Raw genomic sequence first — 54,226 nt, 5'->3', positions numbered from 1 at the left:
CGACCGCGGCCGGGGCCGCGGCGGCGAGGCCGGCGAGCACCGTGCGGCGGCGCGGCCCGGGGGCGGGGGTGGGATGGGTGGACATCATCGTCCGTCCTTTCCGAGGCGGAGCCTCGATGGTGGTTCTCGGGTTCCGGCACAGGGCCGGCTCAGGCCCCCTGCGCCGAGGGCACGGGCAGGGAGAGCCGCGTCTGGAGCCAGGCGGCCGCCAGCCGCGTCCATGCCGCGGCCGGCGGCACGATCTGGGAGTCGAGGCGTGCGGTGGCCTGCGTCGCGAGGGACAGGTCGTGGTCGCCGCCTTCGAAGACGTGCAGCTCGAAGGGGATCCCCTGCCGGGCGAGGGCGCGCGCGAAGCTCAGCGACTGTTCGACGGGGACCAGGGCATCGGCCGCGGTGTGCCACAGGAAGGCGGGCGGGGTGGCCGCGGTGACGTGCAGCGCGGGGCTGACCTCCCGCAGCAGGGAGTCCGACGGGTCGGTGCGGCCGAACAGCGCCATGGAGGCGGCGTCGTGGGTCCGCGGGGCTCCGCCGTCGCCCGGGGCCGGGGCCTCGTGCAGGAGCGGATAGTCGGTCATGGGGTAGCCCAGCACGAGCGCCGCCGGCCGGACCGGAGTCCCGCCCGCGGCCTCGACGACGGCCCGGTCGTCCCAGCGGGTGCCGTACATCGCGGCATTGTGCCCGCCGGCCGAGAAGCCGGCCACGGCGATGCGGTCCGCGTCCACGAGCCACTCCTCCGCGCGGTCGCGGATGATGCCCATCGCCGCGGCCACATCGTGCAGCGGGGCCGGATGGATGCTCCGCTCCCGCCGCTCGATGCGACCGCCGTCGAGGAAGCCCCAGTCGCCGTGGACCGAGTACCGCAGCACGAAGGCGTGGTAGCCGAGCGCCGCGAAGGCGAGCGCGACGGGCTCGCCCTCACGGTCGGAGCAGCCGATGTACGCGCCGCCCGGCAGCACGAGGACCGCCGGGCGGCGCCGCCCCGCGAGAAGCTCCGGGGAGTCCTCGAGCACGTACGTCGTCACGGTGACGTCGTCACGGCCCGCACGGACCTGGATGCTCTCGTGATGCATCGGTCTCAGCCCTTCACGGATCCCAGCATGACGCCGGAGACGAAGTAGCGCTGCACGAAGGGGTACACGCACAGGATCGGGATCATGATCAGCAGCATCGTCACCGACTGGATGTTCGCGGTGATCGCATCCGCCGTCGATCCGGAGGCCGCCGCTCCCTCCGTCGTCGCGGTCGAGGCGCCGGCGATGAGGTTCCGCAGGAACAGCGTGACCGGGAAAAGATCCTTCCTGTCCAGGTACAGGAACGCGCTGAACCAGTCGTTCCAGTACTGCACGGAGTAGAACAGGATCATCGTCGCGAGCATCGCCTTCGACAGCGGCAGCACGATCCGGAAGAAGATCCCGAACCAGGACAGCCCGTCGATCTGCGCCGCTTCCTCGAGCTCTCCCGGAAGGTTCTCGAAGAACGCCTTCATCACCAGCAGGTTGAACACGGACAGGGCGGGCGGAAGGATCACCGACCACATCGTGTTCTTCATGCCCAGCGAGGAGATGAGCACGTAGTTGGGCACGATGCCGCCGTTGAAGAACATCGTGAACACCGCGATGCCGATGAGCACCCCGCGCCCCTTCAGGTGCCGCTTCGAGAGGACGTACGCATAGGTCGTCGTCAGCGCCATCGCGATCACGACCCCGATCACCGTGTACAGGACGGTGTTGCCGTAGCTGCGCCAGAACTCGCCGTTGCCGGCGACGGCCCGGTAGGTGTCGAGGTTGAAGCCGACGGGCCACAGGCTGACCTTGCCGGCGTTGATCGCCGCGGCGGAGCTGAAGGACTGCGCCACGAGGATCACGAAGGGATACAGCATGACGATGCACACGAGCACCAGGCACGTGATGTTGAGGACCGTGAAGACCCTGTAGGAGCGCGAGTCGCGGATCCGCGAGGCCCCGCTCGCGGCATGGGCGGGAGCGGCTGCCCGCTCCTCGGTCGTGAAGGCGTCGATCACCACAGGCTCGTCCCCACCAATCGCTTCGAGATCTGGTTCGCGGCCATGACCATGACAAATCCGATGATCGCCTGGAAGAGTCCGATGGCCGCCGCATAGCTGAGATTGTTCGAGACCAGGCCCACCCGGTACAGATACGTCGAGATGACATCACCGGTCGAATAGACCATCGGGTTGTACAGCAGCAGGACCTTCTCGAATCCCACGTTCAAGAACGAGCCGATGTTCAGGATCAGCAGGGTCACCATCGTCGGCCGGATCCCCGGGAGGGTCACGTGCCAGGTCTGCTGCAGCCGGTTCGCGCCGTCGATCCGCGCCGCCTCGTAGAGGGAGTCGTCGACCGCGGTGAGCGCGGCGAGGTAGAGGATCGTCCCCCAGCCGACGGTCTGCCAGGCCTCGGAGATCACGTAGATCCCCCGGAAGAACTCGGGCCGCTGCGTGAACGCGATCGCGTCCCCGCCGAGCACCTCCACGATCTGGTTGACGGTGCCCTGCAGCGAGAGCAGCTGGAAGACCATGCCGACCACGATCACCACCGACAGGAAGTGCGGCAGGTACGAGATCGACTGGACGATCCGCTTGAAGTGCCGCTGGCGCACCTCGTTGAGCATGAGCGCGAGCACGATCGGCAGCGGGAAGCAGACGACCAGGGTCATCGCTCCGATGATCGCCGTGTTCGCGAACACCTTCCAGAACGCAGGATCATGGATGAACATCTCGATGTAGAACGTCCCGACCCATTCCTCCCCGAAGATGCTGCCTCCGGGGCGGAATCGGCGGAACGCGATGACGTTCCCGAGCATCGGCAGGTAGCGGAAGATCGCGAGGAACAGAAGGGGGAGGACGGCGAGCGCATACAGAGGCCAGTCCCTCCGCAGGGTGCGCCGCCACCCCCCGGGCCGACGGGCAGGCGCGGGGGCAGGGAGCGCCCTCGCGGCCGGACTCGCCTCCGGCAGGGCGTCGATGCTGGTCATGCGGGGCCTCCCGAGAGCGCGAACATCACGGTCAGCCGTTGTTCTCGACGAAGCGAGCACGGGCCCCGTTGATCAGCTCGACGTAGCGCGGAAGCCCGGCGGCCTCGAGCTCGGCGACGAAGGCGTCCCACTGCTCCATGGGCCGCTCGCCCATGATGAACTGGAGCGTCGCGGTGTCGACGGCGTCCTTGAGCGGGGTCGCCAGCAGCGAGGACTGCTCGAGCTCGGTCTCGTCCAGCGGCGCCGGAGGGAAGGGGTCCCTCGGGGTGCGTGTCGTGAGCACGTCGTCGATGTACTGCACGAACGCGGGCGTGCTGTAGGACTCCTTGAGGGCGCGGGATTCCGTCGCCTCCGCCGGGAACGTCGAGAACCCGAGGTCGATCTTGATATCCGTCCCGGCGCCCGTGTTGATGTCGAAGTCGTCCAGGGAGAAGCCGTCCTTCAGAGCGATCGTCCCGTCGTCGTCCTTCGTGTACGTCTCGTCCTCGATGCCCCAGCGCAGCATCTCGCGGGCGGCGGGGTTGTAGTACAGCCAGTCGAGGAACTGGAGGGTCGCCAGGAAGTTCTCGGATTCGGCGACCTTCGAGCTGAGCATGAATCCGTGCCAGAAGTTGCGCGGCTCGACGTGATCCCCGGCGGGGCCCGCGGGCGGCGGGACGAGGACGACCTCATGGTTGCCCTTCCCCGCGGTCTCGTCGAGGGCCTGCGAGAACTCGATCGCCGTGCCGGAGGAGCCGGAGGCCGCGAAGCACAGGTCCTGCGCGAACTTCTCGCTCACGCTCGCGGCGCCGGTGCCGTCGTTCGACGCCGTCAGGGACTCGCGGTCCAGGAGGCCGTCAGCCACGAGCCCGCGGAAGAAGTCGACCAGCTCCCGGTACTGGTCGGTGGTGGGCGCGTAGACGAGCTCATCGCCGTCGCCGCCCACCATGCCGCTGCCGAAGCCCCAGCCGGCTCGGGTCCCGAAGGCATGCGCGGCGTAGTTGAGCATCGACTGGGACTCGAAGCCGTCGGCGAGCGGGGTCGAGTCCGGATACGCCTGCTTGAGGGCCGCCAGCGCGCTGCGCAACTCCTCCCACGTGTTCGGCATGCCGCCGGCGACGGACTCGAAGACGTCCTTGCGCAGCACGAGGCTGAACACGGGGACGGAGACCTCCTGCAGACCCGGCAGCATGTAGGCCTTGCCGTCGGCCTGCTTGATGTTGTCGATCATGTCGCCGAGGTCCCACTGCGCGACGTACTTCGCGAAGTTCGGCATGTGCTCGATGTAGTCGCTCATCGGGAGGACGGCGCCGGAGGACACGAAGGGGGTCTCGTCGCCGGTGTAGATGAGGGGGATCAGGTCGGGGGCGTCTCCGGCGCTGATGAGGAGGCTGCGCTTCTCGACCGCGTCGCTGTAGGGGATGTGGGTCAGCTCGAGGGTGACACCGGTGAGCTCCTCGATGCGGGAGAAGATCTTCCACGTGTCCTCGACGGGGACATCGGGCCAGTCGGTCCACAGCATGGTGAGGCTGAAGGGTTCGGTCGCGGTGAACTGGGCGTCGGCGGCGAAGTCCTCCATCGCACCGACACCCTGGGCCGCGAGGTCGACCTCGGCGTCGCCCCCTCCGCCGCCGTCGCCGCAGGCGGCCAGGGCCACGGAGGCGAAGGCCGCGGCGGAGAGGCCGACGACGCTGCGCCGGCTGGGCGTGAACGGGAAGCGGGTGGTGGTCATAGCCGGCTCCTGGTGAGGACGGGCGCGCCGCGAGAGCGGCAGACGCTGGATGATCTGTCGGGACTGCTGGGTCCGCACCCGACGCCGCGGCGATACGGTGCGGACGCAGAGGGTCGAGCTCCTGCAGGTGGTCGGTGGCGAGCGGTGTCAGCTGCGACGCCGTCCCGTCTGGTGGGGGATGCCCCACCCTCCTACCGAAAGTTTCATCTTGATTTCGATGTACCGATAAATTACGAGCTTCTGGCGATGGCGTCAAGAGGGGTGAGTCATGAATCGATTCCTGAGCCCCGCCATCACAACCATCGCGTGACCTGCATCTATGCATGCCATGCCGGCTCAGACCTCCGGACGGGACGAGCTGCCCGCGGGTCACACTTCGATAACACGACCGGATACGTCTCGAAACTAATTTCGAGATCCACGGTCCCCTGGGCACGACGGATCGGCCCGTCCTGCCCCGACGACTCGGAAGCACGACGGACCGACCGTCGCCCGTGGTCTCAGCTGCGACGCACGGCGTTCAGCTCTCCTGAGCCCGCAGCGCCTCCTCCACGGCGGCGAAGGCGGGCTTGCGGCGCCCGGCCTCGTCCCGCAGCAGCGCGGAGCCCTCGCCGGGGAAGAACCCGGGGACCCAGGAATGGGAGTCGAGCACGCCCCAGACGGTCAGCGAGGTGAAGCCCGGGGTCGCCCGCGCCGCCCCGACCAGCCGCCGGTACCAGCGGACCTGCTCCTGCTCGTCCGCCGGGCTCAGGCGCCCGTCCTCGTCGACCGACCCTCGGACGTCGACCTCCGTGAGCGCCGTGGCGAGCCCCAGATCGGCGAAGCGCCGCAGATTCTCCGCGAGGGTGTCCGGGAACGGCTGCGTGAGACTCAGGTGTCCCTGGACCCCGAAGCCGTGCACGGGCACCCCCTGGGCCAGGAGCTCCTGCAGCAGACGCAGGTTCGCATCGGACTTCTGCCCGATGCCCTCGACGGAGTAGTCGTTCAGGAACAGCAGCGCCTCCGGGTCGGCCTCGTGCGCCCAGCGGAAGGCATCGGCGAGGATCCCCGGGCCCAGGCGGCGCAGCCAGATGTTCTGCTCGAGCCGGAGCTCGCCGTCCTCGTCGCGGATCAGCTCGTTGGCCACGTCCCAGTGCCGGATCCGGCCGCGGTAGCGGCCCACGACGGCGGCGATGTGCTCGTGCAGGATCTCCCGCAGCTCCTCGTCCGTGAACTCGCCCTCCTCGAGCCAGGCCGGGTTCTGCGAATGCCACAGCAGCGTATGGCCGCGGACCTGATGGCCATGGGCCTCGGCGAAGTCGACCACGGCATCGGCCGGGCCGAAGTCATAGGTCCCGCGGGCGGGATGGACGACCTCCCATTTCATCTGGTTCTCCGGCGTGAGGGAGGCGAAATCACGGTCCAGGATCTCCCGGAAGAGCGGGTCCTCGAGCACCTCGTCGGCGATGCCGCGACGGTGGCCGCCGCCCGCGACCGCCGCCCCGATGGGGATCCCCGCCGCCTCCGCGGTCGCGCGCAGCCCGACCTGACCGGCATCGGCCGGGCGCACCACCCGCACGGGCGTCTCCATCACGCGCTCGATCCCCTCGATGTCCCGCACGGGCCCCTCGATGCGGAAGGAGCCCTCGAGGGCGCGGTCCTCGCTCGACGAGCCCAGACGCACCACGAGCTCGCCCGGCTCGACGATGCGGCGCAGGTCGGGTCCGGTGAAGGAGGTGCGGTCGGCATGGAGCGTGAACTCGACGCGCGCGCTCTCCCCCGCCTCGAGGGCGATCTTCGCGAAGCCGACGAGCCGCTTGAGCGGCCGGACCACCGAGGCGACCGGGTCGCTCAGATACAGCTGGGCGACCTCCTTGCCGGCGCGGCCGGAGGTGTTGGTGACCGTCGCGGAGATGACGACCTCGCCGTCCGGTGCGATGCTCTGCGCGGAGATCCGCAGATCGGAGTACTCATAGGAGGAGTACGACAGGCCGTGCCCGAAGGGGTACAGCGGCTTCGGGTCGAGGGTGGAGATGCCGTCGCTCTCCCAGGCCAGCACGGGGGCGAGATAGGTGCCGGGCTGGCCGCCCACGTGCGCAGGGATCCCCACGGGCAGACGGCCGGAGGGGTTGACGCGGCCGGAGAGCACGCCCGCGATCGCCGCCGCGCCCTCCTGCCCGGGCATGAAGGCCTGCACGATCGCGGCACAGCGGTCCGCGACGGCACCGAGGGCGTAGGGACGGCCCGTGACGAGCACGAGCACGACGGGAGTGCCGGTGTCGAGCACGGCGTCCAGCAGCGCGCCCTGGGCGCCGGGCAGCGAGAGGTCCACGACGTCGCAGCCCTCGCCCGACGTGCCTGCGCCGAACAGACCGGCCTTGTCCCCGACGGCGAGGATCGCGAGGTCCGCGGACGTCGCGGCGGCGACGGCCTCGGCGATCCCGGAGGGGTCCGGGTCCACGAAGTCCGTACCGCGCACGGTCTCGATGACGGCGTCCGGGAGCTCGGCGCCCAGGGCGGTGGCGAGGTCATCCATCGGCACGGAGGTGCCGGCGTCGGAGAGGCGGGACAGGACGTGGTTGGTGAAGCTGTAGCAGCCCAGGAAGGTCCGCGGGTCGGTCGCAGCGGGACCGATGAGCGCGACACGGGATGGACCGTCCGTCGGCTGGAGCGGGAGGGTGCTCTCCGCGTTGCGCAGCAGCACGATCGACTCCTCGGCGAGGGTGCGCGCGAGCTCATGATTGCCGGTGGAGTCCAGATCCGCAGCGGGGTCCCCGGCAGCGGTCGCGTCGAACTCCGCATCGAGCAGGCCCAGCTCGACCTTCTGCGTGAGCACGCGGCGCACGGCGGTGTCGAGGACCTCGAGCTCGAGCTCGCCCGCGGAGATCGCGGCGGGCAGCTCGACGAAGCAGCTGGTCTCGGGGAGCTCGACGTCCATGCCGGCGCGCAGGGTCGCGACCGCGGCCTCGCGGGTGCTGCCGACGACGCGGTGCATGGACTGCAGGAAGTTCACGGCCCAGTAATCGGAGACGACGGTGCCCTCGAAGCCCCAGGTGCCGCGCAGCAGGTCCGTCATGAGCGCGCGGGAGGCGGCGGGCGGGATCCCGTCGATGTCGGCGTAGGAGTTCATGACCGCTCCCGCCCTCCCCAGGCGCACGGCCATCTCGAAGGGGACGAGGTCCACATCGGCGAGCTCCCGGGGGCCGATGGAGACGGGGGCGTGGTTGCGTCCGGCCCGGGAGGCGGCGTGGCCGGCGAAGTGCTTGAGAGTCGCGATGATCCCGGATTCCTGCAGGCCGCGGACGTACTCGGTGGCGAGGGTGCCGGTGAGGAAGGGATCCTCGCCCATGGTCTCCTCGATGCGGCCCCAGCGGTAGTCGCGGACGATGTCCAGCACCGGGGACAGGGCGAGATGGGTGCCGATCGCGCGCATGTCCGCGCCGATGCGCCGAGCCATGGCGCGCACGAGCTCCGGCGCGAAGGAGGCGCCCCAGGCGATCGCGGCGGGGTAGGTGGTCGCGCGGTGGGCCATGAGGCCGGTGAGGCTCTCCTCGTGGGCGATCGCGGGGATGCCGTGCCGGGATCCGGCGATGACGATGCGCTGCAGCTCACGCAGGTGGGCGACGCCGTCGGCGACCTCGAAGGGGGCCGATCCGAAGGCGCGGGTGATGTGCCCGAGCCCGTTGCGGGCGGCCTCCTCGAAGGGGTCGCGGCCCTCCTCGAAGGTCGACTGCATGGGGGCGAAGCCGCCGGCGTCGCCCAGCTCCGGGCGCTTCCAGTAGCTGCCGAGCTGGGCGACCTTCTCCTCGAGGGTGAGGTCGGCCAGCAGCGCCTGGACCCTCTCCTGCACGGGCCGGGCGGGGTCGTTCCAGACGGGGGTGGTCGAGGTGGGCATGGCATTCCTCCGCTCGGGCGGGACAGCACGGCACGCGCGTCCGGCGGCGGGCCGCATCGCCCGTGCCGCCTGAAATCTGTCCCGAAACTTTTATCTACCTAGAGCCTAGATGGTCGAGCGGATCGGGTCAATCGCCACGCCATGGGCTTATTTTGCATCGAAACTTTCGTCAGCCATCGGCCGCCCGCCGGATGTCGACCGACCGATGCCCGAGGGGTATCCGCAACGGGTCCTCGCCATCCACCGCTCGGCCCGGCGGCGACGGCCGCGGTCGCGACGTCCCGGAACGCATCCGGCGGGTCCGGACGCCGCGTGCGGGCGAGCGCATCCGCTTGACGCACGGCATGTGAACGTTGACACTCGATACGCCGCCCCGTCCCCGCACCGGGGCCAGCCCAGGAAGGCCCGTCATGTCGCAGACCCCCCGCCGCCCGTCGATGACCGACGTCGCCGATCGTGCCGGGGTCTCGTACCAGACCGTCTCCCGTGTGCTCAACGCCCCCGAGCGCGTGCGGCCCGAGACGCGCACGCGCGTGGAGGCCGCCATCGCCGAGCTCGGCTTCACCCGCAACCGCGCCGCCCGCGCCCTGCGCACCACCCAGTCGCGGATCATCGGCGTGCTCACCGACGGCTCCGCGCTGTACGGACCGGCCGCGACCCTCGGCGCCGTCGAGTCCGCGGCCCACGCCGCGGGATACGCGACCCTGCTCTCCTCCGCCGACCCGCGCGGCGCGGCCGGTGAGCGCACGGGACAGGAGCTGCTGGAGAGCGGGGCCGACGGCATCATCGTCATCGCCCCGCACGAGGGCATGCTGCCCACCCTCGCGGCGATCGCCCGCACGACCCCCGTGGTCTCGGTGACCGCGGGCGCCCCGCCCCTGCCCGGGGTCACCATGGTCGCGGTCGACCAGGCGCGCGGGGCCCGGGACGTGGCCCAGCACCTCGCGGAGACCGGGCGGAGCCGTGTCGTCCACCTCCAGGGCCCGGCCTCGTGGTTCGACGCGCGCGGACGCCGCGCCGGATTCGTCGAGGCCGCGGCGGCGCTCGGGCTGGACGCCGAGGTCGCCGCGCCCGGTGACTGGTCGGCCGAGGCCGGAGCCGCCTACGGCGAGCGCCTCCTGCGCGGTCCCCTGCCCGATGCCGTCTTCGCCGCCAACGACCTCATGGCCCTCGGCCTGCTCCACGTCCTGAACAGCCACGGCGTGCGCGTCCCCGAGCAGGTCGCCGTCGTCGGCTTCGACGACGTCGCCGGAGCCGCGTTCTTCACCCCGGCGCTCAGCTCCGTCCGCCAGCCCTTCGACCGCCTGGGCGAGGCGGCCGTCGCCCGCCTGCTCGCCGGCTTCGACGCCGGGGCCTCCGCCCCGAGCGACCGCGGTCCCACGGCGCCGGCCGGGCTCGCCCCCGAGCTGATCGTCCGGGAGTCCTCCCGCCTCGCCCCGACCGCGTGAGCACCGGCCCGGACGGGCTGCGCGCCCGGTCCCCGGGTCTCAGCGGACGAAGCCGCCCTGGAGCCGCCCGCCCGCGACGTCGAGCTCGATCCGCGCCGCGGCGGCGAAGGCGTCCAGATCCCCGGCGAGGTACGGGGCGGCCAGCTGCTCGGCGCGCGCGGCGTCCCATGCCCGCAGGGCACGGGCGAGGTGCTTGCCGGTGCCGAGCCACCGGCGGTCCGACAGCAGCACGATCGCGGCGATGCGCTGGAGCAGGGCATCGGCGATGATCCGTCGCTCGAAGGGATCGCGGGCATCGGCGAGATCGTCGAGCAGGTCGGTCGCGGCATACCGATGCAGATCGATCGTGTGCGGGGACGCCTCCGGCCCCCGGGCCAGGATCGGCCCCCATCGGCCCTGGAGCGCGGCGAGCCCCGGACCACCGCGCAGGACGATGCCCTCGATCAGCATGCGGACGATCACCGGACGCGCCTCCTCGACCCCGCGCCGCGCCCACCGCTCGAAGCCCTCGGCCGTGTAGGCGAAGACCTCGATCGGCTCGCCCTCGCATGAGAAGGTCGCGGCGAGGCTGTCCGCCTCCTGCCCCAGGAACCCGCCGCCGCCCAGCAGCAGGAGGTCGATGTCGCTGGTCGCGGTGCGTTCCTCACGGGCGGTGCTGCCCGCGACGATCACGGACTCCGCCATCGGGAAGCGCTCGTCGACGAATCGCAGGACCGTGGCCTCGTATCCGGTGCGCATGCGGCCAGGCTACGCCCGCCGGGCCGGATCGTCCCGGCCGCATGCCGACCGAGATCGGCGGCGAACCGCGTCACCGGCTCCGTGCGGACGCGGCGGCGGTCCCGTCGCCCCGGGCCCGCCGGAGTGCGAGGAGCGGCAGCGCGATCCCGCTCAGCACCGCGGCCACGGCGATCGGCCCGAGCGGCCCCGACCCGGCCGAGAGGCTGAGGGCGCCGAGCACCGGGCCCGCCGCAGCACCGGTGTTCAGCGCCGCGGTCGCATACGAGCCCGCCATCGTGGGCGCCCCCGCCGCCTCGCGCAGGATCCCCGCGATGAGCGTGCTGCCGACCGCGAAGGACAGCATGCCCAGGAGCAGGACGCCGAGCAGGAGCGGCACCGGATGCCGGGCGAGGTGCAGGAGCAGCACCCAGCCCACCACGAGAAGCGGGCTCGCCACGGCGAGCACCGCCCCCGGGAACCGGTCGGAGAGCGGCCCCGCGAGCATCACGCCGAGGAAGGAGCCGATCCCGAACAGGACGAGCGCCGCGGGGACCCAGGCGTCCGCGAGCCCTGCCACGTCGGTCACGATCGGGGCGAGATAGGTGAACGCCGCGAACGTCCCTCCGTTGACCAGCGCGCCCAGCAGCATCGCGAGCACCAGGCGCGGGGAGCGGAGCCGGGCGAGCTCGGCGCCGAGCGACGGCCCCGTCGACCGCTCCCCGCCGAGCCCGGCGTCTCGACGCACCCCCAGCAGGACCCCGGCGATCGCCGGCAGGCACAGGAGCGCGATCGCCCAGAAGGTGGCCCGCCAGCCCAGCATCGTGGCCAGCAGCGAGCCGGCAGGGACACCGATGACGGTGGCCAGCGTGGTTCCGGCGAGCAGCACGGCGATGGCGCGGCCGGTGCGATCCGCGGGGACGAGAGACGCCGCCGTGCTCAGGGCGACGGCGAGGAATCCCGCGTTCGCGAGCGCGCTGAGGATGCGCAGGAGCAGGAGCGGGGCGAACACCGGCAGGAGCGCCCCGGCCGCATGGCAGACGGCGAAGGCGAGCAGGCAGAGGAGCAGGGCGCTCCGGGCAGGCCACCGGCGGGCGAGGGCCGCCGTCGTCGGCGCGCCGACGACCATGCCGATCGCGAAGGCGGAGGTGAGCAGGCCGGCGGTGCCGATGCTGACGGACAGGTCATCGGCGATCGCGGGGAGCAGACCCGCGAGCATGAACTCCGAGGTGCCCATGACGAAGACGGCGAGGGCGAGCAGGAGGAGGGTGAGGGGCATCGAGGGCTCCGAAGGACGAGAACACGGATGGGGCTTCTCGTCACCACGGCCAGCGGCCGCCTCAGGATGCGCGCACGTCCTCGAGGACGCGGGCGGGGATCAGCGGAGCAGGGGGCTGGCGGGGTGACCGGCAGCCCCGGACCTGTCTGATTCCGGGCTCGACATGCTCTCGAGCCTATCGGACGTTCCCGCGGGAACGTCTCACGATTCTCGGGGCCTCGCCGCGGGGACCGAGGAGCTCAGCCGATCAAGGGGAGGACGACCGGAGGTCCGTCCCCGATCCGGATTCGGGGAGCCCGTCGTCAGCGCGGCCGTGAACGCACCGGCTGGCTCAGCACCACGTAGATGCCCGCGCCCAGCAGCGCGACCGCGCCCCGCACGGATCCGGAGATCGAGATCAGCGCCGACAGCAGGGCCATCTCGAGCGACGCGGAGCCGGTGGTCGGCACAGCGAGAAGTCCGGGGAGGACGAGGAACCCGGCCGTCCCCAGCACGAGTGCGAGGACGAGGAGCCGATGGCTGCGCGGGCGCAGCATCGGCACGAGGAGGCCGGCGGTGTACGGCATGCAGCCCAGCAGGTTCAGCAGCCACAGCGGCGGAACGCCCAGCTGCGCGGCGGCCCCGCCGCGCAGTATCGCCTCGAGCGTCGTGAGCGCGAGAACGGCACCGCTGACCAGCAGCGCCGCACGGCGGATCCGCGGGCGGCCTCCGCCCAGCCGCGACAGCCACGGAGACGCTCCGTACCGCGCGCGGGGTTCGCTCACCGGTGCGCCGCGGCCGCGCTGGCCGCCCTACTCCCCACCGCGCAGCAGCGGCGGGTTGAGGATCGCGCCCTCGCCGGCGCTGAACAGGCGGGCGGGGCGGCCGCCGGTGCCGTCGGTCTGCTTGCCGAGGTCGACCACGAAGCCCGGGGACCGGGTGGCCTTGCGGTGGAAGTTGCCCGGGTCCAGGCTCGTCCCCCACACGCTCTCGTAGACGCCGCGCAGCTGGGAGATCGTGAACTCGGCGGGCAGGAACGAGGTCGCGAGCGTCGTGTACTCGAGCTTGGAGCGGGCGCGCTCGACCGCGGCGGTGAGGATCTCGGCATGGTCGAAGGCGAGCGCACCGGCATCGATCTCCGCCAGGTCCCAGAAGCGGGCATCGGCCGCGCCGTCGCCGGAGACCGGATCCGGCAGGTTCGCGCCGAGCGCCATGTGGACCACGGAGATGACGCGTCCTCGCGGGTCGCGGTCCGCATCCCCATAGGTGCGCAGCTGTTCGAGGTAGGTGTGCTCCCGTCCCAGCGATGCCTCCGAGTCGAGGACCCGGTGCGCCGCGGCGAGCAGGTCCTCCTCGGGGCGGACGAAGCCGCCGGGGAGGGCCCATGCACCCGCGAAGGGCGCATCCTCGCGCTGGACGAGGAGCACGCTGAGCTTTCCGCCGCGCAGGGTCAGCACGACGAGGTCGACGGCGACGTCGAGGGGAGCGGCCGCGGCATCCATGGGCACACCCTACCCGGAAGTTGTCATCGTGACGGGAAGTCGCCGCGGTGCTTCGCGAGATCCGGCCCCGGGCTGCGCGAGCGTGCCCGGATGAGCATGATCCAGGGCGTTCCCGGGCAGATGACGAGCCGCGGGGCCCTCAGTCCTCGACGCGGATCCCCAGATGTGCGGCGAAGGAGGTCGCGAGCTCGACGGCGCGGGCGCCGTCGATGGTCGCTCCGCGCAGGCCCTGCAGGTCATCGACCTCGACGAGCTGGAGCCCCCGCAGATCCACGTCCTGCAGCCGCGACTGCCGCACGCTCAGGCGCTCCGTGCGGCATCCCTCGAAGGCGAGACGGGTCGCCCGTGCGCCGCCCAGGTCGACCTCGGCGATCGTGCAGTCCTCGAACAGGACGTTCTCGAGCTCGGCACCGCGCAGGTTGATCCAGTCGACCTTGCAGCCCACGAACCGCACGGAGCTGAGCGAGGACTCGTACACGTCCAGCGCTCCGATCCGGGAGCCGTGGATCTCGACGTCCCGCAGCACGGCTCGCGACAGGTTCAGCACGGACGCGTCCATCCGTTCGATGCGGGTCTCGAGCAGGCGGGAGGAGCGCAGGTCGGTCTCGTGCGCGGTGACGCCGAGCAGCGCGCATTCGGACAGGACGACGCCGGACAGGTCCCGCTGCGAGAGGTCCTCGCCCTCGAGCAGGAGCCCTTCGTGCATGCCCTCCCCCTCGAGCGCGGTGGCGGGCGCGGGGGACAGATCGTGCAGCACGATCCGGTCGATGACCGGGGCCTTCGTGCGGGCGAGGCGTCTCATCGGCGTCGTGCCTCCTGTGATCGGGAGCGGGTGCGGCGGACCGTGACATCGGGCGGGGAGTCCGGCCCGGGATGCTCCTGCCGCCGCAGGAGCAGGGAGTCGCGCAGGTAGGGCAGGGAGAAGCGGACGTAGCCGCGGCCGGCCGGCTCGATCAGGTCCTCCTCGATGAGGCGGCGCCGGTACACGGACTGGTAGCCGTGGTCGCGACCCAGGCGACGGCCGATCTCCGCCGTGGAGCTGGGGCCGTCGTCCTCGAGCATCGCCTCGAGGTAGGCGAGCTTTCCCGGCGCGATGCCCCGCAGCGCCGGGCCGTGGACGTTCATGTGCATCTGCCGGATGGCGCTGCCGCGGGTGCGGGCCACGTCCTCGAGCGCGATCTCCTCCGCGTCGGCGCTGTTCTCGAAGGCCTGCGCGCCCACGTACTGGATGAGGTACGGGTAGCCGCAGGAGATCTCCCCGGCGAGGACCGCGGCCTCGGGGCCGATGCGCTTCGCGGTGCCCGCCACGGTCAGGCGGATCGTCTCCGCGGCGGTGCCGAGGTCCACCGTCCCCAGCTCGACGCGATGTGCGCGGCGCAGGAACGTCGCCTTGTCCTTGCCCAGCAGCGCCTCGATGCCCGAGCGGATCCCCGCGCCGACGAAGGCGACGGGCCGTCCCGTCCGCACCAGATCCTGGTACAGCTGGGTGACGCCCGCGAGCTCGTCGAGGTCCACGGACTGCACCTCGTCCACGCTCAGGAGCAGACCCCCGCCGCTGCCGCCGGCGAGCTCCGCGAGACGCGCGAGCGCCGTCGCCGTGGTCATCTCCCCTGCGTAGCGGTCCACGCGCTCGGTGCGCACCGAGCCGATGCTCGCGATCCCCCCGCCGCTGATGCGCAGGTCCGAGGCCTCCGGGTCGACCTCCCGCAGGCGTTCGAGGACCAGCTCGCGCAGCTCCCCCGCCAGGGAGGGCGCGGCCGTGTGCAGGCGCAGCACCTCCCAGCCCTGGTCCTGGGCGATCATCTCCATCTCCGTGAGCAGCACCGTCTTCCCGGTCCCCCGGGCGCCGGAGATGAGGGTCGAGCGCTGCTCGCTGCCGGGATGGTCCTCCAGGGCGTGCTCGAAGGAGTCGAGGGCGAAGGACCGCCCGGCGAGCGCCACGGGGACGGCGCCGAACGAGGGCCGGAACGGATTCTCCACGACGACTCCTGGATCGGGGCGGGCAGGCTCCCCCGATCGTGCCACAGGGCGCGGACACCCGGACCGCGCGCCCCTCGCCTCTCCCACGGCCTCCCCCTCCCGGAGGCCGATGCCCTTGACGCCTCCCCTCCGCCGCCCTACCGTTCCCGCACGGACGCGGCGAAGCCCCCGCCGCCTCGAGGCACCCGGAGGTGCACCATGACCGATCCGACCCCCTCCCCCGCCCTCCCGGCCGTCGTCGACCTCGAGACGTGGCGCGCTGAGCTCGCCGCGCTGCGGATCCGCGAGAAGGCCGCGACCCGGGAGCTCGACGCGATCGCCGCGCAGCGCCGACGCCTGCCGATGGTCGAGCTCCCGGAGATCACCCTCGAGTCGCCCGCCGGACCGGTCCGCCTCGTCGACGTGTTCCGGGGCGCCTCGCAGCTGATCGTCTACCACCACATGTGGCATCCGGGCGCGGAGTGGCAGTGCGGCGGCTGCACGAGCTACACCTCCCAGTTCACGCGCCTGGACTTCCTCGAGCGGTACGACGCCCGGTTCGTGGTCGTCACGCAGGGGCCGATCCAGGAGGCCCTCGCCTATCGGGAGAAGGTCGGCAACCGGATGGAGTGGTACTCGACGGCGGACAGCCCCTTCGGCACGCTCATGGACGCGCCGCCCGGCGGGGGCTTCATGCTCACCGTGCTGCTGCGCGAGGGCGAGCGCATCTTCCGCACCTGGTCCACGACCGGGCGCGGCATCGAGCAGCTCTCGCACACGTTCCCGCTGATCGACGTCCTCCCCTACGGCCGCCGGGAGGAGTGGCAGGACTCCCCCCAGGGCTGGCCGCAGACCGAGGCCTACGCCGGCTGGCTCGACTCCCCGGACATCGCCCGGCTCTACGGGCCCGCCGGATCCTGAGCATCACCGGCGTCCCTGCGCCAGGAGCCGCCGGATCAGGCGGGCACGAACTCCGACCGCTGCTCGCCCAGCCCTTCGATCCCGATCTCCACGACATCGCCCGCGGCGAGGTACGGGAAGCGGCCGGAGAGGGCGACGCCCTGCGGGGTGCCGGTGTTGATGAGGTCCCCGGGCGAGAGCACCATGTACTGCGAGAGGTGCTGGACCAGCTGGGCGACGGTGAAGACCATGTCCGCGGTGCTCGAGTCCTGGCGCGCCTCGCCGTTCACGCGCGACCACAGGCGCAGAGCCTGCGGGTCGACATCGGCCGCCGGGACCAGCGCCGGGCCCACGGGGTTGAAGGCCTCGGCGCACTTGCCCTTGGACCACTGGCCCCCGGACTGCTCGATCTGGAAGTCACGCTCGGACACGTCGTGGCTGGTCACGTACCCGGCGATGACGTCGAGGGCGTCCTGCTCGGTCTCGAGGTACTTCGCCTCCCGGCCGATCACCACACCCAGCTCGACCTCCCAGTCGACCTTCTGGGCGCCGCGCGGGATCGGCACCTCGTCGAAGGGGCCCACCACGGTGTTGGGGTGCTTGAAGAAGATGATCGGCGTGGTGGGCGGCTCGGCCCCGGACTCGGCCGCATGCGCGGCGTAGTTCTGGCCGATGCAGATCACCGCGGCGGGCCGGGCGATCGGCGAGCCCACCCGCTGGGACTCGGCCCCCTCCCACACGGGCAGCTCCCCCGCCGCGAGCTTCTCGCGGACGTGGGCGATGCCGTCCGCGGCGAGGAAGTCGCCGTCGATGTCGCCGGTGATCGAGTCGAGGCGGTAGGTGACGCCGTCCTCGACGACGGCCGGCTTCTCCGCTCCGCGGGGTCCGAGTCGGCGCAGCTCCATGGGTTCCTCCTGATGATCGGCCCGATGATTCAGGCCGGATGGTCGGTGACGGCGTCCAGTCTGACATGCACGGATGGGGCGTGACCACGGCGACCGGTGCGTGGGAGCGCTCGGGGCAGGAGCACCCGGGGTGTGACGCGGCAGGGGGTGGACGTCGATTCATCGGATGATTGCGGGTATCGTGCGGAGCGCAGGACCGAGCGGCCCCGCTCCCCGCGACCGCGCCGCCTCTGCCCGCATCGGCCCATCTGCCCCGCCCGCACAGGAGGACTCCCCATGACCGCAGCCCCCGCCCCCGAGTTCGACGGCATCCGCGCCCTGGTCACGGGCGGCGGCTCCGGGATCGGCGCGGCCACGGCGAACGCCCTCCAGGCCCGTGGCGCCCGCGTCGCCGTGCTGGACCTGGACCCCTCCGGCGCCCCGGAGGGCACGATCGCGATCGCCTGCGACGTGTCCGATGCCGCCGCCGTCGACGCGGCCGTCACCCGCGCCGCACAGGAGCTGGGCGGACTCGACGTGGTCATCAACAACGCCGGGATCGGCGCCCAGGGCGACGTCGCCGCGAACACCGACGAGGAATGGCTGCGCGTGCTGGACGTCAACGTCGTCTCCGTCGCCCGCGTCTCCCGCGCGGCGCTGCCCTACCTGCGCGAGTCCTCCTCCGCCGCGATCGTCAACACCGCCTCGATCGCCTCCGAGCTGGGTCTTCCCGACCGGGTGCTGTACTCCGCCTCCAAGGGCGCGGTCGCCTCGATGACGCTCGCGATGGCCGCGGACCTCGTCGGCGAGGGGATCCGCGTCAGCGCCGTGGTCCCCGGCACCGCGAACACCCCGTGGGTGGGGCGGCTCCTGGACGCGGCCGATGACCCCGCCGCCGAGCGCGCGGCCCTGAACGCCCGACAGCCGCACGGACGCCTGGTCGAGCCGGAGGAGGTCGCCGAGGCGCACTGCTATCTCTCCTCCCCCCGCAACCGCTCCACGACCGGCGTGCTTCTGCCGATCGACGGCGGCATGACGGGCCTGCGCACGCGGCAGTGAGCCCCCGGGGCGGGAGCAGAAGGTCCTCCCGCGGCACCCCGCCCGCCCATGTGCACGCGAGGTGCCGCTGAGGAGCCGTCCGCTCCCGCCGCTCCCGGAGCCGACTCTTCAGCGGCCGTCACGACGACGCGCGAGGACGTAGACGGCGCAGCTGGCGAAGGTCAGCAGACCCTCGGGTCCGGCCGCGGCACGCCCGCGCCGGCGCAGCTCTTCCTCGAACCGCGCTCGCACGGCGGGGGACTGCGCGAGGTACGTCGCCCCCGGCGTCGCGACGCCGCCCCGGATCCCGGCCAGCAGATCCTCGACCGCGATGCGCCACTCCCACCGCAGCTCCTGCGCGACGAGGATCTCGAGACCCGTCCCGCGGGCGAGCCCGGCGAGCCCCTCGGGAGAGCGGGGGAAGTCGAGCTCCCGCGGCAGGCGCGCCGGCGGCAGGGCGATGACCTGTGCGGACTCGAAGGCGTCGCCGACAAGCTCCGTCCATCCACCGCCTCCGGGAGGCCAGATCGTCATCCCCGTCCGTCCGCCCGGACGGAGGACGCGCGCGATCTCCCGCACGCAGTCCGCGGGCCGGGCGACGTGGTTGATGACGAAGTTCGCGGCCACCGCATCGACGCTCCCCGCCTCGAGCGGGAGGTCCGGCAGCGCCGCCTCGAGCACCCGTGCGGAGGGGGCCGATGCCTCGTCCTCGTGGACGAGGCGATGCCCCGCGCCGAGGACCTCGCGAGCACGGGCGACCATCTCCGGGGAGGCGTCGACCGCCGTCACCGAGCGGCCCTGATCCCGAGCGCGCAGAGCGAGCCCGCCGGTCCCGCAGCCGACGTCGAGCAGCATCCCTGCAGGCAGATCCCCCAGCAGACGGTCGACTGTGCCCGCGCACAGGGTGCCGAAGGATCGTTCGTACGCCTGCACGGTCTCGTCCCAGCTCGCCATGGCTTCACGCTACCGACCCCGCGGGCGGGAGCAGAGGGGCCTCCAGCGGCGTTCCGCCTGCCCATGCGCGCGCCGGGCACCGTGGGGCGACCGTCTGCTCCCACCACCCCCCGTCCGCTCCCGCCCCCCGTCCGCTCCCACCATCCCGCCCTGTCCGCTCCCCACCTGCATCTCCCTCCCCCGCATCCCGTCCGACCAGCGGCGCAGGATCGCCGGCGGGGGCTCGGGGCCGTAGGCTCGCGGGGGACAGACGCTTCGACGAGGAGGACCCTGTGGCCCCGCGCAACCCCATCCCCCCGCTCACCGCCGCCTCGGGTCTCGTGGTGGTGATCCGCGGACGCGACGCCTCCCAGTATCCGGAGGTCATCGACACGCTCGCCGAGGCCGGAGTGAGGAGCGTCGAGCTGACCCTGTCGACGCCGAAGACCCTCGACGTGCTGCCGGAGCTCGCCGAGCGCTACGGCGAGGGCATGGACGTGGGCATCGGAACGGTCACCTCGCGCGCTCAGCTGCTGCGCGCCCTCGACGGCGGCGCCCGATACATCGTCACGCCGGTGACGAACGTGGAGCTCGTGGAGACGGCCGTCGCCTCCGGCGTCCCGATCCTCCCCGGCGGCCTCACCCCCACGGAGCTGTTCTCCTCATGGTCGGCGGGGGCATCCGCGGTGAAGGTTTTCCCGGCCGGCGTGGTCGGCCCCGGATACATCAAGGATCTGCGCGGCCCCTTCCCGGACATCGAGGTCGTGCCCTCCGGCGGTGTGGACCTCGACTCTGCGCAGGCCTGGCTGCGGGCAGGCGCGGCGGCGGTCAGCGTGGGCGGCCCGCTGCTGGGCGACGCCCTGAAGGGCGGCTCCCTCGCGGAGCTCGCCGCCCGGGCCCGGGACTTCGTGGCCGCCGTGGGCGAGGCCCGATGAGCCCGCGGGTCGTCACCGCCGGGGAGACGATGGCGCTGCTGCGCTCGGAGGGCCTGGGCTCGCTCGCGCATGCGCATGAGCTGACGCTCGGGATCGGCGGGGCGGAGTCGAACCTCGCGATCGGCTTGGCCCGCGCGGGCCTCGACGTCACCTGGGTCTCCCGGGTGGGTGCCGACCCCCTCGGCGAGAGGGTGCTGCGCGAGATCCGCTCCGAGGGAGTCCAGGTGCGCGCCGCGATCGACGACGCCGCGCCCACGGGCCTCATGATCAAGGCGAGGCCGACCTCGATGACGACCACGGTCCAGTACTACCGAGCCGGCTCCGCGGCCTCTCGCCTGTCCCCCGCGGACCTGCCCGATGCGCTGCTCGAGGCGGCGGATCTGCTGCACGTGGGCGGGGTGACGACGCTGCTGTCGCCGGAGGCCGCCGCGACGGTCGAGGACGCCGTGCGCCGGGCCCGGGCCGCCGGGACGACCGTGAGCTTCGACGTGAACCATCGTCCCTCCCTCGCCCCGCCCGGCGGGGTCCGCGACCTCTACACGCGTCTCGCGGCGGAGGCGGACCTCGTCTTCGGCGGGCTCGAGGAGCTCGCGCTCATCGCCCCCGAGGACGCGGATCCGCAGGATGCGGAGGCGCTGCTGCACGCGGTCGCGGATCTCGATCGGCGGCCCGGCCGCGAGATCGTCGCGAAGCTCGGGGCCGAGGGCGCCATGAGCCTCGTCGACGGCGTCCTCACCCGTCACGACGGCTTCGCGGTCCCGGTGGTCGACACGGTCGGGGCCGGGGACGCCTTCGTCGCGGGCTACCTGGCGGCGCGCCTGACCGGCGGCGATGCGCAGGCACGGCTGCTGCGCGGCAATGCGCACGGGGCGATGCTGTGCATGTCCCCGGGCGACTGGGAATCGGCCCCGCGGCCCGCGGATCTGGACCGCTTCCTGCGCCCCGACGCGGATCCCGTGCATCGCTGAACGGCTGGGCACCCGCTGGACCTCCGCTGATCACGGGCCCTCCCCGGGCCCGATACGATCGAGGCATGAGGACGAAGGAGACCCACGTCACCAGCGTCGATGTCCGGCATGAGGGCATCGAGGCCGCCCCTGCCGTCGACGCCTCGGCGGGCATCGGCGAGCTGCCCCTGCTCTCCCGTGCCGGTTCCTCGTCCATGCTGCAGATGCCGCTGCTCGAGCAGCGGGGTCGAAGCCGCTTCTCCCGCCGGGCGCTGCTGGCGGGGCTCGCGGCGACGGCGGGTTCGGCGGCGCTGGGCTTGTCCACGACGAGCGCCCGCGCCCACGTCCTGGCCGATCCGCCGCCGCCGGAGGAGGACGGCACCGGCGCCGGAGGCACCGCGGCGGGCACGGTCTTCGCCTCCTTCCTGACAGATGTCCATATCGACCAGGCGGCCGCGCCGCAGGACGTGCACCTGCAGCTGGTGCTCGCGGACATGCAGGCGCTCGGCGTGCCGCTGATCCTGCACGGCGGCGACATCACCGAGTTCGGCTCCCCCGACATCTACGACCGCTACCTGCGGCTGGTCCCGAAGGACTTCCCCGCCCCGATCCAGCACGTCGCCGGCAACCACGAGGTCCGCTGGGACGCCAGCGGCGGCGCCGCGTACCGGGCGCGGCTGCACGAGGAGGGGTCGCGCTCCTTCGACCACCAGCGTGTGCACGTGATCATGCTCGAGGTCGCCCGCCCCCTCCAGGAGGAGGCGCACGTCGACGCGGCCGCCCTGGACTGGCTGCGCCGCGATCTGCGCGCGACCGGCCGCACGCCGAGCATCCTCGTCATGCACTGCCCGCCCGGAGCGGACTTCCACTACGTCAACGGGATGGACGAGCTGTTCTCGCTGATCGCCGACTTCCCCGTGAAGGCCGTCCTCGCCGGCCACAACCATGCCGAGACCGTCACCCGCGTGAACGGCACCCTGGTGCTGACCGGCCGCGCGGTGAAGGGCTCGCCCGTGCACTACCTGCTGCGCCATGATCCGACGCAGAAGCACGACCGCCTCAGCATCGACGCGATCGCCCTGCCCGCCCCGGGTGACGACGGGGAGCGCACCGTCACCCGGATCGCGACCATCGACCTGGACGACCGGCCAGCCCGCGAGCACGGCGCCCTCCCCCGCGACGCGGAGGCCCGCGTCATCGGCGACACCCTGCGGATCCGGGCGCGCGTGGGCGAGGACGCGATCCTCGCCCGGGCCCTCGCGCAGGTGCGGGACACCTCGCAGTACGGCCGGACCGAGGAGGGGACCTGGGTCGATGTCACGCGCGAGGGGGCGGACCTCGCTGCGGACGTGCCGCTCGCACGGCTGGGGCCGCTGCTGCCGGGACCGCATCGGCTGCGGCTGCGCACGACCGATGCGGACGGCGGGCTGTGGGAGGCGGAGACCGGTTTCACCACCCGCGGCGGGCCGGTCCGGGCGCTCGAGACCTTCGAGGTCGAAGGGGCGGTCTGCGGCGCGCTCGCCGTCACCCGCGAGGGCACGGTGCTCGTGCCCACCGATCGCGGCGAGGTGGTCTCGCTGATCCTGCGCGGCTCCCGCCTGCTGCGGCAGTGGAGCGTGCAGACCGGCCCGGTCCTGCGCGGGATCGCCATGTCCCCGGACGGCGGGACCGCCCTGGTGCCCGGAGCCGACGGCGCCCTGGTCGCGATCGACGTGCGGCAGGGGCGCGAGCGGTGGCGCACGAAGCTGGACGGGCACGTCACCTCGACCCCGCACCCGATCGAGGTCGACGGCGAGCTCGGGGTCCTCGTGAGCGCGGGCCCGCAGCTGCACCGGCTCGGACCGGACGGCGAGGTCCTGTGGTCGGTCCCGATCCCCATGCAGTCCTGCGGCCGGCCCGCGGTCCTGGGCGACACGGTCGTCATCGGCGCCGGGGACGGCACGGTCCGCGGATACTCGCTCGCGATCGGCGCGGAGCGGTGGACGGCCTCGTTGTCCGACCGCGGCTCCGCCTACCAGGACCTGTTGTACGGGCCGTGGACGTCGACGATCCGCATCATCGGCGAGGACGCGGTGCTCGCGGGCACGGTGGGCACCCTGACGGCGCTGTCCGCCTCGAAGGGGGAGAAGCTGTGGTCGGCATCGGCCGCGGCGATGTACACGCCGCCGCTCGTGCTCGACGAGGGCACGATCCTGGTGGTGCAGGAGCGCGGACAGGCGGCGCTGATCGACCCGGCGACCGGGGGCCTGACGCCCATCGGGGAGCCCGGCGAGGTGTCGCTGGACGCCGGGATCGTCCCGGTCCTGGGAACGCGTCGGGCCTGGCACGTCAGCTACACCGGGGTGGTGTCGCTGATCGACGCCGATGAGGCGTCGGTGACGCCCCTGCGGCAGGTCACGACCTCGCGGGTCATCGCGACCCCGGCCTACCTGCCCGATGCGGCGGTGCTGGTCGTCGCGGACCAGGACGGGCAGGTGCACCTGCTGGACGTGTCCCACGCCTGATCGGGCCTACGCCGACCGGAGGGCCCGGGAGGGGCGGGCGCAGGCGCTCAGCGGCCGAGCGATTCCCGCAGCGCCTCGACGTCGGCGAGGGACTGCGCCGCATAGGACTCCGCCCAGGCCGTGATCGCCCGCGCCCAGGTGTCGGAGCTGCCCAGGTAGCCCGCGATCTGCGGAGCGTCGAGGCTCTGTGCATGGGCGCGGGCCAGCAGCGCCGCGCAGCTGATCACGTAGGTGCGAAAGCTCGCGCGGCTCAGGTCGGAGGTCTCGAAGGAGCCCTTCATGTCCCGGAACTGGCGCACGTAGTAGTCGCGCCCGCCCGCGCTCAGGTACCCGAGGAAGGGATCGGACACGGCCTGCAGGATCCTCTGCGAGGCGACGACCCGGTGCCCCTGGCCCTCGTACGGGCGGACGGAGTCGGCGGCGCTGCCGATCCCGGCGGGGACGATCCCGCCGAAGGTCTCCAGGACGGAGTCCTGCGCCTCCTTCATCTGCAGGATGAGCGGTGCATGCGAGGGATCCTCGAGGACGAGGATGTAGCACCGGGTTCCGACGCTGCCCACGCCGACGACGCGGCGGGCGACGTCGGCGAGGGTGTAGTGCGAGAGCAGCTCGGCCACGTCGGCGGGCACGGTCGTGCGGTAGCGCTCGAACAGGTCCTCGGCGAGGTCCTCGAGCGCGGGGTCGACGTGGGTGAGCACGGGCGGGTCCTCGACGATCTGGAGGGTGCCGTCCTCGTCGCGGGTGCTGATCTTGCGCAGGTAGGCGTCGGAGGTGCGCCGGCGCGCCTTGCGCAGGGCGACGTCGAGATCCTTCCCGACGTCCTTGCGCGCCTTCTTCGGCAGCAGCGGATGATCCGGGGCGGCCTCGGCCTCGACGTGCCGGTAGTAGCGGCCCAGCACATCGGTCCGCATCAGCTCCGCGAGCGCCCGCTGGTATGCGCGGGCCGTGAGCCGGGCGGACTCGCGCGCCTCGAGAGGGTCCGCCCCGGCATCGGTCGCAGCGATGATCACACTGGTCACGAGCCGTTTCACGTCCCATTCCCAGGGAGCCAGCGCCGCCTCGTCGAAGTCGTTGAGGTCGAACACGATGCTCCGCTGCGGGGAGGCGTAGAGCCCGAAGTTGGACACGTGCGCATCGCCGCAGGAGACGACGCGGATCCCGGTGACGGGCTCTCGGGCGAGGTCGGCCGCCATCACCCCCGCCGTTCCGCGATAGAACGCGAAGGGCGAGCTCGCCATCCGCTCCATGCGCAGGGGGACGAGCTCCTCCAGCCGGGTCGCGTTCTGCACCCCGAGGATCCCGAGCGGGTCGCGATCCGCGGCGAGGGCGATGTCGCCGACCTCCGACCGCGGATGGCTCCGGCGCCGCTCGCGCCCCGCGGCGAGGGACTCCTCGAGGGTGGGACGAGGGCGGCGGGAGCGCTGGAGGCGGCTCAGCCTCGTCGACATGGCCCGGTCACCAGGAGGTCCGGCCGAGCGCCGCCCGCATGACGTTGAGCGCGCCCAGCGCGAGCAGCGCGACGCCCAGGAGCCACCACAGCAGCAGCGCGGACCACAGCGGGCTCGTCACGAGGATGAGCCCGCCGAGGATCGACACCACCGCGAACACGATGGTGAACAGCTTCGCCTCGCGGATGCGCAGCGTGAACAGGGCGACGACGCCCTCGATGATCCAGGTCAGACCGATGGCGATGGACACGAAGATCGCGAGGAACGCAGCAGAGGCCTGGATCTCCACGAGCGCGAAGATGCCTGCGGCGACATAGAGGACTCCGAGGGCGATGTGCCCGATCTTGCCGATCGTCTCGAAGGAGCGCGAGAGCACGCCCATCACGATGTATGTCAGCCCGGAGAAGATCGCGTATCCGGCGATGATCGCGGCGACCGCGACGGCAGCCTTGGTGGGCCAGGCGAGGATCACGATGCCGGCGACGATGCCGGCGATGCCGGCGATGAGCAGGGCGAGACGGGCGCCGCGCAGCGGTGCCTTCGGGTCGGTCGCGGTCATGATGCACCTCGTGGTGTCGGGGAAGGGGCTCGCGCGGGGCGCACCGGCGGAGACGCGGGCTGTCAGGGGCCCGCCGCCGGATCCTCGCGCTCCTGTGCGCACTGTAGGAGCCGCGGGCCGCTCCCGTCCAGAGGCATGCAGCTCGCGGGCGGTGCGGGACCGCGGAGCTCCCGGGAGGACAGCGGGGTCGCAGGAGAGTTCCCCTCACCGATGACAGCGCTTACACTCGGGTGGGCCCGTCTCCCCGTCCCCGGCGGAGCGGTCCCCGCACCGTCCCTCGCCCGCCTCGAGCGGGCCCGTCGACATCGCTGTCGACCGCACAGGCCGCTGGAGGCCCCATGATCGAGATGACCCGCCGCCGGATCCTGATCGACGGCTGCCCACGGCTCGTCCTCGCCGGCGAGATCCACTACTTCCGCCTGCCCCGGGAGCAGTGGGGCCAGCGCCTGGACCTGCTGCTCGAATCCGGCTGCACGGCCGTGGCCAGCTACATCCCCTGGATGTGGCACGAGCTGCCGGACGGCACCATCGACGTCAGGGGGACCACCGCGCCGGAGCGCGACCTGGGGGCCTTCCTCGACCTGTGCCAGGCCCGCGGGCTCTGGTTCATCGCCCGCCCCGGCCCGTTCCAGATGGCCGAGCTGATGCACGAGGGGCTTCCCTCGCGGCTGTACCGCGATCATCCGGAGATCGTGCCGACGGGATGGGACGGCACGCCGGCGACCACATCGGCCGTGGACTACCTGGCCCCCGCCTTCCTCGCCGAGGCCGACCGCTGGTACGCGGCCGTGCTGCCGGTGATCGCACCTCGTCTGATCAGCCGCGGCGGCCCCGTGATCGCGGTGCAGCTGGACAACGAGATCGGCATGCTCGCCTGGGTCTCGAACACCCCGGACCTCACCGACCACCTGCTCGAGGACCTGCGCGGGTGGGTCCTCGCGCATCGGCCCGATGCCGGGACGACCTACCCGCCGGTCGCGACCTGCGCCGCCTGGGCCGATGCGGTCCGCAGCCCCGACGAGGCGTGGGCGGGCCCGCTGCGCACCGACCTGACCCGTTTCATGCGCGGCCGCTTCGCGCGGTACGTGCAGCACCTGCGGGAGTCGGCCGAGGCCCTCGGCATCACCGACGTGCCCTTCCTGGTGAACATCCACGGCACCGAGGCCGGCAGCGGGGAGCCGTTCCCGATCGGCATCTCCCAGCTCATGGAGAGCTACGCCGGCGTGCGGGGGATGGCCTCGGGATCGGACCACTACGTGGGGACGATGACGCTCACGGCCACGACCGACCTGTATGTCATGAACGCGTTCCAGCAGGCCGTGCACGACGCCGACCAGGTGCTCACGAGCCTCGAGTTCGAGGCGGGATCCGGCGATTACGGCGGCGGCCTCGACCAGCAGTACGAGCCCTCCACCACCGCTCTGAAGACCCGTCTGTTCCTCGCCCAGGGAGCCCGGCTGCTGAACTATTACCTGCTCGCCGGCGGCATCAACCCGCCGATCCCCGCGGACGGTGCGGGGGCCGGGGGCTCCGGCGCCGAGGCGGAGGCCGGCCGTGCCGCGCTCGGCGAGGCAGGCGGCCCGGCGGACGGGATCGGCCGGATCTCCTTCACCGGCGAGCGCCATGGCACCGCCGCTCCGATCACGCCCGAGGGCGAGCGCTCCCCCACCTTCGCGCCCCTGACCTCGGCCATCGCCGCTGCCCACGTGCATGAGCCCTTCCTCGCCAGCGCGCAGGAGGAGCATGACGACCTGGCTCTCGCCTTCGTCCCGGACTCCTATGCCACCGAGTACGCGCATCCGCGCAGCACGCGGATGCGGGAGGTGGTGGAGGACCTGCGCGCCCATCGCGGCGCGGGGCAGCGCCGGGCGCTGGCCCGCTCGGCGCTGCTGCAGGGATACCGGTTCGGGGCGGTGGCCCTGCCCGCCGGCGCCGGCGGGCGGGACGAGGAGGCCGCGTCCCGGCTGCGCGCGGCGCGGTCGCGGCCCCGCGTGCTCATGCTGGCCTCCTCCGTGCACCTGGACCCGGCGGTGCAGCAGGAGCTCGTCGCCCACCTCGAGGACGGCGGCGGTCTGCTGCTGCTCGGCCCTGTCCCGGAGAAGGATCTCGACGGCGCACCCTGCCAGGTCCTCGCAGATCACCTCGGCGTGCGCCCCCTCGAACCCGTGACCTGGGACCGTCCCGGCTGGTACCCGACCATCGCCGCACGCGGCTGGGCCGCTCCCCTGCCGCAGACCCGCGTGGGCTGGGTGCAGGGCATCCTCGCGGAACGCGGCGAGGCGATCCTGCACGACCTGCAGGGCCGGGTCGTCGGCGTCGACGTCGAGCTGTCCGCGGGGCGCGCCGTGGTGCTCACCGCCGGGCTGCCCTCGAGCCCCGCTCTGTTCGGCCGCGCCCTGGCGCGGCTCGGGGCGCGGCCGGGCCTGCCGCTGCACAGCTCCGCGCCCGGGGTGTTCACGACCTCGACCCGCGATGCCGCGGGAGACCGCCTGCTGCACGTGCTGAACACCTCCGGACATCGCCCCGAGGTGCGGCTCGGCGAGGGCCCCGACGCGGTCTCCCTGCGGCCCGCCCCGCATACCGGCTACATGCTCGCCCACGGCCTGACCGCCGCCGGGGTCCGCATCACACGGGCGAACGCCGAGCTCATGCGGATCTCCCCGGACGAGCTGGTCTTCGGGGAGCCCGCCGGGGACGAGACGGAGATCGAGCTCGGCACGGGCCGCACCGTCCTGGCGGCGAGCAGCCCTGCCGGGGCGCCGGCCCGGATCGACCGGGCAGACGGGCGCACCGTGGTCCGCGCATCCGGTCCCGTCACCCTGCAGCTGGGACCGGCGCAGGGGTGCTCAGAACGCCTCGGGCCCGGCGATTGACCGGCTCGAGGAGCGGGGACGCCGTCCCGTCCGGGTACGGCAGCGATCCCGCCCGGGAGCACGCGGGCCGCACGCCGATCGGCCCGCGGACGCGCACGGCGCACCGGCCGGGCCGGTGCGCCGTGCGCGGGCGGGAGCGGGGACGTGCACGCACGACCCCGCCGCATCACTCGCGGTCGAACAGGAGCCGGTAGGTGGCGCCCGCGATCGCGGCGCCGATCAGCGGCGCGAGGATGAACAGCCACACCTGGCCCAGCGCCGCGGGGTTGAACACCGCGACGGCGAGCGAGCGGGCGGGGTTCACCGAGGTGTTGGTGACCGGGATGGCGATGAGGTGGATGAGGGTCAGGGCGAGGCCGATCGCCAGCGGCGCGAAGCCGACCGGGGCACGGCCGTGGGTCACCCCGAGGATCACCCAGAGGAACACGGCCGTCAGCACGACCTCGAGGACGAAGGCGGACAGCAGGCCGTAGCCCCCGGGGGAGAGCTCGCCGTAGCCGTTGGTCGCGAAGGATCCCGCGGCGCCGGGATCGATCGAGAAGTCGGGGCCGCCGCTCGCGACGACGAACAGGACCGTGGCGGCGACGAGACCCGCCACGACCTGGGTCGCCATGTACGGCAGCACCGCTTTCGCCTCGATGCGACCGCCCAGGAAGACGCCCAGGGTGACCGCGGGGTTGAAATGGCCACCGGAGATGTGGCCGACCGCGTAGGCGCCGGTGACCACGGTCAGGCCGAAGGCGAGGGCGACACCCAGGAAGCCGATGCCCAGGTGGACGCCGTCCTGGTTCACGAAGCCGGCGGCGAGGACTGCGGAGCCGCAGCCTCCGAAGACGAGCCAGAAGGTGCCGAGGAACTCGGCGATCAGACGGGAGAGGAGGGATGGGGACGAGGAGGGGACAGGGGCAGGGGTCTCGGTCATGAGGACTCCAGGGGGAAGCGGGCATCCGCGGTGGATGCCCGGGGGCTCCAGCCTTCCCCGTCGCAGGGAGGCGCACAACATCCCACGCCGCACGGCGTCACATCGGCTTCCGCTCCCGCCGTGCCCGTGCAGCTCAGCGGTAGATGTCGGCGAAGGGGTTCGGGATGGCCTCCAGGAGGCGGCGGGTGTACTCGTCCTCGGGGTCGCGGATCACGTCGATGGCGCGTCCCTTCTCGACCAGACGTCCCTCGTGGAGCACGAGCACCTCGTCGGCGAGCATCCGGGCGCTGAGCAGGTCGTGGGTGATGTAGAGGATGCCCACGTCGGAGTCGGCGACGAGGCGGTGCAGGAGCTCGAGCACCTCGGCGCGGATGGACACGTCCAGGCTCGAGATCGGCTCGTCGGCGATGATCAGCTCCGGCTGCGCGGCGAGCGCGCGGGCGATCACGACGCGCTGACGCTGCCCTCCGGAGAGCTCATAGCCGTAGCGGCCGCGGTAGCGGGGGGCCGGGGTGAGGGCGACCCTCTCGAGCAGCTCGTCGATGGCCGCCCGCAGCTCCGCGCCCTTCATGGACCGATGGTTCTTCAGCGGCCGCGACAGGATGTACTCGAGGGTCTTGTTGGGGTTCAGCGAGGAGTACGGGTCCTGGAACACCATCTGCACGAGCTCGTAGTAGCCGCGCAGCGCCCGCCCCCGCAGCGCGGCGACATCGAGGTCGCCCGCACGGGAGCGGAAGGTGATGCGCCCCGCGGTCGGCGTCTCGACACCCGTGACCATCTTCGCGATCGTGGACTTGCCGGATCCGGACTGGCCCACGAGGGCGGTCACCATGCCGCGGCGCAGCTGGAAGGACACGTCGTCCACGGCGAGCGTCTCGCGGGTGCGCAGCCCCTCGCGGCTGCGGTACGTCTTGGACAGCTCCGCCACGTCGAGCAGGACATCGGCTGCGAGGGCCTCGTCCGACTCCTCGACGGACTTCTCGAAGGCAGGACCGGCGAAGCGGACGGTGATGGGGCCCAGCTCCGGGTCCGGTGGATCGGCGCGCTGACCATGGGCGACGTGGCAGGCCACGCGCGGCGGCTCCCAGGCCTCCCCGGCATCCACGGCGAGGGCCTGGACTCCCCCGGCGCGGCCGCGGGTCGGAAGCAGCGCGAGCGGCGGGGCGTCGGTGAGGCAGGTGGCGATCCTCTCCGGGCAGCGGGGCGCGAAGGGGCAGCCGATGAGCGGCAGCGAGAGGTCCGGCGGCCGGCCCGGGACGTAGGTGATGCGCACGGTCTCCTGCCGCGGGTCGCCGTAGGAGCCCAGCAGCCCCTTCGTGTAAGGGTGCAGGGGCTCGCGCAGCAGGTCATCGGTCGCGTGCTCCTCCACGATCCGGCCCGCGTACATGACGAGGATCCGGTCGGACAGGTCCATCACGGTGCCGATGTCGTGGCTGATGAACAGCACCGCGAAGCCCTGCTGCTCCTGGAGGGCGCGCACGTTCTCGAGGATCTCGCGCTGGACGACGACGTCCAGCCCCGTGGTGGGCTCGTCCAGCAGCACGAAGCGGGGCTCGTCGGCGAGGGCGAGGGCGAGGTTGACGCGCTGCTTCATGCCGCCGGAGAGCTCGTGCGGATAGGCGCGGATGAAGCGATGGTCGATGAGGACCAGGTCGAACAGCTCCTGGATCCTCCGGGTCACGGCCGCTCCCCGCAGAGAGGAGTGCAGCTCGATCGCGTCGCGGAACTGGGCCTCGATGCGGGTGACGGGGTTCAGCGCGTTCATCGAGGACTGGAACACGGTGGACACGTCCCGCCAGCGGTACGGGCGCAGAGCGTCCTCGTCCATGGCGGCGAGGTCCATCCCCTCGAACAGGACCTGCCCGCCGCTGATGCGGCCGGGCCGCTCGGTGAGCTGCAGGATCGCGGTCCCGAGGGTCGACTTCCCGGATCCGGACTCGCCGATCAGGCCCACGAACTCCCCCTCACGGATCTGGAGGGACACGTCGTCGACGGCGGTGATGTGGGGGCCCAGCCGGGGTTCGTAGCGCACGGACAGACCGCGCACGTCCAGCAGCGGCTCGCGGGGCGGTGCCGAGGTCATGTCAGGCGTCCTCTCGCAGGTGCGGGTTGCTGATGAGGTCGATGCCGAAGTTGATCAGGGTCAGCGCCATGATCAGGCCGGAGAGCATGAGGCCGGGTACCAGCAGCCAGATCCACAGGCCCTGGGCGAGGGCGCCCTGGAGCTGCGCCTGGTAGAGCATGGTCCCCCAGGAGACGGATTCGACGTTGCCGAGCCCCAGGAAGGACAGCCCGGCCTCGGCGCCGATGGCCCCGGTGGCGGCGCCGAAGAATCCGGCGGCGACGAGGCTCGTCATCTGCGGGAGGATCTCGCGGAAGATGATGGTGCCGGTGCCGTCCCCGGCGAACTTCGCGGCGGTGACGAAGTCCCGGTGGCGCAGGGTGATGATCTGGGCGCGCTTGGAGCGGGCCGGTCCCGCCCAGGAGATGATGCCGATGACGAGGATCGTGAACCACACGCTGCGCACCTCGGAGTAGGCCATGAGCGTGATGATGAGCGGCAGCGTCGGCACGACGAGGGCGACGTTGGTGAGCAGCCCCAGGACGTCGTCGACCCAGGTGCCCTCGAGGTATCCCGAGACGAGGCCGATCACGAGGGCGAGCACGGTCGCGAAGAGCCCGCCGAACAGGCCTACCAGGAGCGAGACGCGGGTGCCCCAGATGAGCTGGCTGAAGATGTCGGCGCCCTGGGTGGTGGTGCCCATCCAGTGGGCCTGGCTCGGCAGCTCGACGGGCCCGAAGGAGGTGTCGTCCCCGCGGTACGGGGCGATCAGCGGGGCCGCGAGGGCGAGGAGCACGTACAGGCCCAGCAGGACGATGCCGACCCGGGCCTTCTTCGAGGACCAGATGACCTGGTACCAGGTGGGGCCGGAGGCGATCCGGTCCGCGATCTGGGCCTCGCTCTGCTCGAGAGACCCCTCGTCGATGGTGTTCTCCGCCATGTCAGGACGCCTTCCGTGCGCGGGGATCGAGGACGCCGTAGAGCATGTCGGCCACGAGGTTCGCGACCAGGGTCCCGATGATGGTCAGCAGCAGCAGGGCCTGCAGCAGCGGGTAGTCCTTGCCCGCGGCGGCCTGCTGCATGAGCCGACCCAGGCCCGGGTAGTCGAAGGTGGTCTCGATGAGGATCTGCCCGCCGAGGATTCCGCCGAGCGCCATGGCGAGACCGGTGATCGAGGGCAGGAGCGCATTGCGGGCCGCGTACTTCAGCGCGATGTCCCGGTCCGGCACGCCCTTGGCGCGGGCCAGGCGGATGTAGTCCTCGCGCAGGTTCATGATCATGGTGTTGCGCATCCCGAGGATCCAGCCGACCGGGCCCAGCAGCATGAGCACGACCGCGGGCAGCACCGAGTGGTGCAGGGCGTCCAGGAGGAACGCGCCGTTCCAGCCGGGGGTCGAGGCCTCGTACCCTCCGGCCGTGGGGAACCAGCCCATGACGTAGCCGAAGGCGAAGAGCAGCAGGAGCGCGATCCAGAACGACTGCAGGGTCCCGATGAAGGTCGAGCCGATCGTGACGACCGAGTCGAACATCGAGTTGCGGCGCCAGGCGGCGAAGGCGCCGAGGACCGTGCCGAGGACGAACGACAGCGCGAGCGTCACGCCGACCAGCACGAGCGTCCAGGGCAGCGCCCGGCCGATCACCTCCGTCACGGGGGCCGGGTAGTAGATGTAGGACAGCCCGAAGTCACCGCGCAGCAGGCTCGCGAGGTAGCCGAGGTACTGCTGGAGCAGATTGCCCTCGGGCTCGCCGAGCATGGCACGCATGGCCTCGATCTTGGCGGGGTCGATCTCCGCGTCCTTGCCGGAGAGGCGCTTCACCATCATCTCCGCCGGATCGCCGGGCTGCAGGCGCGGGATGAGGAAGTTCAGGGTCACGGCCGCCCACAGGGTGAGCAGGAAGTAGCCGATCCGTCGCAGGAAGTAGCTCATCGGCGGTCACTGCTGCGGCGGCGTCAGCCGGGTCATGATCATGAGCATGTCGGAGTTGGTCGCGTAGGGGTCCTCCTCGCTGGGCCAGCCGACGGCCTTGTCCGTCCGGTAGATCATGCGGGCGGGCGCGTAGATGAGCGGGGTCACCGGGTACTGGGTCATCATGATGTCGACGAGCTGGCCGGTGAGCTCCTTCTGCTGCGCGGGGTCCGTCGCGCCGGAGAGCTCGGCGACGATCTCGTCGGTCGCGGGGTCGATCCATCGGCCCACGTTCGCCTTGACGGTCTGCTTGTCGGGGACCTGGTCCGAGGCGAGCTTGGAGCCGAGGTTGCGGGCGACCTCGCAGGCGCCGTGGAGGTACTCCAGGCACATGTCGAACTCGGCGTCCTTCTTGTTCTGGTCGACGGCGTCCGGCGGGGAGGTCTGCACGGAGGCGTTGATCTTCATGGCCTGGAGGTTGCGGACGACGACGTCCGCCGTGGCCTGGTAGTCGATCCAGCCGGCCTGGACCGTGAAGGTCGGGGCGAGGGGGCTGCCGTCCTTCATCGTGCGGAAGCCATCGGGGCCCACGACGTAGCCCGCCTCGTCGAGCATGGTCTCCGCGGCCGCGGTGTCGAAGGGGAGGACCGTGTCCGTGCCCGCATACGCCTCGGGCAGGAGGTCCTCGGCATAGGGCAGCTTGAGCCCCGTCTGCGAGGCGGGCGCCATGACTCCGTAGGTCGCCTTCGCGCTGATCTCGTCCTTGTCCAGGCCGTGGCTGAGGGCTGCGCGGAAGGCCGCGTCGTCGAAGGGCGCCCGGGTGAGGTTGTAGGTGAGGACCGTGGACCCGGCCGGGGCGTACCAGAAGTGGTTCAGCTCCGGGTCCTTGTCGGCGAAGGACTGCTGGGGGTTGGGGATCTCGCCCCAGTACGCGTCGAGCTCCCCGGCGGTGAGCTTCAGCGCCGCGTTGGTGGCGTCGTAGTTGCCCTCGAGGACGAGGGTGTCGACGAGGACCTTGTCCGCCTGCCAGTAGTCCTCGCGGCGGGTCATGGTCAGGCGGCGGCCGTTGTAGGACTCGACCTGGAAGGGTCCGGTGCCCACCGGCGCCGTGTCGACGTGCTGCGCGGGGTCGCCGACGGATCCCCACACGTGCTTCGGCAGCACCTTCGCCGTGATGAGCGAGTCGAACTTGGCGGCGGCGTTGCCGGAGAACGCGATGGTGACGACCTGGCCGTCCGCGGTGACGGAGTCGGCGTGCGCTCCGAAGGTGTCGTTCCACAGGCCGATGTCGTCCGCCGCCGGGAACTCCTTGCGCATGGTCAGCGTGAACACGACGTCCTCCGCGGTCAGCGGCGTGCCGTCGGACCAGGTCACGCCCTCGCGGATGGTGAAGGTCAGGGTCTGCGGGTCCACCCAGGCGTAGTCCGTCGCGAGCCAGGGCACGACCTCGCAGTTCACGGAGCTGCGGATCATCAGCGGCTCGTAGAAGTACGTCTTCGTGGTCGCGTTCGGGGAGAACGGGTTGTAGTTCTCGATGCCGGCGACGTTCTCCGCGACCTCGGCGGGGAGCGTCAGCTGCGGGATGGAGGTGCCGTCGCCGACCGGGGCGGGCGCGTCGCTCTTCGTGGCGATCCGGCCGGAGCAGGCGGTGGTGCCGAGGGCGAGGGCGGCCATGAGCGGCGTGCCGGCGAGGAGGGTGCGTCTCTTCATCGAGGGCTCCTGAACGTCTGCGATCAGGGGGTTCCCGGGTCCCCGGAGGGCCCGGGCTTCGCGAGGGGACCTGATCGTCGTCGATGGGACGTCGCCCGCGAGGAGGAGCGGGGACGTGCGAAGTACCATGATGTTAGCGCTTACATCGCGGGCGTCAAGCCTCCGCGACCCCGGAGGCGGATTCGCCGCTCCTGTCGCCGATCAGCGCCCCGGATGGCGCGGGGCTCGGCGAATCCGGTCGGCGACCAGCGACCGGGGCTCAGCGCCGGGCCGGGGACAGCTCGCGCTCGAGGAACAGGCTCGCCGCGCCGATCGCACCGACGTCATCGCCGAGCCGGGAGGACTCGATGAGCACGCCGTGCTCCCGCCCGGCGCCGTCCAGGGCGCGTTCGCGCAGCTCCGGGAGGGCGAGCTCCGCCAGGAGGCCCCAGTAGGGCCCTCCGATGATGATCCGGTGCGGGTCGTGCACGCCGATCAGGGTGCGCAGCGCCTCGCCCAGGGCGCGGCCATGCCCGGCGATGATCTCCCGCGCCGCGGCGTTCCCGGCCATCGCGAGGCGGACGAGGTCGGCGAGGGCATCGGCCACCCTCTCCTCGCCGACCGCATGGCCGGTGACCGCAGCGGCCGCGGCGGGAGCAGTGCAGGCCACGGCGATCCCGGGGGCGCAGGGGAGCAGCTCCAGCTCACGGGCGCGGGCGAGGAGCGCGGAGGCATCGGTGTACAGACCGAGGCACGCGCGCCGCCCGCAGGCGCAGACCGGGCCGTCCAGCCCGGTGGGGAGGTGGCCGATCTCGCCGGCCTGGGTGGTGCTGCCGCGGTGCACGGTGCCGTCGCCGGCGACGGCGGACCCGACGCCCGCGCCCACGTAGATGTACAGCACCGTCTCGTCGCCGGGGACGCTCCCCGCCCAGGACTCGGCCGTGAGAGCGGCGTTGGTGTCCTTGTCCAGGACGACCCGCAACCCGGTGGCGGCCTCGAGCTGCGCGACGATCGGGACATGGCGCCAGGTGGGCAGCCAGGGGGGATCCAGCAGGATGCCGCGGGCGGAGTCCAGACCCGCAGGCGCGGCGATCCCCAGCCCGGCGACGGCGCCTGCCACGTCTCCGCCGTCCGCGGCGGCGAATCCCTCCGCACGCAGCTGCCCGAGCATGTCCGCGACGGCGTCGCCGATCCGCCGCACGTCCGCCTCGGGGCTCGAGGCGGGCAGCCCCAGGGATCGCTGGGCGACGACGCGTGCGAGCAGGTCGACGATCACGACGGTCACCTGGGCAGGGTCCAGGTGCACGCCGGCGGCGAGCATCGCCCGGGGCACGATCCGCAGGACGGTCGAGGGCTTCCCCCGCCCGTTGCTGCGGGTGCCGTCCGTCTCCACGAGCCCACGGTCGATCAGGCGTCGCACGATCTGGGAGACGGCCTGGCGGGACAGGCCGCTGCGACGCATGACCTCGGCCTGCGCGATGCCGTCCTCGCCCAGGCGGATGGCCTGCAGGACGACCATCTCGTTGCGTGCCCCGATGTCGGGCATCGTCGATCCGCGCATCGCACCTCCTCCGCTCAGGATGCGTCCGTGGCGGGCAGCGGCGCCCGCGCGTCCGTGGTCGGCGTCGGTGCGCAGGGTCGTCGCTCGACGAACCCCCAGGGACCCGTTGCCTTATGTCCATCGGTGTGAGTAATGTACCTCGCGAAGAGACGGAGTGGTCCCTGCCACACGGATCGGCGGCCTCCTCGGGCCCGCCCGCGCAGTCGCCGCTCCGTCCCCGTCCCGGCGCGTCGACGATGGTGCGCCGCTACTCGGAAGGGAGAACGATGAGCGCCACCGACATGGGCGGCTCGCTCGCCGGAGGCAGCGACGCCGCCGCGCGATCCGCACCGACGCTCGACCGGTCCTCTCGCGGCCGCCGCCGCATGACCCAGACCAACAAGCGCAATCTGAAGCTGGGGCTGCTGTTCATCTCGCCCTGGATCATCGGCCTGGCGGTCTTCATCCTGTACCCGGTCACGTACTCGATCGCGCTGAGCTTCACCCGGTACTCGGGCATGGAGGCGCCGACGTGGGTGGGCCTGCAGAACTACGTCACCGCGTTCACGGACCCGATGGTCGCGAAGGCCACCGGGAACACCCTGTTCTACGCGGTCATCGCCGTGCCTCTGGGCCTCGTGGTCGCGCTCACCCTCGCGATCGCGATGAACCAGAACGTCCGCGAGGTCGCGTGGTACCGCACGATCTTCTATGCGCCCTCGCTCATCCCCGCGTTCGCGATGTCGTTCATCTTCATCGTGTTCCTGAATCCGCAGTTCGGTCTGTTCAACCAGATCATCAACGTGTTCGGCGGCGCGAACGTGAACCTGCTGGGTGATCCCACGGGCGTGAAGATCGCGATCATCCTGATGGCGCAGTTCGGTGCCGGGAACGCGGCCCTGATCTTCCTCGCGGGCCTGCGGAACGTGCCGAAGACGGTGTACGAGGCGGCGCGCGTGGACGGAGCCGGGCCGATGCGCCAGTTCCTGTCGATCACGCTGCCGCTGCTGAGCCCGGTGCTGCTGTTCAACCTCATCACCGGCGTGTCCGGTGCGCTGCAGGTGTTCACCGAGGCCTACGTGGTCACCAACGGGACCGGCGACCCCGACGCGGGTGCGCTGTTCTACATGATGTACCTGTACAAGAACGCGTTCGGCTTCGCGGAGCTCGGCTATGCCTCCGCCCTCGCCGTGCTGCTGTTCCTGGCGGGTCTTGCCCTGGCGCTGCTGATCTTCTGGCTCTCGCGCCGACTCGTGAACTACGACGTGGACGCTGCCTGATGACGACGAACCTGACATCGAAGATCGGGCCCGATGCCTCGGGCCTCGCCGAGCGCCGCCGTCAGAAGGCGGAGGACTCCGACCAGTGGGGCCGTCGCGCCGACGGCACGATCCGGCCGTGGTACTCCACGCTCATCGCGCGGATCGTGATGATCGCGCTCAGCGTGCTGTTCCTGCTGCCGCTGTACTGGATGGTCATCTCCGCCCTGAAGTCCGATGAGGAGCTCGCGAAGTTCCCGCCGACGCTGTGGCCGCAGGCCGCGGAGTTCGGGAACTTCGTCAAGGCCGTCACCGCGATGCCGTTCCTGCAGTTCTTCACGAACTCCGCGATCATCACGATCTCGGTCGTGGTGCTGTCGGTGGTCGCGAACTTCATCATCGCCTACGGGTTCTCGTGCATCGACTGGCCTGGCCGGGACAAGGTCTTCTACATCGTCATCGCGACGCTGTTCCTGCCGTTCCCCGTCACGCTGATCCCGATGTTCGACATGTGGGCCCGCCTCGGCGCGGTGAACACGTTCGCACCGCTGATCGTCCCCGCCGCGTTCGGGTCCGCGTTCTACGTGTTCCTCCTGCGGCAGTTCCTTCTGCAGATCCCCCGCGACATGCTGAACGCCGCCCGCGTCGACGGTGCGAGCGAATGGACGATCCTGTGGCGCCTCGTGTTCCCCACGGCCCGTCCCGCGCTGACCACGGTCGCGATCTTCGCCGCGGTCGGTGCCTGGAACGACTTCATGGGCCCGCTGATCTACCTGCAGGACGAGCGGGTGCAGACGCTGTCCATCGGTCTGCAGACGTTCAAGTCGGTGAACGCGCAGGACGTGTCGTTCAACCAGCTCATGGCGGCGTCGTTCCTCGTGATCCTGCCGCTGCTGATCCTGTTCTTCATCTTCCAGCGGTACTTCATCCGCGGCATCACCATCGGAGGCTTCAAGTGATCGACAGGCGACGTTTCCTGGGCGGCGCGGGACTGGCCGCCGCCGCGACCCTCGGCGCCTCCTCCTGCGCACGCAGCGGCCCGACCGGAGACAAGGTCATCCGGTACTGGGGCATGGGCGCCGCGGACAAGGACAAGGACGAGATGGTCCGCGACGCCTTCCTGCAGACCGATGCGGGCAAGGGCGTCGAGATCGTCATCAACCAGGTCCCCTCCTCCGGCAACGCCGACATGAGCCAGATCATCACGGCCGTGCGCGGCGGCACCGCCCCGGACCTGTGGTGGATGGACCGGTTCAACGGTGTGCAGAACGCCTCGATCGGCCTGCTCGAACCCATCGACCCGCTCATCGAGGAGTACGAGGACGTCTCCCCCGAGGAGTTCAAGAAGCAGTGGATCCAGTTCGCGATCGACGAGCTCACCTATGACGGACAGACCTACGGTCTTCCCACCTCGACCGACGCCCGCGGCCTGCTCTACAACGAGAACATCCTCCGCGACCGCGGCATCGACCTCGACATGTTCGATCCCGAGCAGCACGTCATCACCTGGGACGAGCTGCGCGAGGTCGCCCGGCAGTGCACCCACGAGGACGACCGCGGCAACTACGACATGCTCGGCTTCGCACCCTGGCAGGACCAGGGCACGCCGTACACCTGGGCCTTCGGCATGGGCGCCGAGGTGTACGACAACGATTCCGGGCAGATCACGCTGGACTCCCCGCAATGGCAGGCGGTGTTCGAGATGTACGCGGACTGGGCCGAGGAGTTCCCCTACTCCAAGGTCGACGCCTTCTACGCGACCTACCAGCCGCCGAACGCGCCGCCCACCCAGAACGCGCTGTTCTCGGAGCGCCTGGCGATCACCCCGACCGGGCCGTGGCAGATCCAGGGCAACAAGAAGTACGCCCCGCACCTGCCGCTGAAGTGGACCTGGCTGCCGGTCGAGAAGGAGGGCGACTCGACATACACCTGGTCGGGCGGCCAGTCGCTCGTGATCCCCAAGGGCGCGAACATCACCAAGACGCTCTGGGAGTATCTGAAGTTCCACGCCGGCTACCCCGGGCAGGCGATCTACCAGCCGATCCTCGGCAACCTGCCCACCAACATCCAGGCCATCGTCGAGAAGAAGTACGACCCGGGGGCTGAGCTGTTCCGGCAGATGCTCCCGACGTCCACCTCCCGTCCGCCGCTGCCCGTCGGGACCGCCGTCTGGGACACGCTGGACCGGTCCAAGACCTCGGTCACCATCGGCTCGAAGTCTCCCCGTGAGGCCGCCGAGGACAACCAGGCGCTCATCGCCCCCAAGATGTCGCTGTTCCCCGGGTTCCGGATGCCGGACACCTACGGGCAGCCCAGCGAGATCCCCGAGAGCTGATCCCACCCCTGCGGGCCGGGCTCCGCCGACCGGAGCCCGGCCCGCGCCGTCTTCCCCTCCCCTCTGCTCCTCCCCGCCGCACCCGGCCCCTCCGGGCGCGGCGCCCGCCCGGAACCACCTCACGGAAAGAAGGATCCTTCCCCATGTCCTCACCCCAGACCCCGGCCGCGCCGCTGCGCATCGCCGTGCTCTCCGCCTGGCACGTCCACGCCGAGGAGTACGGACGGGCCGCGATCGACCATCCCGGCACCGAGCTCGTCGCCGTGTGGGACGACGACGCGGAGCGCGGGCAGGACCTCGCCCGGCGCCTCGAGGTGCCCTTCGAGGCCGATCTCGACGCGCTCCTCGCCCGCGAGGACCTCGACGGAGTCACCGTCACGACCGCGACCAGCGACCACGACGCGGTGATCGGCGCCGTGCTCGCCGCCGGCAAGCACGTGTTCACCGAGAAGCTCCTCTCCCCCACGGTCGCGGGCTGCGACGCCCTGATCTCCGCGGCCGAGGCCGCGGGCCTGGCGCTGACCGTCTCCCTCCCGCGCCTGTCCCACGGCTACACCGTCGCGCTGCGCGAGGTGCTCGACTCCGGCCGCCTGGGCCGCCTGACCTACTCCCGGGTGCGCCTGGCCCACAACGGCTCGACCGCGAACTGGCTGCCCGCGCGCTTCTACGATCCGGTCGAGGCGCTCGGCGGCGCGTTCTCCGACCTCGCCGCCCACCCCGTGTACCTCACCCAGCTGATCCTGGGCACGGACGCGGCCGCGGCGAGCGCCACGTACACCGACATGACCGGCCGCGGCGTCGAGGACAACGCGGTGGTCACCGCGACCACGGCCGACGGTGCCATCGGCGTGATCGAGACCGGCTTCGTGACCCCCGCGAGCCCTTTCACCATCGAGGTGCAGGGGACCGAGGGCACGCTGCTGTACGGCTTCGAGCAGGACGCGCAGGGCACCCCCGTGATGCGCGTCGGCACCGGATCCGGATGGGACGCGATCGACGTCCCGGCCGATGCACCGGCCCCCTTCTCGCTGTGGGTCGAGGCGATCCGCAGCGGCGAGCCCACCCGGGAGAACCTCGAGAGGGCCCGCGCCCTGACCTCCCTGACCATCGCCGCGAACGCCCTCGCCCGCGGCTGACCCCGATCCGCGGCGCACGGGCCCTCCGCGCGCCGCCCCACGGCCGATCCCCCTCGGCCCGCATCCCGCAGACCACGATCTCTCCAGGAGAACCCCTGACATGACCATCGCATCACCCGTCCGCGTCGGCATCATCGGCGGCGGCGGCATCGCCAGCGCCCATCTGAACGGATACGCAGCGGCCGGCGACGCAGTCCGCGTCACCGCGATCGCCGACGCCTTCCCCGAGACGCTCGAGAGGCGCGTCGAGGAGCTCGGCGTGAAGGGCTACGCCGATTTCACCGACCTCGTGAAGGACCCGGAGGTCGACGCCGTCGACATCTGCCTGCCCCACCACCTGCACCGCGATGCGATCGTCGCCGCGGCCGAGGCCGGCAAGCACATCCTGTGCGAGAAGCCGCTGTGCCTCTCGCCGGAGGAGGCGAAGGATGTCCGCGAGGCCGTCCAGAGGAACGGCGTGACGCTGATGTGCGCGCACAACCAGCTGTTCATGCCGGCCGTGGCCAAGGCCAAGGAGCTGCTCGACTCCGGCGCTCTCGGCGACGTGTACGAGGTCCGCACGACCGACTCGTTCTACAACAACTTCGACCCGGCGAACATGGGCTGGCGCGCGAAGGCCGCGACCTCCGGCGGCGGCGAGTACATCGATACCGGCTACCACCCCACCTACCTGCTCATGCATCTCTCGGGCGGGCGCCCCGAGAAGGTCTTCGCGATGATGTCGACGCACCGTCTGACCTTCATGGAGGGCGAGGACTCTGCGCAGGTGCTGGTCCGCTTCGACAACGGCTCCGTGGGCCAGCTCGTGACTTCCTGGGCCTACCAGGCCGCTCCGGGCACGGACCGCTTCAGCGTGGTCGGCTCGAAGGGCTCGCTGTCCTCCGACGGCACCACCCTGCGCGTGAAGCTGCACGCGGAGGACGAGGAGCAGGTCTTCGAGCACGAGGAGGTCGACACCTTCGCCGCGGAGATCGCCGATTTCCTCGAGTGCCTCACCACCGGCAAGCGCCCGCTGAACACGGAGGACGAGGGCATCGCCGTGCTGGGCATCATCCTCGCCGCCTACGAGAGCGCGAAGACCGGCGCCGCCGCGGACGTGCCCGCCGTCTGATCGGGGCGGGCGCCGGGCGGAGGGGCCGTGAGGAACGAACGACCCCGCAGCCCGGTGCCCCCACCGATCGGACATCCCACACCGTCTGATCGGGGCGGGCGCCGGCGCCCTCCCATGAGGTGAGCGTGGCGAACCAAAGAGACCCCTGTCCTGGTTCGCCACGCTCATCTCCTCCGGGCTCGGGAGGCGGGGTCCGCCTGGGGGAGGATGGCGGCGGGCTCGGGTCCGCCGCGAGGCCGATGCGCGGGCGGCGGCCCGACCCGTACCGTCGAGGACATGATCCAGGAACTGCAGGAACTGTTCACCGACCTCGACGATGCCCAGCTCTTCGGCCTCGGAGCGGTCGGCCTGGTGGCCCTCGCCGCCGTGGTCTGCCTCGTGCTGTGGATCGCGACGCTGTTCTCGGTGCTCGGCTCCACCTACGGCGGCGGGATGAAGCTGCTGCTGATCATCCTCTGCTTCGCGTTCCCGGTGCTGGGGCCGCTGGCCTGGTTCGTGATCGTCAAGGGCAACCAGCCCTCGTACCGGTACGCGTACCGGCGCTGACCCCGGCCCCGGCATCAGCGCGCCGCGGGAGAGCCTCAGGTCGCGCGCAGCACCCCGGTGACGAGGTACACGACGCACAGCGCCCCCAGCAGCAGCACGATCCCCGTCGCCAGCAGCATCGGCAGTCCGGACCGATGCAGGGAGTCCCGCGCCACCAGCACGGTCTGCTCGCGGTGGTAGCGGTGCGCCGCGCCGATGTACGCGAGCACCGCCGCCCCTGCGACCAGCAGCCCGATCACGACCGCGGGCAGGCCCACCGTCGGGACGGTGAAGCGCATGGCGACCAGGCCGCCGGCTGCGAAGGACAGGCAGGTCCGGCGCCAGGACAAGAAGGTGCGCTCGACCTGCAGGCCGGGGTCGAAGAGCTGCCGCGCAGAGCCCGCGGGGATCGGTGCGGGCGCATCGGGGCCCGACGAACCGTCCTCCGAGGCGTCCCGCACCTCCGGGTCCTCGTCCGAGCGATCGCTCATGCGAACAGGCCGATCGCCACGAGCGCGGCCGCGAGGATCACCCCGACCACGAGGATCCCGCCGACGGCGAGGCCCGGCAGCGGCGCGCCGCGGCGCAGGGAGCGCTCGGTCGCGGCCCAGCCCAGCCAGGCCTGCACCGCAGCGAGGGTGCCGAGGCAGACGAAGACGGCGGCGGCGGCCACGCGCCAGGCGACCGCCTCCGGCAGGGCGAGGGCCTCGAGGGCGAACGCCCCCGCGTACAGGGCGAGCGCCGTGCGCAGCCAGGCGAGGAAGGTGCGCTCGTTGGCGAGGCTGAAGCGGGCATCGGGCTCGGTGCCCTCCCGGTAGACGGAGGCGGGGAAGCGGCGGTCGTCGTTCATGCATCGGCCTTTCGCAGGGACGCGGTGCGGAAGCCGGCGTTGCCCATCGAGGAGTCGGGGGTGTTCTGGGAGCGGGCCGAGTTCCGGTAGCGGTTGCAGTACGAGATGTGGCACAGGTAGCTGCCGCCGCGCAGCACGCGGACCTCGCCGTCGGCGGGGCCGATGGGGTCGGTCACGAGGGCGCGGTGCTCGGCGGTGGTCCCCCGCCGGTAGGTCAGCGGGTGGAAGACGTCCTCGCACCATTCCCACACGTTGCCGACGCTCTGCCACAGCCCGTAGCCGTTGGGCGCGAAGGTCCGCGCCGGGGCGGTGGTCAGGAAGCCGTCCTCGCACGTGTTGCTGCGGGGGAAGTCGCCCTGCCAGATGTTCGCGCGCCAGCCGCCGTGGCCGGGATCGCCGCCGGTGTCCGGCTCCTCGTCCCCCCAGGGGTACTTCGCCCCCTCCAGGCCGCCGCGGGCGGCGTACTCCCATTCCGCCTCGGTGGGCAGGCGCCGGCCGGCCCAGGCGCAGTACGCCCGGGCGTCGTTCCAGCTGATGTGCGTGACCGGATGGTCGCCGATGCCGTCGATGCTCGAGCGCGATCCACCCGGCCGGCGCCAGCACGCTCCTCTCACCCCGGCCCACCAGGGAGTTCCCGAGGCAGGACCCATGACATCGGATTCCGGTGCGGCGATCGCGAGGTGGAAGACGGCGGAGAAGCCGAAGGACTCGGCCTCGGTGAGGTAGCCGGTGTCCTCGACGAAGCGGGCGAAGTCGTCGTTGGTGACCGTGGTCGCGTCGATGTCGAAGGCGCCGAGGGAGACCTCGTGACGGGGCGTCTCGCCGTCGGCGCGGTTGCGGTCCCCGGAGGAGTCGCCCATGACGAACGTTCCCGCGGGGACGTGCGCCTGCGGGATGCGGTGGCGGCCTCCGGCGGGCGCGCTCCCGGGGGAGGCGTCGACGCCGGGCCCCGCACCGATCGTCGCGACCTGTGCACGCCCGGGCATGCCGCAGCCGCACCCGCAGCCCGGTCCCGCGTCCTCCGTCATGGCTCCTGCTCCTCCTGCTCGTCGCGATGCCGCGACCGACCTCGGCCGCGGCGCCCTCCGATCCTCTCAGGCCTGGCTGATGCTTGCGCGCCCCGCCCGTCTCCGTTCCGGACCGCGGCGAGCGCCGCACCGGGCCGGCGGGGCTCTCTCTCCTGTGCGAACCGGGCCGTCCGCGGTCCCGCAGGGCCGTCCCCGCCCGGCTCTACCCTGGGTTCCATGACAGCCCTGTCCCAGCCGCCGCCTCCCGTCCCGGCGGGCGCCGGCGCCCGGGTCGACCTCGTCCTGGAGGGCGGCGGAGTCAAGGGCATCGCGATCGCGGGGGCGCTCGAGGTGCTCGAGGAGCGCGGCTACCGGCCATGCCGCATCGCGGGGTCCTCGGCCGGAGCGATCGCCGGGGCGCTGGTCAGCGCCGGGGTCCCGGCGCCGCAGCTGGTGGAGATCCTGCGGGCCACGGACTTCCATCGCTTCGAGGACGGCCCTGCTTGGACCCGGGTCCTTCCCGGCAGAGCGCTCGAGATCCTCCTCCATCAGGGGATCCATCGCGGTGACGCGCTCGCGGACTGGCTGGCCGAGCAGCTGCAGGCGCACGGCACCGACCCCGGCTGCGGCGATCCGCACCGCACCTTCGGCGCGCTGCGCTGGAGCGACCCGGACGGGCCGGGCGCTCCAGCGGCCCCGGAGCTCGAGCACCGCCTCGTGGTGACCGCCTCGGATCTCTCCGCCGGCCGCCTGCGCCACCTGCCGCGGGACGCCTCGGCCTACGGGATCCGGCCCGATGACCTGCGGATCCTCGACGCCGTCCGTGCCTCCGTCGCGATTCCCCTGTACTTCCGTCCGGTGCGCTGGCCTGTCCCGGGCGGACTCGACGCCTGGCTGGTCGACGGCGGGCTGCTGTCGAACTATCCGATCGACGTGTTCGACGCCCCGCCCGGCGACCTGCCGCGCTGGCCCACCTTCGGCATCAAGCTCTCCGGACGCCCCGAGACCGACTTCGGCATCGTCACCCGGATCACCGGCCCGCTGAGCTACGCGAAGGCGGTGGCGGACACCGTCACCGGCTTCTACGACCGCATGCACATCGAGTCCTCGCATGCGGTAGCCCGCACGATCTTCATCGACACGCACGACGTGCGCCCCACCGACTTCGACCTGACCGCCGCGCAGCGGGAGATGCTCTACCGGAGGGGCCGCGCGTCCGCGACCGAGTTCCTCGACGGCTCCGCGCGCCAGGAGCCCTGGGACTTCGACCGCTACATCGCGCGATACCGCACCGCGACGGCGGCCGGGCCGTGACCGGCGCGCGGCCCATCGGCCGCCGCGGCGCGGGCCCGCCCCGTCAGACGGACCAGTCCAGCCGCGGCGTGTCCGGGCCGGTGTACGGCGCGTCCCCGACGGAGGCCTGCAGCCGCGCGAGCTGATCCTCCAGCTGCGCGCGGACGGACGCATGCGCCGGATCGTCGGCGAGGTTCGTGAGCTCCGCCGGATCGGCGAGCAGGTCGTACAGCTCGAACTCCTCCGGCCAGATCCGATCGCTCGACCCGGGCGTGCCCAGCCCGTCGTTGTAGTAGTGGATGAGCTTGTGGGTGCGGGTGCGGATCCCGTAATGCGCGGGCGCCCGATGGTTCGGGTCGTCGTGCTCCCAGTAGCGGTAGTAGATCTCCTCGGGCCAGTCCTCGACCCGCTCGCCGCGCAGCCACGGCAGGAAGCTGCGGCCCTGCTGCGCCGGCAGCGCCTCCTGCGGCGCGATCCCGCAGGCCTCCAGGAGCGTCGCGGCGATGTCGACGTTCGTGAGCATCGCGTCCACCGCGGTCCCAGCGGGAATGCGGCCGGGCCAGCGGACCAGCATCGGCATGGTCAGCGACTCGTCGAACATGAGCCGCTTGTCGAACCAGCCGTGGTCGCCCAGGAAGAAGCCCTGGTCGGAGGTGTACACGAGGATCGTGTCATCCGCTCGGCCGTGCTCGTCGAGCCAGGTGGACAGCGCACCCACGGAGTCGTCGACCGCCTGCACCGTCTGCAGGTAGTCCCGCATGTAGCGCTGGTACTTCCAGGAGCTGCGCTCGCGCCAGTGCTCCTCCCCCTCGAGCTCCGGCGGCACCGGTTCCTTGTAGTCCGTCTCCACCATGTCGTCCAGGGTCATCTTCACCTGCTGGACGGCGGAGCTCATGCTCGCGTGGTCGTCCCACATCGTCTCCGGCTCCGGGATCGTCCCGACCTCGTACAGCCCGGTGTGGCGCGGATGCGGGATCCAGGGCCGATGCGGCGCCTTGTGGTGGACCAGCAGACAGAACGGGTCGTCCTCCTCGAGGGAGTCGAGGAAGTCGATCGCCTGCTGGGTGACGATGTCCGTGGCGTAGCCGGGGATCGTCTCCTCGCCGCCCGGGCCGATCATCACCGGGTCGACGTACTCGCCCTGGTCCGGGAAGATCCTCCAATCCTCGAAGCCGCGAGGCAGGGCCTTCTCCGCCGTGCCCAGGTGCCACTTGCCGTACAGCGCGGTGCGGTACCCGCGCCCCTGCAGCACCTCCGGGAAGGTGGGGACGCGGTAGTCGAACTGGGAGTAGATGGAGCAGGCGCCGTTGACGTGGCTGTAGGTGCCGGTCAGGATCGAGGCCCGCGAGGGCGTGCAGATCGAGTTCGTGCAGTACAGGGCGTCCATCCTCGCCCCCTGCTCGCCGATCCGGTCGATGTGCGGGGTCCTGTTCACGCGGCTGCCGTAGGCGCTGATCGCATGGGCGGCGTGGTCGTCGGTGAGCACGAAGACGATGTTGGGGCGGGTCATGGGTGTCCTTCCGCGGCGAAAGATCCGACGTCTCCATCCTCCCGCTGTTCGGAGCCGATGTCGAACCCGCGGAAGCACGCGGAGACGCCGACGGCACCTCGACCTCGAGATGAACACGCCTTCGGTATCGTGAGGTCATGAGCACGAAGGACGATGTCCGCGAGCTCGCGCTCGCCCTGCCCGAAGTCACCGAGAAGCCCTGCTACGGGACGCCGGCCTTCTACGCCGGCGGGCGGATCTTCGCCCGCATGCACGAACAGCCCGGCGTGCTCGTGTGCTGGCTGAAGGACCTCGACAGCAAGGAGATGCTGCTCGCCGCGGCCCCTGAGGCGTTCTTCACGACCGACCACTACCGGGGGCACGCGAGCGTGCTCGTGCGTCTGGAGCACGTCGACCGCGTGGAGCTGGGGGAGATGCTCGCCGAGGCCTGGGCGGTGCGGGCCCCGGCCCGGCTGCGGACGAAGCACGGCGACGGCTGAGCCGGCGAGGTCCCGGCCCGATGAGCCCCGCATCGCCCCGGTGACCCGCGTGGTGAGGTCGCCGTCGCACAGAGCCCACCGCCCCCGGCAGCCCGACCTGCCCGGCGGCGAATGATCATCGTGGGCTGGCGTTCCATTCCGGTTGCGGAGAGGGAACGCCAGCCCACGATCGACGGAGGCCGGGCACCAGGCGGCGCACGGACCGCGGGGAGGAGCGAGGGTCAGGCCGGGGCCGGGGCGTCCGGCTCCTCCTCGTCCGGGCCCTGTGCGCGCGGCTGTTCATCGGCCGCGCCGCTCGCCACCCGCTCCTCCTGCGCGCGCCGCCGCTCGGCACGTCGGGCCGCGCGCCGCTCCAGCTTCCGCTCGCGGCGGCCGCGGACCAGCACGTACAGCACGGGCACGAGCACCAGGGTCAGCAGCGTCGAGCTGGTCAGGCCGCCGATCACCACGATCGCGAGCGGCTGCGAGATGAACAGCCCGCCGCCCGTCAGACCCAGCGACATCGGCACGAGCGCGAACACGGTCGCCGCCGCGGTCATGAGGATGGGCCGCAGACGCAGGCGCGTCCCGTGCAGGACCGCGTCCATCAGCTCCATGCCCTCCGCGCGCAGCTTCCCGATGAGGTCCATGAGCACGATCGCGTTGGTGACCACGATGCCGATCAGCATCAGCAGGCCGATGAGGGCCGGCAGGCCCAGAGCCGTGTCCGTGAGCAGCAGCAGCACGACCGCACCGGTCGCCGCGAACGGGATCGAGACCAGCAGGATCAGCGGTTCGACGAGGCTGCGGAAGGTCCCGATCATCACGAGCAGCACGAGCGCGATCGCGGCGAGCATCGCGATCCCGAGCTGGGTGAAGGACTCCATCATCTCCGCGTCGGCGCCCTCGACCACGAAGCTGACGCCGTCGGGGAGATCGGTCGAGGCGGTGAGCTCGGCGACCCCGGCGGAGACCACGTTCAGCTGGTCGGGGCCCGGCGTCAGGCTCACCGTGATCTGCCGGGTGCCGTCCTGGCGGGAGATCGTCGCGGGCACCGGCTGCTCGGAGACCTCCGCGATCTCCCCGACCGTGATCGGCTCGCCGGTGATGTCGGTGAGGCCCTTCTGCCGCTCGGCGAGCGCGTCCTGCTCCTCGCGGTCGGCCTCCTGGTCCTCGCGCGCCTGGATCAGGTCATCGACCGCGTCCTGCGCGTCCTGGTAGCCCTGCTCGGCCTGCTCGACCATCTCATCGGCCGCATCCTTCTGCTCCTGCAGCGCCTGTGCCGGGTCCTGCGGCACCATCGACTGCGGGTCGTCGAGGGCGTCGCGCTGGTCACGGGCGTCCTGGACCGCCTCGGAGGCCTTCTCCCGGGCATCGCGCGCGGCCTGGAGCTGCTCGTCGGCGGCGTCCTCCGCCTCCCGCTCGGCCTGCGCGGTGCGCTCATCGGTGATGTCCTCGATGTCGTCCTGCTCAGCCTCCTGCGCACGCTGGGTCTGGCGCTGCGAGACGGGCAGCTCGAGGGCCGCGATCTCCTCCGGGGAGGCGTCCGGGTTCGTGGGCGCGATGACGATGTCCCGCTCGGAGCCCTCGAGGGTCACGGTGCCGGCGGGCGCGCCGTCGACGGCAGCGGCGACGGCCTGGCCGACGTCCGCCTGGGTGAAGCCCTGCTCGGCGGCGGCCGCGCGGTCCACGTCCACGCGGATGATCCGCTGCTCCCCGGCGAGGTCGTTCCGCGCGGACTCGACGCCGTCGAGCTCCCCACCCTCGGCGGTGACCTGGTCGGCGGCCTTCTCGAGGGCGCCGATGTCCTCGCCGGTCAGGCGGATCTCCACATCCCCGCTGAGGGCGGCGGAGGCGGCGTCCTGCACCTCGACCTCGCCCGCGCCGTCGAGGCCCGTGAGGGCGCCGCGCAGGCGGCTGGTGGCGGCGGGTGCATCGGCTCCGTCGCGCAGCGTGACGGTGAAGGTGTTCGCGCCGCTGCCGCTTCCGGCCTGGAGGGAGCTCACGTAGGTGGCGACGTCCGGGTCGTCCTCGAGCGCCTCCTCCACCGGCTGGGCGGCGGCGACGCTGTCCTCGAGGGTCGTGCCCTGCGGAAGGGTCTGGGAGACGGAGAGGGTGTTCTGTCCCTGGCTCCCCAGCAGATCCGTGCGCAGCATCGAGGTCATGCCGAGGGTGACCAGGAGGATCACGAGCGAGAGGGCGAGGGTGCGGCCCGGGTGGCGCAGGGCGGTGCGGATCGACGGCATGACGGCCCGCTGCAGGCCGTCCACCGGGGTGGACGCCTCGCCCTCGGCCATCGGCGCGAGGGGGTGCTCGAGAGCCGCGTCGGGCAGGAGGGCGCGCCCCTTGGCCGCGCGCTTCGCGTTGCGGCGGTCGATGCGGACCTGCTTCTTCCGCTGCCGGACGAGCGCCCGGGACTCCTGCTTCTCCTGCCAGGCCTCGTAGCGCGCGTCCATCCGGTCCTGCTTCGCGGCGGGCAGCGGGCGCGGGGCCCGGCGCAGCACCCAGTAGGAGACCGTGGGGACGATGGTGAGGGCGACCAGCAGCGAGGCCAGCAGCGCGAGGGTCACGGTGACCGCGAAGGGGGAGAACAGCTCGCCGGCGATGCCGCTGACGAAGGCGATGGGGAGGAACACGGCGACGGTCGTGAGGGTCGAGGCCGTGATGGCTCCGGCGACCTGGCGCACCGAGTCGACGATGTCGGGGACGGTCAGCTCGCTCATCCCCTGGCGCCGGCGGATGTTCTCGATGACGACGATCGAGTCGTCCACGACACGGCCCACCGCGATGGTGAGCGCTCCCAGGGTCAGCATGTTCAGGGTGTAGCCGCCGGCCCACAGACCGATCATCGCGATCAGCAGGGAGAGCGGGATCGAGATCGCGGCGACGAGGGTCGAGCGGAAGGAGCCCAGGAACAGCAGGATCACGAGCACCGCGAAGAGGAGGCCCAGGCCGCCCTCGACGGTGAGGTCGTGGATCGACTGCTCGATGAACGGGGCCTGGTCGAAGACCGTCGTGAACTCGACGTCCTCGCCCAGCTCGGGGCCCGCGCGGTCCAGGGCATCGCGCACGCCGTGGGAGACGGCCACGACGTTCGCGTCCTTGTCCTTGACGACCGAGACGATCAGCGCTTCCTCGCCGCCGGCGTGGGCGATCGAGGTGCGGGCCTCGTCGACGAGCTCGACGTCGGCGATGTCCGCGAGCGCGACGGAGTCGCCGTCGGCGGTGGTCACGGGGATGGCCTGCACGTCCTCGACGGTGCCGAGGCTCGCGCCGACCTCGATCGACAGCGCCTTCCCGTCGACGAGGCCCTGCCCGGCGGGGGTGACGACGCCCGCGGTCTCGAGGGCCTGCGGGATCGAGGCGGCGGGGACGTCGAGGTCCTCGGCGTCCTGCGCGCGCACGGTGATGCGCAGCTGCTTCTCGGCGAGGCCCACGACGTCGACGCGGGAGACGCCCTCGACGCCCTCGAGCTCCGGCACGAGCGTGGACTCGAGTCTCTCGCCCAGGCCCGCGGCGTCACCGGAGGAGGACACCGCGACCTGCAGCACGGGGGTGTCGTCCATCGCGGCGGAGACCACCTCGACCTCGGCACCGGCCGGGAGGGAGCCCTTGACGCCGTCGACGGTGGACCGGACCGCATCGGCCATCTCGTCCTCGTCCTCGCCGAAGGGCCACATGACGATGGCGGTCATCTGCCCGGTGGAGCTCTCGCTGGAGACCGTGTCGATGCCGGAGACGGAGGAAAGAGCCGTCTCCACCGGCTCGGTGAGCTGCTTCTCGACCACGTCGGGGGAGGCTCCGGGCAGCACTCCCGTCACGATGATCCCGGGGGTCGACAGCGAGGGCAGGGTCTCCTGGTTCAGGGATGTCGTCGCGACGATGCCGAACACGCCGACGAGCGCGGCGACGAGGCCGACCACCAATCGGTTCAGCAGGCTCATCCGGGTCAGCGCGGCCATGGGGCTCCTCGGGCGGGGGCGGGCAGGGTGCGAGAAGAGCCTGTCAGGGCCCGGGGTGCCCGCGCGTCCGCCGAGGGTCTGGGAAGCGGATGTCGAGAGTCGACGAGGGTCGGGGGTGATCCTCCGATGGTCGGAGACGGCCGGACGCGGGATCCGTGCCCCCGCCCGACGTCCAGCGGGCACACTGGTGGGGTGCGTCCCGCCCCCTCGGGGCGGGGCCGTGACCCGACAGAGCACAGGAGGCTCCGATGCCCGCATCCCTCATCCCCGGCACCTACAACGCCCGCGACGTCGGCGGAGCCCCTCTGGAGTCCGGGGGCGCGGTCGCGACGGGCGTGCTGCTGCGGGCCGACGCCCTCGCCGCGGTCACCGACGAGGGGGTCCGGCGGATGCAGGAGCTGGGCGTGAGGACCGTCGTCGACCTGCGCACCACGCAGGAGCGGACGGCGTTCCCGGACCGCCACCCCGCCGGGGCGGACGTGCTGGCCCTGTCGGTGCTCGAGGGCGCCCTGCCGGTGGGTCCGGGGGTCGCGCCCCGCACGGAGATCCCGGGCATGGACGCGGTGTACGCACTCATGCTCGAGCACGGCGGCTCCGCCTTCGCGGAGATCGCCCGGCGGGTCTCCCGGACCGTCGAGGGCGAATCCGTCCTGGTCCACTGCACGGCGGGCAAGGACCGCACAGGAGTGTCGGTCGCGCTGCTGCTCGAGGCGGTCGGGACGCGGCGCGATGCCGTCCTGGACGACTACGAGCTGAGCCAGTCGCAGCTCGCCGGCGAATGGGCCGAGCGCATGATCCGCGGCATGGTCGCGGACGGCGCCCCCGACACCCCGCAGCTGCGCATCCTGGTCACCGAGACGCCGCGGGAGGTGCTGGCGACGGCGCTCGCCGCGGTCGACGAGACCCACGGCGGGGCCGCCGCCTACCTGCAGGCCCACGGCCTCACCGACGAGGAGCTGGCCGCACTGCGCGAGCGGCTCGGGTCCTGAGCCGGGGCGTGAGGCTGCTCCGCGGCTCCGCACAGGTCGCTGCACGTCGCCCCGTCCGCTGACAGGTGCAGGGAGCGTGGCAGACTCCGTGCGCCCCGGCCCACGGGATGCCACGCCCGCCACGCTCGTGCGACCAGCCGTTGATGCACCGAGGCAGGCCCCTACCCAGGACACGCCGACCTCATCGTCGTCGATGGAGAGCTCTACACCGTCCGACCCACCGGGTGCCATGTGCATTTCTCCGAGAGGAGACTTTCACGGCGTCACCGGGAGAAGATCTTCTCGGCCTTCTCGCGGGACACGGGCCGGGCGAGGGCGATGATCGCGAGCACCAGGTTCAGCAGCGGACCGATCGCGACGAGGTAGATCGCCACCGGGATGATGAACCCGCCGATCAGCAGCGGGTTCTCCTCGAAGGACACGCTGCCGCCATGGGCGGCGCTGCCGATGATCAGCGCCGCGAGATAGCCCAGCACCACGGCGACGTTGATCGCCCCGAACAGCGCGGCGCGGCCTCCGACGTGCCGGGCCACCGGGTTCTTCCTCCGCTGGAGGAGCCCCAGGACAATCATCGTGATGCCGGGGGCCAGCAGGGACAGGAACGGCAGCCCGATCAGGCTGAGGAGGCCGAAGGCCCAGGGGAGCCGGCCATCGCGCGAGAGCGTGGTCGGGAAGTCGAGGGAGGTCGCCGGAGCCGGGGGCGGCCCGGCCTGCGGGACGGGCGCGACCCGGTGCGGCGAGGCTCCGGGCGGCTCGTTCCCAGCGGGCGGGTCTGCGGGGGCCGGCGCGTTCATGGGATCAGGCTACCGACCATTCCGGTTCGACGAGCTGGAGCCGGGGCGTCGCCCCCTCCACCTGCAGCAGGCGGACCAGCTCGCGGACGGCGAGCTCGCTGACCTCGGCGCGGCGCGGGTCGATGCGGGGGATCGCGGCGAGCAGGGGGCTGGTCGCGGCGAGCTCCTCCCCCGCGAGGGCCATGAATCGCAGCGCGGGATCGGTGAGGATGCCGGCCGCCGCGGCGGCGAACAGGACCTGCTGGACGCGGCCCAGGCCGAACACGGCGGTGCGCTCCCCCTCCGGGGTCAGCTCGCGGGCGCGGGCGGGGACGCCGGCGAGGGGACCCGCATCGTGGATGACCTGCAGGGGTGCGCCGTCCCGGGCGAGGGCCGCGTCGATGCCGGTCAGGAAGC

Annotated in this window: 44 protein-coding genes (1 of these 44 cut by a window edge); 16 read left to right on the top strand and 28 right to left on the bottom strand. The window is 72.0% G+C overall.

Annotated elements, in window-relative coordinates; all coding sequences use genetic code 11:
* Positions 1-149: 149 nt before the first annotated feature.
* The 5 genes from ACFFF6_RS11965 to ACFFF6_RS11945 form a co-directional block, all read right to left on the bottom strand.
* The gene (locus ACFFF6_RS11965) at positions 150-1,070 is read right to left on the bottom strand and encodes an alpha/beta hydrolase (protein ID WP_376980983.1); all 921 of its coding nucleotides are present in this window, start codon (positions 1,068-1,070) and stop codon (positions 150-152) included.
* A 5-nt stretch (positions 1,071-1,075) separates the two neighbouring features.
* A complete protein-coding gene (locus ACFFF6_RS11960) occupies positions 1,076-1,951 on the bottom strand; it encodes a carbohydrate ABC transporter permease (protein WP_376980987.1) in 876 nt (291 codons plus the stop codon).
* 65 nt (positions 1,952-2,016) lie between these two features.
* The gene (locus tag ACFFF6_RS11955; RefSeq protein WP_376980981.1) at positions 2,017-2,994 is read right to left on the bottom strand and encodes an ABC transporter permease; all 978 of its coding nucleotides are present in this window, start codon (positions 2,992-2,994) and stop codon (positions 2,017-2,019) included.
* A gap of 31 nt (positions 2,995-3,025) precedes the next feature.
* Entirely contained in the window at positions 3,026-4,705 is a 1,680-nt protein-coding gene (locus tag ACFFF6_RS11950) for an ABC transporter substrate-binding protein (protein ID WP_376980979.1), read from the bottom strand.
* A gap of 520 nt (positions 4,706-5,225) precedes the next feature.
* Positions 5,226-8,579, bottom strand: coding sequence for an endo-1,4-beta-xylanase (locus ACFFF6_RS11945; RefSeq protein WP_376980977.1), 3,354 nt, complete (start codon positions 8,577-8,579; stop codon positions 5,226-5,228).
* A 410-nt stretch (positions 8,580-8,989) separates the two neighbouring features.
* Between ACFFF6_RS11945 and ACFFF6_RS11940 the strand changes: the two genes are divergently transcribed.
* Positions 8,990-10,027 carry a LacI family DNA-binding transcriptional regulator gene (locus tag ACFFF6_RS11940; RefSeq protein WP_376980975.1) on the top strand — a complete coding sequence of 346 codons (1,038 nt, stop codon included), beginning with the start codon at positions 8,990-8,992 and terminating at the stop codon, positions 10,025-10,027.
* A gap of 39 nt (positions 10,028-10,066) precedes the next feature.
* Here the strand turns inward: ACFFF6_RS11940 and ACFFF6_RS11935 are convergent, their stop codons facing one another.
* The 6 genes from ACFFF6_RS11935 to ACFFF6_RS11910 all read right to left on the bottom strand — a co-directional run bounded on the left by ACFFF6_RS11935 (position 10,067) and on the right by ACFFF6_RS11910 (position 15,481).
* On the bottom strand, positions 10,067-10,765 hold the full coding sequence (locus tag ACFFF6_RS11935; protein ID WP_376980973.1) for a nucleotidyltransferase domain-containing protein: 699 nt from the start codon (positions 10,763-10,765) through the stop codon (positions 10,067-10,069).
* A gap of 70 nt (positions 10,766-10,835) precedes the next feature.
* On the bottom strand, positions 10,836-12,020 hold the full coding sequence (locus tag ACFFF6_RS11930) for a Cmx/CmrA family chloramphenicol efflux MFS transporter (RefSeq protein ID WP_376980972.1): 1,185 nt from the start codon (positions 12,018-12,020) through the stop codon (positions 10,836-10,838).
* A 302-nt stretch (positions 12,021-12,322) separates the two neighbouring features.
* Positions 12,323-12,784 carry a hypothetical protein gene (locus ACFFF6_RS11925; protein ID WP_376980970.1) on the bottom strand — a complete coding sequence of 154 codons (462 nt, stop codon included), beginning with the start codon at positions 12,782-12,784 and terminating at the stop codon, positions 12,323-12,325.
* 27 nt (positions 12,785-12,811) lie between these two features.
* Positions 12,812-13,501, bottom strand: coding sequence for an NUDIX hydrolase (locus ACFFF6_RS11920; RefSeq protein WP_376980968.1), 690 nt, complete (start codon positions 13,499-13,501; stop codon positions 12,812-12,814).
* Positions 13,502-13,640: 139 nt separating this feature from the next.
* Positions 13,641-14,303, bottom strand: a complete 663-nt coding sequence (locus ACFFF6_RS11915; RefSeq protein ID WP_376980966.1) for a pentapeptide repeat-containing protein — start codon at positions 14,301-14,303, stop codon at positions 13,641-13,643.
* Positions 14,300-15,481 carry an ATP-binding protein gene (locus ACFFF6_RS11910; protein WP_376980964.1) on the bottom strand — a complete coding sequence of 394 codons (1,182 nt, stop codon included), beginning with the start codon at positions 15,479-15,481 and terminating at the stop codon, positions 14,300-14,302. Before ACFFF6_RS11910 ends, ACFFF6_RS11915 begins: the two co-directional genes overlap by 4 nt.
* A gap of 198 nt (positions 15,482-15,679) precedes the next feature.
* On the opposite strand from ACFFF6_RS11910, the gene ACFFF6_RS11905 reads away from it, so the two are divergent.
* Positions 15,680-16,381, top strand: coding sequence for a DUF899 family protein (locus ACFFF6_RS11905; protein WP_376980962.1), 702 nt, complete (start codon positions 15,680-15,682; stop codon positions 16,379-16,381).
* A gap of 35 nt (positions 16,382-16,416) precedes the next feature.
* Here the strand turns inward: ACFFF6_RS11905 and ACFFF6_RS11900 are convergent, their stop codons facing one another.
* Entirely contained in the window at positions 16,417-17,265 is an 849-nt protein-coding gene (locus ACFFF6_RS11900; RefSeq protein ID WP_376980960.1) for a fumarylacetoacetate hydrolase family protein, read from the bottom strand.
* Between the two features lie 276 nt (positions 17,266-17,541).
* Here ACFFF6_RS11900 and ACFFF6_RS11895 point away from each other — a divergent pair, with 276 nt between their 5' ends.
* Entirely contained in the window at positions 17,542-18,303 is a 762-nt protein-coding gene (locus ACFFF6_RS11895) for an SDR family NAD(P)-dependent oxidoreductase (protein ID WP_376980958.1), read from the top strand.
* A 108-nt stretch (positions 18,304-18,411) separates the two neighbouring features.
* On the opposite strand, the gene ACFFF6_RS11890 is transcribed toward ACFFF6_RS11895, so the two are convergent.
* Positions 18,412-19,236, bottom strand: a complete 825-nt coding sequence (locus tag ACFFF6_RS11890) for a class I SAM-dependent methyltransferase (protein WP_376980956.1) — start codon at positions 19,234-19,236, stop codon at positions 18,412-18,414.
* 272 nt (positions 19,237-19,508) lie between these two features.
* On the opposite strand from ACFFF6_RS11890, the gene ACFFF6_RS11885 reads away from it, so the two are divergent.
* From ACFFF6_RS11885 to ACFFF6_RS11875, 3 genes are all read left to right on the top strand, one after another.
* Positions 19,509-20,150 carry a bifunctional 4-hydroxy-2-oxoglutarate aldolase/2-dehydro-3-deoxy-phosphogluconate aldolase gene (locus tag ACFFF6_RS11885; protein ID WP_376980955.1) on the top strand — a complete coding sequence of 214 codons (642 nt, stop codon included), beginning with the start codon at positions 19,509-19,511 and terminating at the stop codon, positions 20,148-20,150.
* Positions 20,147-21,118 carry a sugar kinase gene (locus ACFFF6_RS11880; RefSeq protein WP_376980953.1) on the top strand — a complete coding sequence of 324 codons (972 nt, stop codon included), beginning with the start codon at positions 20,147-20,149 and terminating at the stop codon, positions 21,116-21,118. The genes ACFFF6_RS11885 and ACFFF6_RS11880 overlap by 4 nt, the downstream gene beginning before the upstream one ends.
* Before the next feature lie 65 nt (positions 21,119-21,183).
* The gene (locus ACFFF6_RS11875; RefSeq protein WP_376980951.1) at positions 21,184-23,601 is read left to right on the top strand and encodes an outer membrane protein assembly factor BamB family protein; all 2,418 of its coding nucleotides are present in this window, start codon (positions 21,184-21,186) and stop codon (positions 23,599-23,601) included.
* 47 nt (positions 23,602-23,648) lie between these two features.
* On the opposite strand, the gene ACFFF6_RS11870 is transcribed toward ACFFF6_RS11875, so the two are convergent.
* The gene (locus tag ACFFF6_RS11870; protein ID WP_376980949.1) at positions 23,649-25,049 is read right to left on the bottom strand and encodes a DUF2252 domain-containing protein; all 1,401 of its coding nucleotides are present in this window, start codon (positions 25,047-25,049) and stop codon (positions 23,649-23,651) included.
* A 7-nt stretch (positions 25,050-25,056) separates the two neighbouring features.
* Positions 25,057-25,608 (bottom strand): DUF308 domain-containing protein, encoded by a 552-nt coding sequence (locus tag ACFFF6_RS11865; protein ID WP_376980947.1) that lies wholly within the window; start codon positions 25,606-25,608, stop codon positions 25,057-25,059.
* 338 nt (positions 25,609-25,946) lie between these two features.
* On the opposite strand from ACFFF6_RS11865, the gene ACFFF6_RS11860 reads away from it, so the two are divergent.
* Entirely contained in the window at positions 25,947-28,481 is a 2,535-nt protein-coding gene (locus ACFFF6_RS11860; RefSeq protein WP_376980945.1) for a beta-galactosidase, read from the top strand.
* A gap of 166 nt (positions 28,482-28,647) precedes the next feature.
* Here the strand turns inward: ACFFF6_RS11860 and aqpZ are convergent, their stop codons facing one another.
* From aqpZ to ACFFF6_RS11830, 6 genes are all read right to left on the bottom strand, one after another.
* Positions 28,648-29,403 (bottom strand): aquaporin Z, encoded by a 756-nt coding sequence (aqpZ, locus tag ACFFF6_RS11855; protein ID WP_376980943.1) that lies wholly within the window; start codon positions 29,401-29,403, stop codon positions 28,648-28,650.
* A 133-nt stretch (positions 29,404-29,536) separates the two neighbouring features.
* Positions 29,537-31,486, bottom strand: coding sequence for an ABC transporter ATP-binding protein (locus ACFFF6_RS11850; protein WP_376980941.1), 1,950 nt, complete (start codon positions 31,484-31,486; stop codon positions 29,537-29,539).
* Position 31,487: 1 nt separating this feature from the next.
* On the bottom strand, positions 31,488-32,405 hold the full coding sequence (locus ACFFF6_RS11845) for an ABC transporter permease (RefSeq protein WP_376980939.1): 918 nt from the start codon (positions 32,403-32,405) through the stop codon (positions 31,488-31,490).
* 1 nt (position 32,406) lies between these two features.
* Entirely contained in the window at positions 32,407-33,393 is a 987-nt protein-coding gene (locus ACFFF6_RS11840; protein WP_376980937.1) for an ABC transporter permease, read from the bottom strand.
* Positions 33,394-33,399: 6 nt separating this feature from the next.
* Positions 33,400-35,082 carry an ABC transporter substrate-binding protein gene (locus tag ACFFF6_RS11835; RefSeq protein WP_376980935.1) on the bottom strand — a complete coding sequence of 561 codons (1,683 nt, stop codon included), beginning with the start codon at positions 35,080-35,082 and terminating at the stop codon, positions 33,400-33,402.
* Between the two features lie 259 nt (positions 35,083-35,341).
* Positions 35,342-36,622 (bottom strand): ROK family transcriptional regulator, encoded by a 1,281-nt coding sequence (locus ACFFF6_RS11830; RefSeq protein ID WP_376980933.1) that lies wholly within the window; start codon positions 36,620-36,622, stop codon positions 35,342-35,344.
* Positions 36,623-36,888: 266 nt separating this feature from the next.
* Here ACFFF6_RS11830 and ACFFF6_RS11825 point away from each other — a divergent pair, with 266 nt between their 5' ends.
* From ACFFF6_RS11825 to ACFFF6_RS11800, 6 genes are all read left to right on the top strand, one after another.
* A complete protein-coding gene (locus ACFFF6_RS11825) occupies positions 36,889-37,881 on the top strand; it encodes a carbohydrate ABC transporter permease (RefSeq protein WP_376980932.1) in 993 nt (330 codons plus the stop codon).
* Positions 37,881-38,819 (top strand): carbohydrate ABC transporter permease, encoded by a 939-nt coding sequence (locus tag ACFFF6_RS11820; RefSeq protein ID WP_376980930.1) that lies wholly within the window; start codon positions 37,881-37,883, stop codon positions 38,817-38,819. Before ACFFF6_RS11825 ends, ACFFF6_RS11820 begins: the two co-directional genes overlap by 1 nt.
* On the top strand, positions 38,816-40,195 hold the full coding sequence (locus tag ACFFF6_RS11815; protein WP_376980928.1) for an extracellular solute-binding protein: 1,380 nt from the start codon (positions 38,816-38,818) through the stop codon (positions 40,193-40,195). The genes ACFFF6_RS11820 and ACFFF6_RS11815 overlap by 4 nt, the downstream gene beginning before the upstream one ends.
* A gap of 143 nt (positions 40,196-40,338) precedes the next feature.
* Positions 40,339-41,331: a Gfo/Idh/MocA family protein gene (locus ACFFF6_RS11810; RefSeq protein WP_376980926.1), complete on the top strand. Its 993-nt coding sequence runs from the start codon at positions 40,339-40,341 to the stop codon at positions 41,329-41,331.
* Positions 41,332-41,431: 100 nt separating this feature from the next.
* On the top strand, positions 41,432-42,442 hold the full coding sequence (locus tag ACFFF6_RS11805; RefSeq protein WP_376980924.1) for a Gfo/Idh/MocA family protein: 1,011 nt from the start codon (positions 41,432-41,434) through the stop codon (positions 42,440-42,442).
* A 276-nt stretch (positions 42,443-42,718) separates the two neighbouring features.
* A complete protein-coding gene (locus ACFFF6_RS11800; RefSeq protein WP_376980922.1) occupies positions 42,719-42,988 on the top strand; it encodes a hypothetical protein in 270 nt (89 codons plus the stop codon).
* A gap of 35 nt (positions 42,989-43,023) precedes the next feature.
* Here ACFFF6_RS11800 and ACFFF6_RS11795 read toward each other — a convergent pair whose 3' ends face one another.
* The 3 genes from ACFFF6_RS11795 to ACFFF6_RS11785 are packed head-to-tail and all read right to left on the bottom strand — an operon-like array spanning position 43,024 to position 44,845.
* Positions 43,024-43,458, bottom strand: coding sequence for a YidH family protein (locus ACFFF6_RS11795; protein ID WP_376980920.1), 435 nt, complete (start codon positions 43,456-43,458; stop codon positions 43,024-43,026).
* On the bottom strand, positions 43,455-43,817 hold the full coding sequence (locus ACFFF6_RS11790) for a YidH family protein (RefSeq protein WP_376980918.1): 363 nt from the start codon (positions 43,815-43,817) through the stop codon (positions 43,455-43,457). The genes ACFFF6_RS11795 and ACFFF6_RS11790 overlap by 4 nt, the downstream gene beginning before the upstream one ends.
* Positions 43,814-44,845: a formylglycine-generating enzyme family protein gene (locus ACFFF6_RS11785; RefSeq protein WP_376980916.1), complete on the bottom strand. Its 1,032-nt coding sequence runs from the start codon at positions 44,843-44,845 to the stop codon at positions 43,814-43,816. Before ACFFF6_RS11785 ends, ACFFF6_RS11790 begins: the two co-directional genes overlap by 4 nt.
* 216 nt (positions 44,846-45,061) lie before the next feature.
* On the opposite strand from ACFFF6_RS11785, the gene ACFFF6_RS11780 reads away from it, so the two are divergent.
* Positions 45,062-46,138: a patatin-like phospholipase family protein gene (locus ACFFF6_RS11780; RefSeq protein WP_376980914.1), complete on the top strand. Its 1,077-nt coding sequence runs from the start codon at positions 45,062-45,064 to the stop codon at positions 46,136-46,138.
* A gap of 43 nt (positions 46,139-46,181) precedes the next feature.
* Here ACFFF6_RS11780 and ACFFF6_RS11775 read toward each other — a convergent pair whose 3' ends face one another.
* A complete protein-coding gene (locus tag ACFFF6_RS11775; protein ID WP_376980912.1) occupies positions 46,182-47,627 on the bottom strand; it encodes a sulfatase family protein in 1,446 nt (481 codons plus the stop codon).
* 137 nt (positions 47,628-47,764) lie between these two features.
* On the opposite strand from ACFFF6_RS11775, the gene ACFFF6_RS11770 reads away from it, so the two are divergent.
* Entirely contained in the window at positions 47,765-48,106 is a 342-nt protein-coding gene (locus ACFFF6_RS11770) for an MmcQ/YjbR family DNA-binding protein (RefSeq protein ID WP_376980910.1), read from the top strand.
* A gap of 221 nt (positions 48,107-48,327) precedes the next feature.
* Here ACFFF6_RS11770 and ACFFF6_RS11765 read toward each other — a convergent pair whose 3' ends face one another.
* Positions 48,328-52,047 (bottom strand): efflux RND transporter permease subunit, encoded by a 3,720-nt coding sequence (locus ACFFF6_RS11765; RefSeq protein WP_376980909.1) that lies wholly within the window; start codon positions 52,045-52,047, stop codon positions 48,328-48,330.
* A gap of 248 nt (positions 52,048-52,295) precedes the next feature.
* Between ACFFF6_RS11765 and ACFFF6_RS11760 the strand changes: the two genes are divergently transcribed.
* A complete protein-coding gene (locus ACFFF6_RS11760) occupies positions 52,296-53,036 on the top strand; it encodes a tyrosine-protein phosphatase (protein WP_376980907.1) in 741 nt (246 codons plus the stop codon).
* A 263-nt stretch (positions 53,037-53,299) separates the two neighbouring features.
* Here ACFFF6_RS11760 and ACFFF6_RS11755 read toward each other — a convergent pair whose 3' ends face one another.
* Positions 53,300-53,830, bottom strand: coding sequence for a hypothetical protein (locus ACFFF6_RS11755; RefSeq protein ID WP_376980905.1), 531 nt, complete (start codon positions 53,828-53,830; stop codon positions 53,300-53,302).
* A gap of 4 nt (positions 53,831-53,834) precedes the next feature.
* Positions 53,835-54,226, bottom strand: the final stretch of a protein-coding gene (locus ACFFF6_RS11750) for a LacI family DNA-binding transcriptional regulator (RefSeq protein ID WP_376980903.1). It continues 607 nt past the right edge of the window; the window shows 392 of its 999 coding nt (coding positions 608-999); the start codon falls outside the window, past its right edge; its stop codon occupies positions 53,835-53,837.

Source organism: Brachybacterium hainanense, from assembly GCF_042434575.1.
Lineage (GTDB): Bacteria > Actinomycetota > Actinomycetes > Actinomycetales > Dermabacteraceae > Brachybacterium > Brachybacterium hainanense.
Note: the sequence above shows the minus strand (reverse complement) of the source record. Positions and strands in the feature narration are given on the sequence as shown.

What these genes read in the sequence shown, in the direction of transcription:
- ACFFF6_RS11965 (WP_376980983.1), bottom strand. Translation starts at nt 1,070, where the DNA reads ATGCATCACGAGAGCATCCAGGTCCGTGCGGGCCGTGACGACGTCACC.
- ACFFF6_RS11955 (WP_376980981.1), bottom strand. Translation starts at nt 2,994, where the DNA reads ATGACCAGCATCGACGCCCTGCCGGAGGCGAGTCCGGCCGCGAGGGCG.
- ACFFF6_RS11950 (WP_376980979.1), bottom strand. Translation starts at nt 4,705, where the DNA reads ATGACCACCACCCGCTTCCCGTTCACGCCCAGCCGGCGCAGCGTCGTC.
- ACFFF6_RS11945 (WP_376980977.1), bottom strand. Translation starts at nt 8,579, where the DNA reads ATGCCCACCTCGACCACCCCCGTCTGGAACGACCCCGCCCGGCCCGTG.
- ACFFF6_RS11940 (WP_376980975.1), top strand. Translation starts at nt 8,990, where the DNA reads ATGTCGCAGACCCCCCGCCGCCCGTCGATGACCGACGTCGCCGATCGT.
- ACFFF6_RS11935 (WP_376980973.1), bottom strand. Translation starts at nt 10,765, where the DNA reads ATGCGCACCGGATACGAGGCCACGGTCCTGCGATTCGTCGACGAGCGC.
- ACFFF6_RS11930 (WP_376980972.1), bottom strand. Translation starts at nt 12,020, where the DNA reads ATGCCCCTCACCCTCCTCCTGCTCGCCCTCGCCGTCTTCGTCATGGGC.
- ACFFF6_RS11920 (WP_376980968.1), bottom strand. Translation starts at nt 13,501, where the DNA reads ATGGATGCCGCGGCCGCTCCCCTCGACGTCGCCGTCGACCTCGTCGTG.
- ACFFF6_RS11915 (WP_376980966.1), bottom strand. Translation starts at nt 14,303, where the DNA reads ATGAGACGCCTCGCCCGCACGAAGGCCCCGGTCATCGACCGGATCGTG.
- ACFFF6_RS11905 (WP_376980962.1), top strand. Translation starts at nt 15,680, where the DNA reads ATGACCGATCCGACCCCCTCCCCCGCCCTCCCGGCCGTCGTCGACCTC.
- ACFFF6_RS11900 (WP_376980960.1), bottom strand. Translation starts at nt 17,265, where the DNA reads ATGGAGCTGCGCCGACTCGGACCCCGCGGAGCGGAGAAGCCGGCCGTC.
- ACFFF6_RS11895 (WP_376980958.1), top strand. Translation starts at nt 17,542, where the DNA reads ATGACCGCAGCCCCCGCCCCCGAGTTCGACGGCATCCGCGCCCTGGTC.
- ACFFF6_RS11890 (WP_376980956.1), bottom strand. Translation starts at nt 19,236, where the DNA reads ATGGCGAGCTGGGACGAGACCGTGCAGGCGTACGAACGATCCTTCGGC.
- ACFFF6_RS11880 (WP_376980953.1), top strand. Translation starts at nt 20,147, where the DNA reads ATGAGCCCGCGGGTCGTCACCGCCGGGGAGACGATGGCGCTGCTGCGC.
- ACFFF6_RS11875 (WP_376980951.1), top strand. Translation starts at nt 21,184, where the DNA reads ATGAGGACGAAGGAGACCCACGTCACCAGCGTCGATGTCCGGCATGAG.
- ACFFF6_RS11870 (WP_376980949.1), bottom strand. Translation starts at nt 25,049, where the DNA reads ATGTCGACGAGGCTGAGCCGCCTCCAGCGCTCCCGCCGCCCTCGTCCC.
- ACFFF6_RS11865 (WP_376980947.1), bottom strand. Translation starts at nt 25,608, where the DNA reads ATGACCGCGACCGACCCGAAGGCACCGCTGCGCGGCGCCCGTCTCGCC.
- ACFFF6_RS11860 (WP_376980945.1), top strand. Translation starts at nt 25,947, where the DNA reads ATGATCGAGATGACCCGCCGCCGGATCCTGATCGACGGCTGCCCACGG.
- aqpZ (WP_376980943.1), bottom strand. Translation starts at nt 29,403, where the DNA reads ATGACCGAGACCCCTGCCCCTGTCCCCTCCTCGTCCCCATCCCTCCTC.
- ACFFF6_RS11850 (WP_376980941.1), bottom strand. Translation starts at nt 31,486, where the DNA reads ATGACCTCGGCACCGCCCCGCGAGCCGCTGCTGGACGTGCGCGGTCTG.
- ACFFF6_RS11845 (WP_376980939.1), bottom strand. Translation starts at nt 32,405, where the DNA reads ATGGCGGAGAACACCATCGACGAGGGGTCTCTCGAGCAGAGCGAGGCC.
- ACFFF6_RS11840 (WP_376980937.1), bottom strand. Translation starts at nt 33,393, where the DNA reads ATGAGCTACTTCCTGCGACGGATCGGCTACTTCCTGCTCACCCTGTGG.
- ACFFF6_RS11835 (WP_376980935.1), bottom strand. Translation starts at nt 35,082, where the DNA reads ATGAAGAGACGCACCCTCCTCGCCGGCACGCCGCTCATGGCCGCCCTC.
- ACFFF6_RS11830 (WP_376980933.1), bottom strand. Translation starts at nt 36,622, where the DNA reads ATGCGCGGATCGACGATGCCCGACATCGGGGCACGCAACGAGATGGTC.
- ACFFF6_RS11825 (WP_376980932.1), top strand. Translation starts at nt 36,889, where the DNA reads ATGAGCGCCACCGACATGGGCGGCTCGCTCGCCGGAGGCAGCGACGCC.
- ACFFF6_RS11820 (WP_376980930.1), top strand. Translation starts at nt 37,881, where the DNA reads ATGACGACGAACCTGACATCGAAGATCGGGCCCGATGCCTCGGGCCTC.
- ACFFF6_RS11810 (WP_376980926.1), top strand. Translation starts at nt 40,339, where the DNA reads ATGTCCTCACCCCAGACCCCGGCCGCGCCGCTGCGCATCGCCGTGCTC.
- ACFFF6_RS11805 (WP_376980924.1), top strand. Translation starts at nt 41,432, where the DNA reads ATGACCATCGCATCACCCGTCCGCGTCGGCATCATCGGCGGCGGCGGC.
- ACFFF6_RS11800 (WP_376980922.1), top strand. Translation starts at nt 42,719, where the DNA reads ATGATCCAGGAACTGCAGGAACTGTTCACCGACCTCGACGATGCCCAG.
- ACFFF6_RS11795 (WP_376980920.1), bottom strand. Translation starts at nt 43,458, where the DNA reads ATGAGCGATCGCTCGGACGAGGACCCGGAGGTGCGGGACGCCTCGGAG.
- ACFFF6_RS11790 (WP_376980918.1), bottom strand. Translation starts at nt 43,817, where the DNA reads ATGAACGACGACCGCCGCTTCCCCGCCTCCGTCTACCGGGAGGGCACC.
- ACFFF6_RS11785 (WP_376980916.1), bottom strand. Translation starts at nt 44,845, where the DNA reads ATGACGGAGGACGCGGGACCGGGCTGCGGGTGCGGCTGCGGCATGCCC.
- ACFFF6_RS11780 (WP_376980914.1), top strand. Translation starts at nt 45,062, where the DNA reads ATGACAGCCCTGTCCCAGCCGCCGCCTCCCGTCCCGGCGGGCGCCGGC.
- ACFFF6_RS11775 (WP_376980912.1), bottom strand. Translation starts at nt 47,627, where the DNA reads ATGACCCGCCCCAACATCGTCTTCGTGCTCACCGACGACCACGCCGCC.
- ACFFF6_RS11770 (WP_376980910.1), top strand. Translation starts at nt 47,765, where the DNA reads ATGAGCACGAAGGACGATGTCCGCGAGCTCGCGCTCGCCCTGCCCGAA.
- ACFFF6_RS11765 (WP_376980909.1), bottom strand. Translation starts at nt 52,047, where the DNA reads ATGGCCGCGCTGACCCGGATGAGCCTGCTGAACCGATTGGTGGTCGGC.
- ACFFF6_RS11760 (WP_376980907.1), top strand. Translation starts at nt 52,296, where the DNA reads ATGCCCGCATCCCTCATCCCCGGCACCTACAACGCCCGCGACGTCGGC.
- ACFFF6_RS11755 (WP_376980905.1), bottom strand. Translation starts at nt 53,830, where the DNA reads ATGAACGCGCCGGCCCCCGCAGACCCGCCCGCTGGGAACGAGCCGCCC.